The 56,881-nt window shown below is 51.1% G+C and carries 55 protein-coding genes; 29 read left to right on the top strand and 26 right to left on the bottom strand.

The window, feature by feature from the left end; translation table 11 throughout:
- Nucleotides 1-29 precede the first annotated feature (29 nt).
- The 5 genes from acnB (at nt 30) to AEST_RS11775 (ending at nt 6,920) form a co-directional block, all read left to right on the top strand.
- Nucleotides 30-2,627, top strand: a complete 2,598-nt coding sequence (gene acnB / locus AEST_RS11795) for a bifunctional aconitate hydratase 2/2-methylisocitrate dehydratase (protein WP_008609279.1) — start codon at nt 30-32, stop codon at nt 2,625-2,627.
- An 82-nt stretch (nt 2,628-2,709) separates the two neighbouring features.
- A complete protein-coding gene (locus AEST_RS11790; protein WP_008609278.1) occupies nt 2,710-3,099 on the top strand; it encodes a YacL family protein in 390 nt (129 codons plus the stop codon).
- Nucleotides 3,100-3,320: 221 nt separating this feature from the next.
- Nucleotides 3,321-3,659 carry a P-II family nitrogen regulator gene (glnK, locus tag AEST_RS11785; RefSeq protein ID WP_008609277.1) on the top strand — a complete coding sequence of 113 codons (339 nt, stop codon included), beginning with the start codon at nt 3,321-3,323 and terminating at the stop codon, nt 3,657-3,659.
- Between the two features lie 11 nt (nt 3,660-3,670).
- Nucleotides 3,671-4,939: an ammonium transporter gene (locus AEST_RS11780; protein WP_008609276.1), complete on the top strand. Its 1,269-nt coding sequence runs from the start codon at nt 3,671-3,673 to the stop codon at nt 4,937-4,939.
- Nucleotides 4,940-5,969: 1,030 nt separating this feature from the next.
- Nucleotides 5,970-6,920 (top strand): Dyp-type peroxidase, encoded by a 951-nt coding sequence (locus AEST_RS11775; RefSeq protein ID WP_008609272.1) that lies wholly within the window; start codon nt 5,970-5,972, stop codon nt 6,918-6,920.
- On the opposite strand, the gene argR is transcribed toward AEST_RS11775, so the two are convergent.
- On the bottom strand, nt 6,903-7,370 hold the full coding sequence (argR, locus tag AEST_RS11770; RefSeq protein ID WP_008951008.1) for a transcriptional regulator ArgR: 468 nt from the start codon (nt 7,368-7,370) through the stop codon (nt 6,903-6,905). The genes AEST_RS11775 and argR overlap by 18 nt on opposite strands.
- 215 nt (nt 7,371-7,585) lie before the next feature.
- On the opposite strand from argR, the gene mdh reads away from it, so the two are divergent.
- Nucleotides 7,586-8,524, top strand: coding sequence for a malate dehydrogenase (mdh, locus tag AEST_RS11765; protein WP_008609269.1), 939 nt, complete (start codon nt 7,586-7,588; stop codon nt 8,522-8,524).
- Nucleotides 8,525-8,631: 107 nt separating this feature from the next.
- On the opposite strand, the gene ispB is transcribed toward mdh, so the two are convergent.
- Nucleotides 8,632-9,603, bottom strand: a complete 972-nt coding sequence (gene ispB / locus AEST_RS11760; RefSeq protein ID WP_008609268.1) for an octaprenyl diphosphate synthase — start codon at nt 9,601-9,603, stop codon at nt 8,632-8,634.
- 215 nt (nt 9,604-9,818) lie between these two features.
- Here ispB and rplU point away from each other — a divergent pair, with 215 nt between their 5' ends.
- The 4 genes from rplU to folA all read left to right on the top strand — a co-directional run bounded on the left by rplU (nt 9,819) and on the right by folA (nt 12,182).
- The gene (gene rplU / locus AEST_RS11755) at nt 9,819-10,127 is read left to right on the top strand and encodes a 50S ribosomal protein L21 (RefSeq protein WP_008609267.1); all 309 of its coding nucleotides are present in this window, start codon (nt 9,819-9,821) and stop codon (nt 10,125-10,127) included.
- 15 nt (nt 10,128-10,142) lie between these two features.
- Nucleotides 10,143-10,400, top strand: coding sequence for a 50S ribosomal protein L27 (gene rpmA, locus AEST_RS11750; protein ID WP_008609266.1), 258 nt, complete (start codon nt 10,143-10,145; stop codon nt 10,398-10,400).
- Nucleotides 10,401-10,527: 127 nt separating this feature from the next.
- On the top strand, nt 10,528-11,685 hold the full coding sequence (gene cgtA / locus AEST_RS11745) for an Obg family GTPase CgtA (protein ID WP_008609265.1): 1,158 nt from the start codon (nt 10,528-10,530) through the stop codon (nt 11,683-11,685).
- An 8-nt stretch (nt 11,686-11,693) separates the two neighbouring features.
- The gene (folA, locus tag AEST_RS11740) at nt 11,694-12,182 is read left to right on the top strand and encodes a type 3 dihydrofolate reductase (protein WP_169313978.1); all 489 of its coding nucleotides are present in this window, start codon (nt 11,694-11,696) and stop codon (nt 12,180-12,182) included.
- A 115-nt stretch (nt 12,183-12,297) separates the two neighbouring features.
- On the opposite strand, the gene AEST_RS11735 is transcribed toward folA, so the two are convergent.
- The 7 genes from AEST_RS11735 to AEST_RS11705 all read right to left on the bottom strand — a co-directional run bounded on the left by AEST_RS11735 (nt 12,298) and on the right by AEST_RS11705 (nt 20,937).
- Nucleotides 12,298-14,307 carry a methyl-accepting chemotaxis protein gene (locus AEST_RS11735; RefSeq protein ID WP_008609263.1) on the bottom strand — a complete coding sequence of 670 codons (2,010 nt, stop codon included), beginning with the start codon at nt 14,305-14,307 and terminating at the stop codon, nt 12,298-12,300.
- 85 nt (nt 14,308-14,392) lie between these two features.
- Entirely contained in the window at nt 14,393-15,199 is an 807-nt protein-coding gene (locus AEST_RS11730) for a symmetrical bis(5'-nucleosyl)-tetraphosphatase (RefSeq protein ID WP_008609262.1), read from the bottom strand.
- Entirely contained in the window at nt 15,199-15,576 is a 378-nt protein-coding gene (gene apaG / locus AEST_RS11725) for a Co2+/Mg2+ efflux protein ApaG (protein WP_008609261.1), read from the bottom strand. Before apaG ends, AEST_RS11730 begins: the two co-directional genes overlap by 1 nt.
- Nucleotides 15,566-16,384, bottom strand: coding sequence for a 16S rRNA (adenine(1518)-N(6)/adenine(1519)-N(6))-dimethyltransferase RsmA (gene rsmA, locus AEST_RS11720; protein WP_008609259.1), 819 nt, complete (start codon nt 16,382-16,384; stop codon nt 15,566-15,568). Before rsmA ends, apaG begins: the two co-directional genes overlap by 11 nt.
- Nucleotides 16,377-17,375, bottom strand: a complete 999-nt coding sequence (pdxA, locus tag AEST_RS11715; RefSeq protein WP_202948019.1) for a 4-hydroxythreonine-4-phosphate dehydrogenase PdxA — start codon at nt 17,373-17,375, stop codon at nt 16,377-16,379. The genes rsmA and pdxA overlap by 8 nt, the downstream gene beginning before the upstream one ends.
- On the bottom strand, nt 17,372-18,661 hold the full coding sequence (surA, locus tag AEST_RS11710) for a peptidylprolyl isomerase SurA (protein WP_008609256.1): 1,290 nt from the start codon (nt 18,659-18,661) through the stop codon (nt 17,372-17,374). The genes pdxA and surA overlap by 4 nt, the downstream gene beginning before the upstream one ends.
- 11 nt (nt 18,662-18,672) lie before the next feature.
- Nucleotides 18,673-20,937, bottom strand: coding sequence for an LPS-assembly protein LptD (locus AEST_RS11705; protein ID WP_008609255.1), 2,265 nt, complete (start codon nt 20,935-20,937; stop codon nt 18,673-18,675).
- A 160-nt stretch (nt 20,938-21,097) separates the two neighbouring features.
- Between AEST_RS11705 and djlA the strand changes: the two genes are divergently transcribed.
- Nucleotides 21,098-21,880: a co-chaperone DjlA gene (gene djlA, locus AEST_RS11700; protein WP_039925488.1), complete on the top strand. Its 783-nt coding sequence runs from the start codon at nt 21,098-21,100 to the stop codon at nt 21,878-21,880.
- 5 nt (nt 21,881-21,885) lie between these two features.
- Here the strand turns inward: djlA and AEST_RS11695 are convergent, their stop codons facing one another.
- The 5 genes from AEST_RS11695 to rapA all read right to left on the bottom strand — a co-directional run bounded on the left by AEST_RS11695 (nt 21,886) and on the right by rapA (nt 28,012).
- The gene (locus AEST_RS11695) at nt 21,886-22,638 is read right to left on the bottom strand and encodes a DUF3530 family protein (protein ID WP_169313977.1); all 753 of its coding nucleotides are present in this window, start codon (nt 22,636-22,638) and stop codon (nt 21,886-21,888) included.
- Between the two features lie 105 nt (nt 22,639-22,743).
- Entirely contained in the window at nt 22,744-23,079 is a 336-nt protein-coding gene (locus AEST_RS11690) for a hypothetical protein (protein WP_008609252.1), read from the bottom strand.
- Between the two features lie 137 nt (nt 23,080-23,216).
- Entirely contained in the window at nt 23,217-24,296 is a 1,080-nt protein-coding gene (locus tag AEST_RS11685) for an OmpA family protein (RefSeq protein ID WP_008609251.1), read from the bottom strand.
- A 163-nt stretch (nt 24,297-24,459) separates the two neighbouring features.
- Nucleotides 24,460-25,107, bottom strand: coding sequence for an RluA family pseudouridine synthase (locus AEST_RS11680; RefSeq protein ID WP_008609250.1), 648 nt, complete (start codon nt 25,105-25,107; stop codon nt 24,460-24,462).
- A 1-nt stretch (nt 25,108) separates the two neighbouring features.
- Nucleotides 25,109-28,012 carry an RNA polymerase-associated protein RapA gene (rapA, locus tag AEST_RS11675; RefSeq protein WP_008609249.1) on the bottom strand — a complete coding sequence of 968 codons (2,904 nt, stop codon included), beginning with the start codon at nt 28,010-28,012 and terminating at the stop codon, nt 25,109-25,111.
- A 229-nt stretch (nt 28,013-28,241) separates the two neighbouring features.
- On the opposite strand from rapA, the gene AEST_RS11670 reads away from it, so the two are divergent.
- From AEST_RS11670 to AEST_RS11660, 3 genes are all read left to right on the top strand, one after another.
- Entirely contained in the window at nt 28,242-29,633 is a 1,392-nt protein-coding gene (locus tag AEST_RS11670) for a PhoH family protein (RefSeq protein ID WP_008609248.1), read from the top strand.
- 90 nt (nt 29,634-29,723) lie between these two features.
- Nucleotides 29,724-30,752, top strand: a complete 1,029-nt coding sequence (locus AEST_RS11665; RefSeq protein WP_156803894.1) for a hypothetical protein — start codon at nt 29,724-29,726, stop codon at nt 30,750-30,752.
- Between the two features lie 32 nt (nt 30,753-30,784).
- Complete coding sequence (locus AEST_RS11660) at nt 30,785-31,615, top strand: RluA family pseudouridine synthase (protein WP_008609246.1); 831 nt, start codon at nt 30,785-30,787, stop codon at nt 31,613-31,615.
- Here AEST_RS11660 and AEST_RS11655 read toward each other — a convergent pair.
- Nucleotides 31,606-33,642 carry a tetratricopeptide repeat protein gene (locus AEST_RS11655; RefSeq protein ID WP_008609245.1) on the bottom strand — a complete coding sequence of 679 codons (2,037 nt, stop codon included), beginning with the start codon at nt 33,640-33,642 and terminating at the stop codon, nt 31,606-31,608. The genes AEST_RS11660 and AEST_RS11655 overlap by 10 nt on opposite strands.
- Nucleotides 33,643-33,781: 139 nt before the next feature.
- On the bottom strand, nt 33,782-34,717 hold the full coding sequence (locus tag AEST_RS11650; protein ID WP_008609244.1) for a D-2-hydroxyacid dehydrogenase: 936 nt from the start codon (nt 34,715-34,717) through the stop codon (nt 33,782-33,784).
- A gap of 476 nt (nt 34,718-35,193) precedes the next feature.
- On the opposite strand from AEST_RS11650, the gene AEST_RS11645 reads away from it, so the two are divergent.
- From AEST_RS11645 to AEST_RS11635, 3 genes are all read left to right on the top strand, one after another.
- On the top strand, nt 35,194-36,126 hold the full coding sequence (locus tag AEST_RS11645; protein WP_008609243.1) for an ABC transporter ATP-binding protein: 933 nt from the start codon (nt 35,194-35,196) through the stop codon (nt 36,124-36,126).
- Nucleotides 36,123-37,304 (top strand): ABC transporter permease, encoded by a 1,182-nt coding sequence (locus tag AEST_RS11640; RefSeq protein ID WP_008609242.1) that lies wholly within the window; start codon nt 36,123-36,125, stop codon nt 37,302-37,304. The genes AEST_RS11645 and AEST_RS11640 overlap by 4 nt, the downstream gene beginning before the upstream one ends.
- 88 nt (nt 37,305-37,392) lie before the next feature.
- Complete coding sequence (locus AEST_RS11635) at nt 37,393-37,734, top strand: hypothetical protein (protein ID WP_008609241.1); 342 nt, start codon at nt 37,393-37,395, stop codon at nt 37,732-37,734.
- Here the strand turns inward: AEST_RS11635 and AEST_RS11630 are convergent.
- Nucleotides 37,731-38,207, bottom strand: coding sequence for a tellurite resistance TerB family protein (locus AEST_RS11630; RefSeq protein WP_008609240.1), 477 nt, complete (start codon nt 38,205-38,207; stop codon nt 37,731-37,733). The two genes, AEST_RS11635 and AEST_RS11630, sit on opposite strands and share 4 nt — an antisense overlap.
- 105 nt (nt 38,208-38,312) lie before the next feature.
- Between AEST_RS11630 and AEST_RS11625 the strand changes: the two genes are divergently transcribed.
- Nucleotides 38,313-39,134 (top strand): M90 family metallopeptidase, encoded by an 822-nt coding sequence (locus AEST_RS11625; protein ID WP_008609239.1) that lies wholly within the window; start codon nt 38,313-38,315, stop codon nt 39,132-39,134.
- A gap of 80 nt (nt 39,135-39,214) precedes the next feature.
- Here AEST_RS11625 and AEST_RS11620 read toward each other — a convergent pair whose 3' ends face one another.
- Complete coding sequence (locus AEST_RS11620; RefSeq protein ID WP_008609237.1) at nt 39,215-39,397, bottom strand: hypothetical protein; 183 nt, start codon at nt 39,395-39,397, stop codon at nt 39,215-39,217.
- 135 nt (nt 39,398-39,532) lie between these two features.
- Here AEST_RS11620 and AEST_RS11615 point away from each other — a divergent pair, with 135 nt between their 5' ends.
- Together AEST_RS11615 and AEST_RS11610 are read left to right on the top strand one after the other, a co-directional pair.
- Complete coding sequence (locus AEST_RS11615; RefSeq protein WP_008609236.1) at nt 39,533-40,504, top strand: calcium/sodium antiporter; 972 nt, start codon at nt 39,533-39,535, stop codon at nt 40,502-40,504.
- A gap of 4 nt (nt 40,505-40,508) precedes the next feature.
- Entirely contained in the window at nt 40,509-42,758 is a 2,250-nt protein-coding gene (locus AEST_RS11610; protein ID WP_008609235.1) for an exonuclease domain-containing protein, read from the top strand.
- An 11-nt stretch (nt 42,759-42,769) separates the two neighbouring features.
- Here AEST_RS11610 and hepT read toward each other — a convergent pair whose 3' ends face one another.
- Together hepT and mntA are read right to left on the bottom strand one after the other, a co-directional pair.
- Nucleotides 42,770-43,216 carry a type VII toxin-antitoxin system HepT family RNase toxin gene (gene hepT / locus AEST_RS11605; RefSeq protein ID WP_008609234.1) on the bottom strand — a complete coding sequence of 149 codons (447 nt, stop codon included), beginning with the start codon at nt 43,214-43,216 and terminating at the stop codon, nt 42,770-42,772.
- On the bottom strand, nt 43,203-43,601 hold the full coding sequence (mntA, locus tag AEST_RS11600) for a type VII toxin-antitoxin system MntA family adenylyltransferase antitoxin (protein WP_008609233.1): 399 nt from the start codon (nt 43,599-43,601) through the stop codon (nt 43,203-43,205). The genes hepT and mntA overlap by 14 nt, the downstream gene beginning before the upstream one ends.
- 251 nt (nt 43,602-43,852) lie before the next feature.
- On the opposite strand from mntA, the gene AEST_RS11595 reads away from it, so the two are divergent.
- From AEST_RS11595 to AEST_RS11585, 3 genes are all read left to right on the top strand, one after another.
- Nucleotides 43,853-44,815, top strand: coding sequence for a YihY/virulence factor BrkB family protein (locus tag AEST_RS11595; protein ID WP_008609232.1), 963 nt, complete (start codon nt 43,853-43,855; stop codon nt 44,813-44,815).
- A gap of 290 nt (nt 44,816-45,105) precedes the next feature.
- Nucleotides 45,106-45,804 (top strand): monofunctional biosynthetic peptidoglycan transglycosylase, encoded by a 699-nt coding sequence (gene mtgA / locus AEST_RS11590; RefSeq protein ID WP_008609230.1) that lies wholly within the window; start codon nt 45,106-45,108, stop codon nt 45,802-45,804.
- Between the two features lie 107 nt (nt 45,805-45,911).
- Nucleotides 45,912-46,742, top strand: a complete 831-nt coding sequence (locus AEST_RS11585; protein WP_008609229.1) for a DNA ligase — start codon at nt 45,912-45,914, stop codon at nt 46,740-46,742.
- Nucleotides 46,743-46,810: 68 nt separating this feature from the next.
- Here AEST_RS11585 and AEST_RS11580 read toward each other — a convergent pair whose 3' ends face one another.
- The 4 genes from AEST_RS11580 to AEST_RS11565 all read right to left on the bottom strand — a co-directional run bounded on the left by AEST_RS11580 (nt 46,811) and on the right by AEST_RS11565 (nt 48,890).
- The gene (locus AEST_RS11580) at nt 46,811-47,728 is read right to left on the bottom strand and encodes a DMT family transporter (protein WP_008609228.1); all 918 of its coding nucleotides are present in this window, start codon (nt 47,726-47,728) and stop codon (nt 46,811-46,813) included.
- Nucleotides 47,729-47,857: 129 nt separating this feature from the next.
- Nucleotides 47,858-48,304 carry an SRPBCC family protein gene (locus AEST_RS11575; RefSeq protein WP_008609226.1) on the bottom strand — a complete coding sequence of 149 codons (447 nt, stop codon included), beginning with the start codon at nt 48,302-48,304 and terminating at the stop codon, nt 47,858-47,860.
- Entirely contained in the window at nt 48,304-48,612 is a 309-nt protein-coding gene (locus AEST_RS11570; protein ID WP_008609224.1) for a HigA family addiction module antitoxin, read from the bottom strand. Before AEST_RS11570 ends, AEST_RS11575 begins: the two co-directional genes overlap by 1 nt.
- The gene (locus tag AEST_RS11565) at nt 48,612-48,890 is read right to left on the bottom strand and encodes a type II toxin-antitoxin system RelE/ParE family toxin (RefSeq protein WP_008609223.1); all 279 of its coding nucleotides are present in this window, start codon (nt 48,888-48,890) and stop codon (nt 48,612-48,614) included. The genes AEST_RS11570 and AEST_RS11565 overlap by 1 nt, the downstream gene beginning before the upstream one ends.
- A gap of 205 nt (nt 48,891-49,095) precedes the next feature.
- Here AEST_RS11565 and AEST_RS11560 point away from each other — a divergent pair, with 205 nt between their 5' ends.
- Complete coding sequence (locus AEST_RS11560) at nt 49,096-49,515, top strand: acyl-CoA thioesterase (protein ID WP_008609222.1); 420 nt, start codon at nt 49,096-49,098, stop codon at nt 49,513-49,515.
- A gap of 39 nt (nt 49,516-49,554) precedes the next feature.
- Here the strand turns inward: AEST_RS11560 and AEST_RS11555 are convergent, their stop codons facing one another.
- A complete protein-coding gene (locus AEST_RS11555) occupies nt 49,555-50,160 on the bottom strand; it encodes a DUF502 domain-containing protein (protein WP_008609221.1) in 606 nt (201 codons plus the stop codon).
- Between the two features lie 227 nt (nt 50,161-50,387).
- Here AEST_RS11555 and AEST_RS11550 point away from each other — a divergent pair, with 227 nt between their 5' ends.
- Nucleotides 50,388-51,011, top strand: a complete 624-nt coding sequence (locus AEST_RS11550) for a LysE family translocator (protein ID WP_008609220.1) — start codon at nt 50,388-50,390, stop codon at nt 51,009-51,011.
- Between the two features lie 152 nt (nt 51,012-51,163).
- Nucleotides 51,164-52,624 carry an aminoacyl-histidine dipeptidase gene (locus AEST_RS11545; RefSeq protein ID WP_008609219.1) on the top strand — a complete coding sequence of 487 codons (1,461 nt, stop codon included), beginning with the start codon at nt 51,164-51,166 and terminating at the stop codon, nt 52,622-52,624.
- A gap of 175 nt (nt 52,625-52,799) precedes the next feature.
- On the opposite strand, the gene AEST_RS11540 is transcribed toward AEST_RS11545, so the two are convergent.
- A complete protein-coding gene (locus AEST_RS11540; protein ID WP_008609218.1) occupies nt 52,800-53,195 on the bottom strand; it encodes a lipocalin family protein in 396 nt (131 codons plus the stop codon).
- A 149-nt stretch (nt 53,196-53,344) separates the two neighbouring features.
- On the opposite strand from AEST_RS11540, the gene AEST_RS11535 reads away from it, so the two are divergent.
- From AEST_RS11535 to AEST_RS11525, 3 genes are all read left to right on the top strand, one after another.
- Nucleotides 53,345-53,593: a TIGR03643 family protein gene (locus AEST_RS11535; protein WP_008609217.1), complete on the top strand. Its 249-nt coding sequence runs from the start codon at nt 53,345-53,347 to the stop codon at nt 53,591-53,593.
- 80 nt (nt 53,594-53,673) lie between these two features.
- Nucleotides 53,674-55,131, top strand: a complete 1,458-nt coding sequence (locus AEST_RS11530; RefSeq protein WP_008609216.1) for an NAD-dependent succinate-semialdehyde dehydrogenase — start codon at nt 53,674-53,676, stop codon at nt 55,129-55,131.
- 94 nt (nt 55,132-55,225) lie between these two features.
- Complete coding sequence (locus tag AEST_RS11525; RefSeq protein WP_008609213.1) at nt 55,226-56,725, top strand: sensor domain-containing diguanylate cyclase; 1,500 nt, start codon at nt 55,226-55,228, stop codon at nt 56,723-56,725.
- Nucleotides 56,726-56,881 lie beyond the last annotated feature (156 nt).

The raw sequence follows: 56,881 nt of genomic DNA, 5'->3' as shown, positions 1-56,881 counted from the left end.
CTGCAAGCAACGACCAAGAGGACATAACTGTGTTACAAGAATATCGTGAACACGTGGCGGAACGCGCCGCCCAGGGTATCCCAGCTAAGCCCTTAAATGCTGAGCAAGTTGCTGCCTTAGTTGAATTATTAAAGAACCCGCCAAAAGGCGAGGAAGAGGTTATTTTAGATCTGCTGGTCAACCGGGTTCCGCCTGGCGTTGATGAGGCCGCTTATGTTAAAGCCGGTTTCCTGGCGGCGGTCGCCAAAGGCGAAGCGAAGAGCCCGTTAATCAGTGCCGAGCGTGCCGTTGAGCTGTTGGGTACTATGATGGGTGGTTACAATATTGAGCCACTAATCAGCCTGCTGGATGATGCCAAGCTGGCGCCAGTTGCCGCCAAGGCGCTGTCACACACCTTACTGATTTTCGATGCTTTCCATGACGTCACCGAGAAAGCGGATGCCGGTAATCAGTATGCCAAACAAGTACTGCAAAGCTGGGCTGACGCCGAATGGTTTGAAGCCAAGCCAGAACTGGCGAAGAAAATTACCGTTACCGTGTTTAAAGTAGCCGGTGAAACCAACACCGACGATTTATCACCTGCACCGGATGCCTGGTCACGCCCGGACATCCCACTGCATGCGTTAGCCATGTTGAAAAACAGCCGCGAAGGTATCGAACCGGATCAGCCTGGTACTGTTGGTCCGATCAAGCAGCTGGAACAGTTGAAACAAAAAGGTTTCCCACTGGCTTATGTCGGTGACGTAGTGGGTACCGGTTCATCACGTAAATCAGCCACTAACTCAGTGCTGTGGTTTATGGGTGACGATATTCCATACGTACCGAACAAGCGCGGTGGCGGCTTTGTATTAGGCGGTAAGATTGCGCCGATTTTCTTCAATACCATGGAAGACTCAGGTGCACTGCCAATTGAGGTTGATGTCAGCAAGCTCGAGATGGGCGATGTGATCGACATTCTGCCATATGAAGGCAAAATCGTGCGCCATGGTAGCGGCGAAGTGCTGGCTGAATTCAGCCTGGCAACTGACGTGTTAATTGATGAAGTGCGTGCCGGTGGCCGTATTCCACTGATTATCGGCCGTGGTTTAACTGACCGTGCCCGTGAGTTCTTAGGTTTAGCTGCCTCTGACAAATTCCGTCGCCCACAAGCCAAAGCCGACACTGGCAAAGGCTTTACGCTGGCGCAGAAAATGGTAGGTAAGGCGTGTGGTGTGAAAGGCGTGCGTCCGGGCACTTACTGTGAGCCGAAGATGACCACAGTGGGTTCACAAGACACCACTGGCCCTATGACCCGTGACGAGTTAAAAGACTTAGCCTGTTTAGGTTTCTCTGCCGATCTGACGATGCAGTCGTTCTGTCACACAGCCGCTTATCCGAAGCCGGTTGACGTGGATACGCATCATACTCTGCCAGACTTTATTATGAACCGTGGCGGTGTTTCACTGCGTCCGGGCGATGGTATTATCCACAGCTGGTTAAACCGTATGTTGCTGCCAGATACTGTGGGTACCGGTGGTGACTCACATACCCGTTTCCCGATTGGTATTTCGTTCCCGGCAGGTTCAGGTTTAGTGGCGTTCGCTGCGGCTACCGGTGTAATGCCACTGGATATGCCAGAGTCGGTACTGGTGCGCTTTAAAGGCGAAATGCAGCCTGGTATTACGCTGCGCGACTTAGTGCACGCCATTCCTTATGTTGCCATTCAGAAAGGTTTACTGACTGTTGATAAGAAAGGTAAGAAGAACATCTTCTCTGGCCGCATTCTGGAAATCGAAGGTTTACCGAATCTGACCGTAGAGCAGGCGTTTGAATTATCTGATGCGTCTGCTGAGCGTTCAGCAGCCGGTTGTACCATCAAGCTGTCAAAAGAGTCGATTGCCGAATATCTGGAATCGAATATCGTGATGCTGAAGTGGATGATCGCTGAAGGTTACGGTGATGTGCGCACTATCGAGCGCCGGATCAATGCGATGCAGGCCTGGCTGAAAGATCCACAGCTGATGGAAGCCGATGCTGATGCTGAATACACTGAAGTGATCGAAATCGATCTTGCTGAGATTAAAGAGCCAGTGCTGTGTGCACCAAACGATCCGGATGATGCCCGTTTACTGTCTGAAGTTGCCGGCGACAAGATTGATGAAGTCTTTATCGGTTCTTGTATGACTAACATTGGTCACTTCCGTGCTGCCGGTAAGTTACTGGATAAGTTCAAAGGCCAGTTACCAACCCGGTTATGGATCGCGCCACCGACTAAGATGGACCAGGCCCAGCTGACCGAAGAAGGTTACTACGGTATTTATGGCAAAGTGGGTGCCCGCACCGAGATGCCAGGCTGTTCACTCTGTATGGGTAACCAGGCACGCGTAGCTGAGAAGTCAACGGTGGTGTCTACTTCTACCCGTAACTTCCCGAACCGTTTAGGTCAGGGTGCTAACGTGTATCTGGCGTCAGCTGAACTGGCTGCGGTATCTTCAATTATCGGAAGATTACCGACAGTGGCAGAATATATGGAATATGCGAAACAGATCGATGCTACGGCAGCCGATACCTATCGCTACCTGAACTTCCATAAGATGCCGCAGTACACCAAAAAAGCGGATAATGTAATTATCCAGCAAGCGGTGTAAGCACTTAGTAACGACTAACAACGCCTGCCTTGTGCAGGCGTTGTTATTTCTGCAGCCGCAATAAAGCAAACAGTTGGCAAAGATGGAATACGACTTTATCTATGATCGCGACAGCCGGCGCTACCGGCTTAAACTCGCCACTGAACAAGCGGCGCTGCAGCAATTTCTGCTGGATGAGTTTGCCCACCGCGCCAGTGCTTACCAGCCGCTGCTAAACCAGCTACAGGCACTCAAGCCCTACCAGGACTGGCAGTATCAGGGGCGAGAATTTAGCTTACTGGTACAGCAGCAGGAAGTGCGGGTTTGCCATAATAGTCTGTTGGCGACGGAGAGCGGTGAGTTGGCCGTACAATTACTACCGGAGGAGCTGGACGACGATTTACAGCTGGATGAAAGCGGGCTTGTAAGCGAATGCGGGCTGGCAGACTTGTTACTGTTGCTACAAGCCTGGCAGGAGTTTCTGCCGGCATAACCTGCTACATAACGTCATGCCGATACGATGCTTTTCAGATCGCTGATACGGGTACTGGCTTGCACTCTGGCAGGGAAAAACGCACTAAACTGGTGCGTTTTTTTTCGCCAACTGTAAGCCATAAAGCTTAAGTGTATGTTTTATATCAAATAAAAATCTTGGCACAAGGTTTTCTTATCTTTTTAAGCGAACAGCATAATTAGTCGATAAGGAAAACCATCATGAAGCTTGTATGTGCCATCATCAAGCCGTTCAAACTGGATGATGTCCGGGAAGCGATTGCGGACATTGGGGTAGAAGGTTTAACGGTTACCGAAGTAAAGGGTTTTGGCCGCCAGAAAGGCCACACCGAGCTCTATCGCGGAGCCGAGTATCAGGTTGATTTCCTGCCGAAAGTAAAACTGGAAATTGCTACCCAGGACGATCAGGTAGAACGCTTACTGGAAGCGATCCAGAAAGCGGCTTATACCGGGCGGATTGGCGATGGCAAGATCTTTGTCTATGACCTGGAGCAGGCGGTGCGGATCCGTACCGGCGAAACTGACGCAGAAGCGATTTAAGGAGCCTTGCCATGCAAGAACAAATTTATCATTTACAGTTTGCAATGGACACCTTCTACTTCCTGATCTGTGGGGTGCTGGTGATGTGGATGGCGGCGGGCTTTTCGATGCTGGAAGCCGGTCTGGTGCGGGCCAAGAACACTACCGAAATTCTGACTAAGAATGTCGCGCTCTATTCGATTGCCTGCATCATGTATTTAGTCTGCGGCTACTACTTTATGTACGATGGCGGCATTTTCCTGCAAGGTATCGCTGAAATTGATGTTGATGCCACTTTAGCCTCCTTTGCGGAGCAAGATGATTTTACCGGTGACGCTGTCTATTCCGGTGCTTCTGACTTCTTCTTTCAGGTGGTCTTTGTCGCGACAGCAATGTCGATTGTCTCTGGTGCTGTAGCGGAGCGGATGAAATTATGGGCCTTTTTAGCCTTTGCCGTGGTCATGACCGGCTTTATCTACCCGATGCAAGGCAGCTGGACCTGGGGCGGTAAAGAAGTATTTGGCTTATATAACTTAGGCGATCTGGGTTTCTCTGACTTTGCCGGCTCAGGCATAGTGCATATGGCGGGTGCTGCAGCTGCATTGGCCGGGGTATTACTGTTAGGCGCCCGTAAAGGCAAATACGGTAAAGACGGTAAAGTCAATGCGATCCCAGGTGCCAATATGCCGCTGGCAGCTTTAGGTACTTTGATCCTGTGGATGGGTTGGTTTGGCTTTAACGGCGGCTCGGTATTAAAACTGGGCGATATTGCCAATGCGCACAGTGTTGCGGTGGTGTTTTTGAATACCAACGCCGCCGCTGCCTCAGGCGTGGTTGCCGCCCTGATTACCTCGGTGATCCTGTTCCGCAAAGCCGACCTGACCATGGCGCTAAACGGCGCCCTGGCGGGATTGGTGGCGATTACTGCTGAACCTTCGACGCCGACACCATTACAAGCCGCGATCTTCGGTGCGATAGCCGGTGTATTAGTGGTCGCTTCAATTTTGGCTTTGGATAAAAGCAAAATCGATGATCCGGTTGGTGCGATTTCGGTGCACGGTGTGGTTGGCTTCTATGGCTTATTGTTAGTCCCTATTACTAATGCCGATAGCAGCTTTAGCGGCCAGCTTATTGGTGCTCTGACCATCTTCGGTTGGGTATTTGCCACCAGTTTATTAGTATGGTTCGTACTGAAATTAGTGATCGGTATCCGGGTCAGCGAAGAAGCCGAATACGAGGGTGTCGACAGCTCAGAGTGTGGTATCGAAGCCTATCCTGAATTTGTCGCCTCGGTAAAGTAAGCAGCCCGCAGCGTGCAGGTGGCACGTTGCGGGAGCCTGTGGGCGAAACCCTGTTAGCACCGCTAACCGGCAATCCCCACTAAACCTGAACCACCTAAACACGTCTATCCTTGTCCTTTGTCTGAATTTGACGCCCCGTGGTGAAAGCCGCGGGGTTTTTTTATCTGTCAGCGGAACTGTTGCGCCAGGCACGGGTGTGCAAAGGCAAGCGAAAATAAGGCGGCCAGAAAGGTAGCTGGTATTAGCTGAAAAAAATATTAGCGTGTATTTGGGGTAAAAAAGCTGGGGCGAAAAAAGTGAGGTCGTATAAAGGAAGCTGGCCGCAAACTGCGCGGCCACTGATTCCTGATGCATCCATTGCAACCTCGATCCCTGAGGCAAATCCTGTTCGTCCTGATGGCATCCCGCCTGAGCATCCTGCAACTGACATCCGGTCAGTATCCTGAGTTCCGGTAGTGGGCACTCCGGTGCCCGCTAGTGCATCCTGCCGTCATCAACGATGACTTATCCTATGATGGTAACGGCTATCCTTACTACCATCTGCCTGGCCGCAGCCTGCGACCCGGGAACAATATTGCCATCCAAGGCTGTCCATCAAAGCTCTTTCATCCTGCCGAGCCTTCTTCATCCTGAAGGTGTCCTGTTTCTTCCTTGTGCATCCTGCCTGTTCAGTGCATCCGGCACCTGCTGCGCATTAAAGCGCTCGACTCCTGTCGGGCATCCTGCCAGCTAACTTCCTGTCAGCTATCATTCCGTCGATGTGAGTATTATGCACCTTTGCCGCAGCTTTTGGGGGCATGTAAGACAATTCGTACCTTAGTCATAAAGTTGTAAGATAGTGGTTAATTTGAATAAGTTATTTAAATACAGATGTTTATTGTATTTTGTTCCTAAGGTGGTGGCTAAAAATAGCGTTTTGGCTGCGTCTTTTGTGAGATATATCTCACAAACTTTCGGGGGATTAAGCTTAGACTGATTTAGGGTATACTAGGGGCAAGGATATTAAACAGACCGGAACTCTTACACTGGCATGGCGCGGGAACAATTAGGCATTTGTGCCGAAGCAAATTTACATGCGAGCTATTTGCTGTGTAACGTCCTGGACGGGCAGGAAGCCATTTTGCGGCAAAAGCTGCTGCGCATTCCACAAATGTTGCAACGCTTGGCCGAACATTTTTCGGAGTCGATGCTAACCGGTCTGGTGGCTATCAGTAGTCATTATTGGGATAGCCTTTATCCCTGGCAACGCCCGTCAGGCTTGCAGGCCTTTCCGGTACTACCTTCAGAGCATCTGGCAGTGAGCTGCAGTATGGCTGATTTACTGATCCAGGTCAGATCGGATCGCTTGGATGTAAACTATATTGCGCTACAACAGATCCAGCAGCTGTTGCTGGCGAATATTGAAGTGTCTGAGCAACTCTCCGGCTTCCGTTATTTGGATGGCAGGCAACTTACCGGTTTTCCGGATGCGCCGCAGAATCCCCGCGGTATAAAACGGCGTCAGGCTGCTTTGGTGCCGGCTGTCGATTCCCCCATGTTCGCTGGCGGTAGTTATTTGCATTTTTATCGTGCCAACCTGGACCTGAAACACTGGCAGCAACTGACCGTAGCGCAACAGGAAGAGATTCTGGGGTTTGCGAAAACCGATGGCAAGCCGCTACCGGCTGAGCGACTGTTGCCTAACAGCCATCTGCAGTGCAGTCTGGCTGGCGGGTTAGCACCGCTCCCTCTGCTGCAACAAAATATGCCTTTTGCGCAGGGCAATAGTCAGGGCCTGTTGGTGCTGAACTTTAGTCATCAGGCCGAGCGCTTTGCACAGCAATGGCATTACCGCTTAGGCTTAAATGAAGGGCGATATTACGACAGCCTGCTGGATTTCTACCGCATCGATTTAGCCGCGGCCTTTTTTGTTCCTGCTCTGGGCTTTCTGGAGGCTGCCGCTAATGGCAGCCTTGGTACATCCTCAGACCTTTTCGAATAACTCCGTCACTTTTTGCAAAGTAAAGTCGATATTTTTCACGCTAATCGGCGCAATAAAAATCGTATCGTCACCCGCGATGGTCCCCAATACGCCTTCCGCTTTACCAACTGAATCCAGCAAGCGGGCAATCAGTTGCGCCGCACCCGGGCTGGTACGGATAATAATCATCACATCGTTGTGCTCGATATCCAGCACCAACTGCCGTAGCGGGCTTTTGGTGGTAGGTACCCCCAGCTCCGGTGGCAGGGTGTAGACCATTTCCTGTCTGGCATTACGGGTGCGTACCGCACCGTATTTGCTCAGCATACGGGAGACTTTGGACTGGCTAACGTTATCAAACCCTTCTTTTTTCAGCGCATCGACAATTTCGCCCTGAGAACCAAAACTTTCCGTTTTCAATAAGGCTTTAAATGCATGGATCAGCGCTTCCTGGCGGTTTTGTTTTGTCATAGTTTGAGTTTCCGCATTATTCTTTTCCCGGATACTAACAAAAATCGCGCAACAATGCAGTTGGTACAGTAAAATAGCCTTTACGCTATTTAGATGCTTTGGCATCGGCTGAACTGCCGAAATTGTTTAGACTTTAGGCGTAAGATATTTGTATTTTCGCCGCCATTTCAGTATTGTTGGCGCGGTTATTCTGAACTGTAAAATTGGAGAGAATCATGAAAGTTGCCGTATTAGGTGCAGCCGGTGGTATCGGTCAGGCACTGTCTTTATTACTGAAATTAGATTTACCTGCCGGCACAGACTTAGCCTTATATGATCTGGCTCCAGTAACACCGGGCGTGGCAGTTGATTTAAGCCATATCCCAACCGCAGTAAAAGTAACGGGTTTTGGTAAAGAAGACCTGAGCAAGGCGCTCCTTGGTGCTGATATCGTGATGATCCCTGCTGGTATGCCGCGCAAGCCAGGTATGGACCGCTCTGATTTATTCAATATCAACGCCGGTGTGGTAAAAACTCTGGCCGAAGCCATTGTTGAAAATTGCCCGAAAGCGCTGGTGGGTATTATCACTAACCCGGTCAATACCACTGTTGCTATCGCTGCTGACGTGTTCAAAAAAGCCGGTACTTACGATCCGCGTCGCCTGTTCGGTGTGACGACGCTGGATGTGATCCGTGCTGAAACCTTCGTTGCTGAATTAAAAGGCAAAAGCCCTGTTGATGTGGCAGTGCCTGTTATCGGTGGTCACAGTGGCACCACTATTCTGCCATTATTATCACAAGTGGCTGATGTTAGTTTCTCGGATGAGGAAGTAAAATCTCTAACTCACAGAATTCAGAACGCCGGTACTGAAGTTGTTGAAGCTAAGGCGGGTGGCGGATCGGCTACCCTGTCTATGGGTCAGGCTGCTGCCCGTTTCTGTTTGTCACTGGTTAAAGGTTTACAAGGTAAAACGGTTACTGAATACGCTTATGTAGAAGGTAACGGTGAATATGCCCGTTTCTTCGCTCAGCCAATCGTACTGGGCAAAAACGGTGTCGAACACCTGCTGCCAATCGGTGAGCTGAGTGCTTTTGAACACAAAGCCATGACCGATATGTTAGGCACCCTGAAAGCCGACATTACGCTGGGTGAAGAGTTCGTTAAGAACAACTAAGCTAAGCGGTAATCGACAATAAAGGCGCCGTTGGCGCCTTTATGTTTTTGCGGATTCGGTTTGTGCTATCACCTGTAAGTGAAAGCACCCTTAAGTGACAGCACCCTTTAGTGACTGCGTGATACAGCGATATCGGCCAATGCTAACAGCGCCTGCTTATAGGGGCTATCCGGCAGTGGTTGCAACGCTAATTGCGCGGCTTTCGCTTCTTGTACTGCTTTGTCACGGGTGTAGTCAAAGGCGCCGGTTTGCTCTAAGGCTGCCATAATTTCGCTAAAGTGCTGCATACCGTTACCCTCGGTAATGGCCTCGCGAATTAAGTGTTGCTGCCGGGCGTTGCCTTGTTTTAACGCATAGAGCAGCGGCAGGGTGGGCTTGCCTTCGGCCAGATCATCCCCGATATTCTTACCCAGTTCGGCAGCATCGGCCTGGTAGTCCAGCACATCATCAATTAGCTGAAAGGCGGTACCCAAATGCATGCCATAGGCCTGCATCGCTTGCTCGATGGCAGCGGGCTGATTTGAAATGACGGCGGCTAACTGGGTTGCCGCTTCAAATAATTTGGCCGTTTTGCAGTAAATGACCTGCATATAGCTTTGCTCGGTAGTATCAGGATCATTCACATTCATCAGCTGCAGCACTTCGCCTTCAGCGATAATGTTAGTGGCATCGGCCAGTACCTGCATTACGCGCATGCTGTTTAATGACACCATCATCTGAAACGAGCGGCTATACAGGAAATCACCAACTAATACACTGGCCTGATTGCCGAACAGCGCGTTAGCGGTTTCTTTACCGCGGCGCATAGTTGACTCATCCACCACGTCATCGTGTAGCAGGGTCGAGGTATGAATAAACTCGACAATAGCCGCAACACTAATATGTTGCTGCCCCTGATACCCCAGTGCCCGGGCAGCTAATACCGCCAGTAAAGGGCGTAACCTTTTACCGCCGCTATTGACGATGTAGATACCAAGTTGGTTAATCAGCGCCACGTCGGAGCTGAGCTGAGAGAATATCTGCTGGTTTACTGCCGTCATATCGGCTGCCGCGAGGCGTTGTATTTCGTCGAGCGTCATCTGCCAACAACTGCGTTAAGTCTCTGAATAAGGTCAATTCTACACTATTAGCCGCCCTGGCTAAAATGAAATCTGGATCCTTTTCTGCGACAGCAGATCTTTTTCATAATTGTGCTTGCGGCTGTGGGGGAAATTGCGTACAATTCGCGCCCTGTGAATTGAATTAACACGCCCCTTTATTTACAAGCGATGGCGTGCTTTGTACGGAGTTAACTATGTACGCGGTTTTCCAAAGTGGTGGCAAACAGCACCGTGTGACGGAAGGTCAGACTCTTCGTCTGGAGAAGTTAGACCTGGAAACAGGCGCAACAATCGAATTTACCCCGCTGATGATCGCTAACGGCGAAGCCATCAGCATCGGTGCCCCTTTAGTTGAAGGTGGTAAAGTAGTAGCGGAAGTGGTCAGTCATGGCCGTGGCGATAAGATCAAGATCGTCAAGTTCCGTCGTCGTAAGCATTCACGTAAGCAGATGGGCCACCGTCAGTGGTTCACTGAAGTGAAAATCACCAGCATCAGCGCGTAACAGGAGTATCGACACATGGCAAGTAAGAAAGGTGTAGGTAGCACTCGTAACGGTCGCGATTCAGAAGCTAAACGCTTAGGTGTTAAGCGTTTCGGTGGTGAGTCTGTATTAGCAGGTAACATCATTGTGCGTCAGCGTGGTACTAAGTTCCATGCCGGCAGCAACGTTGGTATCGGTAAAGACCACACTTTATTCGCCTTAACCGACGGTAAAGTGAAATTCGAAGTGAAAGGCGAACACAACCGTAAGTTCGTTAGCATCGTCAGCGAATAAGCTGCAGATCTTCGAAAGAACCCCGCCTGGTGCGGGGTTTTTTTATAAATTTTCCGCACCCCCCGACATAGGTTATACTTGGCTGCATAAGTCAGGTTCCTAAGCACAGTTAAGCAGGACAGCACCGATGAAGTTTGTAGATGAAGCGATAATTCGCGTCGAGGCCGGCGACGGCGGCAACGGCATTATCAGTTTTTTACGGGAAAAGTTTATCTCCAAAGGCGGGCCGAACGGCGGTGACGGCGGGGATGGCGGCGACGTCTATCTGCAAGCGGATGAGAACCTGAACACACTGGTCGATTATCAGTTTGAGAAATATCACAGTGCTGAACGCGGTGAGAACGGTGGCAGCGTAAACTGTACCGGTAAGCGCGGTGCCGATCTGGTATTAAAAGTGCCGGTGGGTACCCGGGCGGTGGATGTTGATACCGATGAAGTGATTGGCGATCTGACTACCAATGGCCAGAAGTTAATGGTCGCCAAAGGCGGCTGGCATGGTTTAGGTAATGCCCGTTTTGCCAGCAGCACCAACCGTACACCACGCAAGAAAACCAATGGTACGCCGGGTGAGATCCGTAATTTACGTCTTGAGCTGTTACTGCTGGCCGATGTCGGTCTGTTAGGTCTGCCCAATGCCGGTAAATCAACGCTGATCCGTGCAGTATCTGCCGCCAAGCCGAAAGTGGCCGATTATCCTTTTACTACCCTGGTACCGAATTTGGGTGTGGTCCGTGTTGAGTCGCACCGCTCCTTTGTGATTGCCGATATCCCGGGTCTGATTGAAGGCGCCGCTGAAGGTGCTGGTCTGGGTATTCAGTTCCTGAAACACCTGGAGCGCTGCCGTCTATTATTGCATGTGATTGATGTACTGCCTGCTGACGGTTCCGATCCGGCAGAAAATGCGCAAACCATCATTCAGGAGCTGCACAAGTACAGTGCCAAGCTTGCTGCCAAGCCACGCTGGCTGGTATTTAACAAGCTGGATCTGGTACTTGAAGACGAACTGGAAGAGATTGTGCAGCAGGTGACGACAGCACTGGACTGGCAGGGACCGGTATTTAAGATATCTGCTGCCTCGCGCGAAAATACCCAGCAGCTATCACGCGAGATCCTGAACTATATCGAGCAGCTACCGGAAGAAAAAGCCAGCGAGCAAGCGGCTGATCCGGTAACCTTTAAGTGGGATGACTACCATGAGGAAGTCAACTCGCTGGAAGATGATCTGGATGACGATGATGATTTCGACGACGACGATTACGACGTTGAAGTGATTTACCAGCGCTAGGTCAGACGATGCGGATTTCGATGATCGCCGCGATGGCGCAGCAGCGGGTGATTGGTTTAAATAACCAAATGCCCTGGCATTTACCCGCTGATTTACAACACTTTAAAAAAGTCACGCTCGGTAAGCCGGTGGTAATGGGGCGTAAGACCTTTGAGTCGATTGGCCGGCCCTTACCAGGACGGCGTAATATCGTTATCAGCCGGCAAACGCCACCTGCCGATAGCCCGGTCGAGTGGGTCAGTAGCATCGAGCAGGCGTTAGCCTTATTGGCGGAACAGCCGGAAGTGATGATTATTGGCGGTGCCGAGATTTACCGGCAGTGTCTGCCGCTGGCCCAGCGCTTATACCTGACTGAAATCGCGCTTGAAACCGCCGGAGACGCCTTTTTCCCAGATTACCGTGCTGCGGGCAACTGGCAGGAGATCGCGCGCGAGGAACATCCACAGAGCGCAGAGAATCCGCTGGGTTATCGTTTTATTACCCTGGAACGGCAGTAGGCATTACAGCGTAGTGACTGAGCTACGTTTAAGGCAACAAGCAAGCCGTCAAATAGCAAAACAGCAAATTAAAAAAGGCCAGCATCACGCTGGCCTTTTTGGCGTCTGAGTCAGGTTACACTTTAAACTGATCGACTGAACGGCGTAGCTCTTCCGCCAGCTTCGCCACTTCATGGCTGGAGGCTGAGGTTTGTTCGGCACCTGAAGCAGTTTGTTCGGCAATGGCCACAATAGACTCCAGCAAACCGCTGATCTCAGCTGATACCTGATGCTGCTCTTTGGCGGCACTGGAAATCTGTTCGCTCATGTCGTGAGCCAGATGTACAGCATGGGTAATCGAATCCAGTGCTGAGGTGGCGACTTCCGTCTTGGCAACACAATCCTCGGCTTGTTTCTTACCTTTGTTCATCGCTTCTACCGCAGCATGAGCACCGCTTTGCAGCGCCTGGATCATCGCCTGAATTTCCTGGGTCGAAGCCTGTGTCTTGCTGGCCAGTGAGCGTACTTCATCGGCCACAACGGCAAAGCCGCGGCCTTGTTCACCGGCCCGGGCGGCCTCAATGGCGGCGTTTAATGCCAGCAGGTTGGTTTGCTCAGCAATGCCGCGGATCACATCGAGGATGCTACCAATAGAGGCGCTGTCTTTATGCAGCTTGTTGATCACCTGCGATGCTTGCTCTACTTCGCGTGACAGCTGGATAATGATGGCTTTGTTTTCCAGTGAAATGCCTTTAACCCGTTCGGCTTCTTTATCGGCATTTTTGATCTCGTTAAGCGCATCATTCGAGCTTTGCAGTACACCTTGTGAGGTACTGCTCATCTCGGTGGTGGCGGTTGCTGCCTGGGTAACCTGAGATTTCTGCTCGCGGATAGCCTGGGTGGTTTGTAGCGTGATAGCTGAGGTTTGCTCTGAGGCCGCAGCCAGCTGGGTTGAACGTGAGATAATACCCTGGATCAGTTGCTGCAGGCTCTGGTTAACCTTATTGATATTGCGTGCCAGATCACCAAATTCATCCTGGCTGCGGTCATCCAGCTTCTGTGTCAGGTCACCAGAGGCAACGACACTTAGCATGGCGTTGACTTTTTCCAGCGGCTTAACAATCGCAAACACGGTACGGTAGGCAATAAAGACCGCGATCAGCACAGAAAACAGCATGACGATAAAGATCGCGGTGACGGCATTGCTAACACTGCTACGGCTTTGCTCCTGAATTTCTGCCGCTACCCGGGTGCTTTGGTTCAATAAAGCATTCAGACGGGTGATCGCCATGCTGGTTTGTTCGTCCGCTTGTTGCAGCAGCTGTGACGCTCGGGTTTTGCCCTGCAAAAACTGCATTTTCAGGGCGGGTATGCCTTGGCTGGCATCTAATAACTGGGCTACGTCTTGTAGTTTATCGGCCAGCTCTTGTGGCATGGCAACCTGTGACGCCTCGCTCAGCATAACTTGCAGCTGGGTTTCTAAGTCCTGTAACCGGAATGCAATATCATTATTGATAGTACTGGCGGTATTGTCATTGCTGGTGCGGTTCAAATCCACTACCACGCTGATCAGACTATTAATCCCGGTCTCCATTTGTGTCGCAGCCTGATAAGCACGTGGAAAGCGGTTGCGCACATTGCTTAAGTCAGTAAAATCGAGCAGTAAGGACGCCATATCATCAGCATGCCCTTCCAGCTCGGCCATTTTGCTGTCGATGCTGCTTTGTAACTGAAGGTTTTGTGCCAGTTGATCAAATAACTGATTCGAAAGTGGGATAAAGGCGTCAAAGGCTGCCGCAACAGGTTGTGTCGCTTCCCGCAGGCGTTGTTGTTGCTGTACTGCTTTGTTAAGCTCTGCGGCAGCGGTCGAATAAGCGCGTTGTTCAGCAGCAAATTGCTCGCGCAGGCTGCTAATCTGTTCGTTGGTCGGTGCATTAAAGGCTTGCAGACTGATTTTACTCATCAGCACAAACTCGCTCTTCATTAACGCACTGTTTTCTAAAGCCGGGATTGAAACATTGTTTACTTCGGCGGTAGAGGAACTAATGCTGCTCAGTTGCGAGTAGGCGGTAAAGCCAATAATCAGCAACAGCAAGGTTATCACACTGAAACCGCCAACTACCCTTAGTTTTACGGTCAACTTCATAACAACTCCAGTTTGATCGAATTATGTGGTCGGACTGTACTGTCTTATGCAGCAAAGACGGGGCCGAGTGGCCAAGCCTAACCTATTATTGTTGTTCTGCTCTGACACTATAACGTTGTCTGCTTTCAACGCAATAGGCGGTCAGTAGATTTCCCCATACACAACCTGTGTCCAGCGCCTGAATATCGGCTATCGGACTTTGACCGTTGAGCGCGGCCCAGTGGCCGAATAATAACTCAGGATGAGGTTTATTGCGCCAGAATTCGTACCAGGGTACCAAATCCGGTTGATTTTCTGGCGCAGCCTTGCTGGATAGCTCTAGTGCGCCGTCGGGATGGCAAAAGCGCATCCGGGTGCAGGCGTTAATGGTATAGCGCCAGCGTTGCTCTTCAGTTTGGGCATCTGCCCAGCGTGCCGGTAAGTTACCGTACATGGCGGCGAGAAGTGGCACGGGATCTTGCTGTAACTGCCGGGAAACGTCGGCGCAGGCGCTAATTGCCGTCGGTAGGTCCCAGTCCGGGGCCAGGCCGGCATGTAACATCCAATAGGTATCCTCTGGCCCGCGTTGTAATAAGGGTTGTTGACATAGCCAACGCACCAGTTCTGCTAAGTCCGGCGCTGCCAGCAGCGCCTCCAGCTTATCGGCGGCTTTAATTTTGCCATAGCCATAATAGTGGGCAATAAAGTTCAGGTCATGGTTACCCAGTACGACCCGGGCGCCACTGCCCAGTTGCTTAACAAAGCGCAGGCAGGCTAAGGAATCAGGACCGCGGGCGATCAGGTCACCACAGAACCATAAGCTGTCCTGCGCCGGTTGATAATTCAGCGCTGCCAGCAGGCGCTGCAGCGGTTCAAAGCAACCTTGTAAATCGCCGATAACGTAGGTAGCCATCAGTTCAGCGCGTGCGGCATGGCCAGTCGGAACAGCGGGATAGGGGTTTGAAAGGGGTGTTTGGCAGCATCAATCATTTCGTAGTAACCCTGCATAGTGCCGACAGGGGTTTCTAATACTGCACCACTGGTATAGCTGTAGGTTTCACCCGGTTGCAGCTCCGGCTGTACCCCGATCACCCCGTCACCGGCGACCTCAGTTTGTTTACCGTTGCCATCGGTGATCAGCCAGTAGCGTCGCAGCAGCTGCACTGGCAGGCTGCTGTGATTGGTAATATTGACACAGTAAGCAAACACATAACGTTGTTCGGCGGGATCAGACTGAGCGCCAAGATAAAAACTGTCTACCGAAACCTTGACCTGATGTTCAGCTTGCATCCGTCTTTTCCTGTGTCGCCAGCCACTGCGCAACGCGGATAAAGTCAGTAACTGGAAGTTGCTCGGGTCTTAACCCCGGGTTGATGCCCAGGGCTTCAATTTGTTCAGCAGTGGCGAAATTACTGAAGCCATTGCGCAGTGTTTTACGGCGCTGATTAAAGGCTTCCAGACAAACCCGGTTTAGGATGGCCGGGTCAACGGCGGCCCGCTCAGCTTTGGGGAAAGGGATCAGGCGTACCACTGCAGAATCGACTTTCGGCGCCGGCTTAAAGGCGCCTGGCCCCACCTGCACGACCGGCAGTGCCTTGCAATAGTACTGTGTCATCACACTGAGGCGACCATAGTCCTTACCCCCATGGCTGGCCGTCATCCGATCTACCACTTCCTTTTGTAGCATAAAATGCATGTTTTCAATTTCATCCGCGAATTCAAACAGATGAAACAGTAAAGGCGTAGAAATATTGTATGGCAGGTTACCAAAGACTTTGAGCTTTTGCCCGGGCTGGATTAACTGGCGAAAATCAAACTTCATGGCATCAGCCTGAAAGATTTGCAGTTTGTCAGCAAGGGTAGGGTGTTGGCGCAGACGCTCAGCCAGATCGCGGTCCAGCTCTACGACTGTGAGTTTTCCTGCCGCCTCAGCAACCGGTTCAGTCAGCGCACCCAGTCCAGGGCCAATTTCGACCAGCAGATCTGTACTTTTCGGTGCTATCGCTTTGACGATTCTGCCAATGACCTGAGGATCATGTAAAAAGTTTTGGCCAAAGCGTTTGCGGGCGCGGTGGCCCTGATGAACATTGTCAGTCATGATTATCCAGGGTGCGTTGTGCCAGTTGAATGGCTTCTCTGACAGCATGAAATAGGCTGCCCGGATCGGCTTTGCCGCTGCCAGCCAGATCAAGTGCGGTACCATGATCGACAGAGGTCCGGATCAGGGGTAAGCCCAGGCTGATATTTACTGAGCGGCCAAAGCCTTTGTATTTCAGAACCGGTAACCCCTGATCGTGATACATGGCCAACACGGCATCGGCATCGTTCAGATATTTGGGTTGAAACAGGGTATCGGCAGGTAGCGGGCCGAACAGTTGCATCCCGGTCGAGCGCAGCTCATTTAATGCCGGGATAATCACATCAATTTCTTCGCGGCCCAGATGACCTCCTTCACCGGCATGCGGGTTTAAGCCGCACACATAAATTTTCGGTTCAGGGATGCCAAATTTCTGCTGCAGATCCTGATGCAAGATGGTCAGCACTTTTAATAAACGTTCACGGGTAATGGCTTTGGCAACATAGGCCAGCGGAATATGGGTGGTAGCCAGTGCCACTCTTAAACCTTCAGTGGCCAGCATCATCACCACATAAGGGGTGTTGGATTGCTGGGCAAAGAACTCGGTATGGCCGCTAAAAGCAATACCTGCTTGATTGATAATACCCTTGTGCACTGGTCCGGTGACGATGGCAGCGACCTCTCCCGCAATCACCATTGCGCCGGCTGCCGTTAAGGTCTCGACGACATAGTTACCGTTGGCAGCATTGAGCTCGCCAGCAACGACGGCAGCGGCCAGCGGAAAGTCCCGAACTGTCAGCGTACCTGCTGCCTGAGGTTTCGCAGGTACTGCTGCATCAAAGGGTAAAAACTGTACTTGCAAACCCAGTTGCTGTGCGCGGTCGCGCAGCAACTGCAGGTTAGCGCAAACAACCAACTCAACCGGCCAGGCCTGTTGTGCCAACGCCAGTACCAGATCAGGACCTATACCGGCAGGTTCACCGGGGGTTATTGCCAGGCGCAAGGTCATCAGTTATCGGCCAGAACTTCAATATAGGCTTCATCACGCAGTTCGCGCAGGAAGCTGGTGGATTCCTCGTTGAAACGACGGTTGAAGATCATCCGGTATACCTGCTCTCTCTTACGATCGGCAGTGGCATCCACAGTACGACGATCCAACAGTTGCGCAATATGCCAACCGTGTTCGGTACGGAAGGGTTCGCTGATTTCATTTAATTGCAGACGGTTCAGGGTATCGCGGAACGCCGGTACGTAAACATCAGGCTCACTCCAGCCGAGTTCGCCACCGTTTAGTTTCGAGCCCGGATCTTCAGAATGTTGTTTCGCCATCTCGGCAAAGTCGGCTTCACCAGCCTGAACCTTTTGCAGGATGTCGTTTAGCAAGCCGCGAGCACGTTCTTCACTGACGATAATCGAAGGTTTCACCAAAATATGCCGGGCTTTAACTTCCTGTAATTCGGTCACGTTTTCGCCACGAATATCGAAAATAGTCAGAATGTGAAAGCCGGCGCCTGAGCGTAAAGGCCCTGCTAAATCGCCTCTTTTGCGACCACGAATGGCTTCCGAGAACAGGGTTGGCATTTCGTTAATACCCATCCAGTCCAGTTCACCACCTTCCAAAGCATTGGCCGCACTGGAGGAGGCAATGGCAATCCGGCGGAAATCGCTGCCTTCGCGCAGTAACTTAATGACCTGCTCGGCACGCTCGCGTGCGTCATTGATTTGCTCAGTCGTTGCCTGGCTCGGAATGGCAATCAGAATATGGCCCAGTTTGTACTGTTCATTAATGGCGCCTTGTTCTTCCATCAGTTTCAGCAGGTTATCGACTTCTTGCGGGCTGATATAAATCCGGCGTTGTACGTTAGCGCGCAGCACCTCGTTGGTAATAATTTCTTCGCGAACCTTTTCCCGGAAGCGCTCATAATTACCCTCTTCTGAGGTGACGCGCTGACGGAACTGCTCCAGGGTCATATTTTCACCCTGAGCGATATTACGAATCGTATCGTCGAGCTGGGCATCGGAAATTTGCAAACCCATACGCTGTGCCATTTGTAGCTGCAAACTGGTCATAATCAAGCGTTCTGTTGCCTGAGTACGCAGTGCCTGGTCAGATGGCAAGGTTTGACCTTGCGCTTGCGCATTGCGTTTAACCCGTTCAACAATCTCATCAATATCGGTTTTTAAAATCACGCCATTATCGACAATAGCTGCCACCCGATCGACTTCACGTTCAGCGGCGCAGAGTGCCAGGCTGGCGGCGCCAAGCAAGAATGCACAGATAAGTTGTTGTAACTTCATAATTTCCTACATTAATTTGTTAGTAAATACGGGCGCCGGTAGCTAAAAATGCCATTCGACAACATATCGGCAACGCCAAAACCTGCTTTATCGCCAAAGCCTTTAAACACAAACTGCAGGCTAAAGCCGCTGTCCAGACGGGCAAATTGGTTCAGATCGGTGATACCACTTTCCAGATCGGCTCTTACCTGCCTTCTGGCGACAAAACGTACTGCCCAGCAGCAGGATTCATATTGCAGTCCGAGATTGGCATCTATCATACGATGATTTGTCACATCCCGATAGTAACTGGCGATCAGTTGCCAGTTTTGTTGCAGAGGGATAGCACCAAATAAGCCCAGTTGCTGGATTTCCACACCTGAGACAGCCCGACTGTAACGATGGTTCAATTGCAACAAGGTATTCTCGCTACCACGGTAGTCTAAACTGGCATTACTTTTTATCAGCTTTTTGCTATCGATATCATATTGTAATGCACTGCTAACGTACCAACGGCGGTACCAATGCCAAATCATTTCCGACGCGAGCATCGATTCGGTTGAAACCAGATCCTGGGTCAGCACATCGTTGGTCACTTCCGGTTCTTTCAGAAAGAAGATCTGACCAAGGCTAAAACGGAACAACTCATTATCAGTATTATCGTAAAAGCGGGTGGTCCAACCCACAGTCAGTTGATTGGCCTCGTTTATCCGGTCCAAACCGGAAAAGCGATTCTGCCGGAACAGACCATAGTAGTCGTCCTGCAAGCGGGTCGTATCATAAAGACCGATCTGACTCTGATCGCGGTAAGGAATATACAGATATTGCAGTTGTGGCTCAAAGGTTTGCAATGCTTGTTCACCGAACCAGTCATATTCGCGCTCAAAGTTTACCCGGGCATGCAAACGAACCTTGGGCAGTGTCCGGCTAATTTTTTCCTGCTCAGCGTCGAGTTGTTGCTCACTTTGCTGTTGATAATAGGTGTACAGCAGACTGCTTTCGGCGGTTAATTCAAAAGCCGGGGTGATAAAAGGTAATCTGATTGTCGGTTCCAGGTGGATCCGATCGGCAGCGGTGTAGAACGCATCGGCGTTGCGAAAATGCGCATACTGAGCCTGCCATAATCCTTGCAGATTATCAGTCAGCTGCAGCGGGTTAGCCGATGCCAGACTGAGTTGTGGCATGGCCTGATAGGCCCTGTTGTAGTTTCCCAGGATTTCAAAACCCTGTAACTTCAACTGAGAATGAACTCTATCCCCAAAATAGCTAAGGTTAGCTTCACGATATAACTGGGTATCGCTCTGGCTATTGAAATCGGAGCCCAGTTCCGTCAGATAGGCATCATCACTGACATCGGTAAAATCCACGTAGCCACGCCAACGCTCGCTAAAGTCTGAGCGATGGCTGATATGGCCCAGATAACGTTGTCCAAAACCGGTTGGCTTATCATTGTCGTTATGCAAATACTCCAGCTGCAGCTGCCCTTGGTGTGCTGCAGTCAGATAGCGAAATTCTGATTTTAACTGAGTCCCTCTCTTGCTCATATAGCGGGGGGTCAGTGTCAAATCATAGTTGGGTGCCAGATTAAAATAATAGGGGAGTTCTAAATCTAACCCGACCCGCTGTGAGCTGCCGACTTTGGGAATTAACAAGCCGGTTTTGCGCTGATCATCAACCGGAAAGGTCAGATAGGGAATATAAAATACCGGCACATCCTTGATGCGGAAGACCGCATGATGCGCTTCGCCCCAGCCTGAGTCTGCCGCAATGGTAATTTCCTCGGCATATAGCCCCCAGCTATTATCCTGTTGAGGACAGGTAGTAAATAAGGCCTGATTCAGCTGTAACTGTTCGGTAGAGGCGACCAGGGCTTTGGCCTCGCCCCGGCCGGCTTGACTGATAAACTGATAGCGGGCGTCCGATAATTGCGCCCTATTGTTTGCCAGATCCGCAGCAAAGCGACTGCCACTGACATAAAGGTCACTGTTGTAATATTCAATACCACCATCGGCAATCAACTGTTGATTGCTGGCGCTATAGCGGGCTCTTGGTGCCTGCAAAAGCGTATCGCGCTGCATAATCTGTACCTGGCCGGAAAAATCAGCCTGCTGATTATCCTGTAAGCTTACGGTGTCAGAAAATATGCGGATACTGTTATCGGAGGGGGTAGCCGATTGCAGCGCTTCGGGGATACTTAACGGTTGGTAACAGAGTGCAGGAGCAGGTTGTTGGGCTTGTGCCTGTGTGGCGTGCAAAGCCGCCCAGATGAGTCCTGCTAAACTTAAACCCTGTTTCATGCCTTCTTCTCGTTAATGCGCTACCCGTGCCGCGTTGCGCGGGTTTGCTATGATAAATCAATTTTAGAAATCCTGCTAATCCGATATAGTGCGGCTGAGTGAAGGTCAGGATTACCCGGCAGGACAGCTGCTTAGGTTAAGTGAAGACGGAGAAGTTCAGGTGTGGGGTAAAGTATTAGGAGCCTTATTCGGCCTGGCATTACTAAAATTGCCGGGGCTGGTACTGGGTGTATTGCTTGGACATCTTGCTGACCAATGGTTTTTGAAACGTTGGGCGCAATTACGTCACCGGCTGCAACCTGAAGACGAGCAAATTCTGTTTATGTACAGCAGTTTTGCGGTGATGGGGCACCTGGCGAAAGCGCGTGGCGTGGTAACGCAAGCGCATATTGCACAGGCCAATCGTTTTATGCAACAGCTGGGATTAACCACCAGCCAGCAACGCGAGGCGCAGGCAGCGTTCCGTGATGGTAAAGCAGTAAACTTCCCGTTTCGGGAGCAGTTACAAGCGTTTTATCAGTGCTATCGCTCGCGGTCAGAAGTGCTGCAATTATTTTTAGAAGTGCAATTGGGTACGGTTTGGGCCGAAGGCAAGATTGTGCCTGAGCAACGGCGTCTGCTAACCGTTATTGCACAGGAGCTTAAGATCGCGCAGCCGGTGCTGGAGCAATTATTACGTTCCTACCAGTCACGGCAGGAGCAAACTACCGGCAATGTTCAGGGGCTTACGTTAGCGGGAGCCTATCAACTATTGGATTGCAGTCCCGAATGCAGCGAGTTGGAGTTGAAGCGAGCGTACCGTAAGCTGATGGCTCAGCATCACCCGGATAAACTGGTATCGCAGGGGGTGCCAGCGGCGATGCTGGAGGTTGCCAAGCAAAGGTCGCAGGAAATACAGGCCGCGTATGAATTTATCAAGCAGCAACGGGCGAAAGCGGGTTAGGAGCGTTAGAATCCTAAACTACTGAGCCAGCCAAAGATTTCTTTGAACAGCCACTCCTGCTGGCTGGCATGATAATGCATATCGGGTAAATAACGTTGCCGGTACAGAGGGTTAGACTGTGCTCGTGCCAACAGTTGCCGCTGTTGACTATCCGTTGCTGACCACGGATGGTCGGCGCCGGTAAGCAGGTCCAGGACTGGGACCTTTAGATTAGTCATCTGTTGTTGTAGCTGTAGCTGTAGCGTCGGATCTTTCAGATAGGCCCCGATACTGACTACGGCGGCAATATTAAGTTCGTCCTGCTCCATCAGCAATGCATGCCAGGCACCAGCAACCTCACCCTGGACCAGGATGATTAGCGGGCCTGTGGGTGCCGGCTGCAACTGCTGTAATGCTTGCCAGCGGGCAGCCAACTGGGCTTTGTTTGCTGCCAACGCAGTGCTGGCGTCCTGCGCCTGATGTGCTTCAAGTTCAGGCAGGGCCAGAATGCTCCAGCCAAAAGCCGGCAAATGCTGAAACAGAAACCCCCAAAGCTGCGGACTTAGCAGGTGACGCTGCTGTGCTGGCATAAAGATGACAGTACCTTTGCTCTGACGGGTAACGGCAGGCACCCTGGCCAGCTGAATTGAGGTTTCTGCAGTCGTTAATGTTGTAAGCTCAAGGCTGGGGTGCTGGCGCACAATATCCTGCCAGTTTGCCAGGGCAGGGCAGGTAACCAATAACAGAGCTACTAATGGCAGTGCGCGAAATGTTGGCATAGTGACACCCGATGAGCCAGATAATACCGTATCGGTCATGGCGGCTAAAACTTAAGCCGCTGACAGTATTATAGCTTGCAGCTGGACCACATTTTTAGCTAAGGGTTAGTTTGCGCTTTGCAGGTGCTCACTGAAGGTATACAGGACTTTGTTATCGTGACTGAACTTAACATAGCTACCGTGGTGTTCCAACAATCTGACCAGTACCGACGGTTGTAAAATAAAACAATACTTAGTGGCTTTAAATTCAACCAGTGCTTTGGCCATTTCTCTTAAGTGGTCATTGGCGGCCAGTCGTTTTGCTTCATGTTCATCATTACAAACATGCGAAGCTTGTTCCAATTGAACTAAAGACTCAGAGTTGGCTGTTTCAGCTAGCAGTGTGGTGCTACCAAGCAGCAAGGTGGCAGCTAAACAGAATTTGACAAAACAAGACATCATTACTCGTTCCCGGAGCTTAGTATAGCGAGCTAAAAATTAGCAGCCTTCGCCCGGCGCGGCAACTGAAATTTTATCTAATACCCCGGAAAATAAAAAAGCCGCTGTTGTCAGCGGCTTTTTTGAGCATTAAGTGGCGATTAACGCATCACTGGCTCTTTGATTTTGGCAGTTACTTTAGCTTCGATGCGCTGGTTAGCAGCATGAGCTTCACGGCTGTTACCAGGTACGCGAGGCTGAGTTACACCAAAGCCTTTTGAGGTAATGCGTGAGCTTTCGATGCCCTGAGCAACTAACAGGTCAGCGATGGCTTTAGCACGACGTTCAGATAAGCGCATGTTGTATTCTGGTTTACCGATGTTAGAGGCGTGACCTTCGATGAAAACCACTGACTCTGGGAAACGCTTCATGAACGCTGCCAGTTTGTTAACTTCAGTGCGGCCTTCTGGCGACACAGTGGCAGAGTCGAAAGCGAAGCGAACTTCGATATCTACGTCACCAACACGGTCCATTTTCTCGGTGTAGATAGTACAGCCCTGGGCATCCACTTTGTGTGCCGCTGGCGTGTTAGGGCAGCGATCCTGGCTGTCAGGTACGCCGTCACCGTCTGAATCTACAACAACAGGAGCAGGTGCTGGTGCCGGCTCTGGCTGTGGTGCCGGAGTTGGGGCTGCAGCAGGTGTTGCACCAAAAATCCAGCTGGCGCCGAACTTAATTGAGGCATCATTCCAGTTACCTTTATTGATACCACGGAAACGGTTACCTTCAGCAAACAGGGCTAAGCTTTCGTTAACAAAGTAACGGTAACCCACACCGATATTTAAAGCGTCAGAGTAGGCTTCATTCTCAAAATGTTTCCAACCACCGACCAGATAAAGGTTGGAGTTATTTAAGTGGTACATAGCGTCAAAACCAAAACGGTCGCCAGTTACCCGTGAACTCTGTGTCAGTGAATCCAGGCTTTGACGTGCATATTCAGCACGAACTGCCCAGTTTTGGTTAACCCGGTAACCAATTTCCAGACCTGCGCCCCAGCCATTGTCAACATTGCCCCATGCGGCAGATTCGCCTTTACGGGTGTCAGTGAAATATGCTTCGCCGAATAAAGAGCCGAAAACTTTCTTCTCCAGATCCTGTGCAGAAGGTGCATTAGCAAAGGCTTGTGCGCTTAATAAAGGTAATGCAGCCAGAACGGCAATAGCGGTTGCTTTAAGTTTCATCCGTTTCTCCTTAGATTCATCTAACTTAGCAAACTTGTAATAGTTTACCATATTGTTTTGACAGTATTATTAGTTTTGAACAAATTTAAGCGTTTAATTTTACGACAGTGGCATCTTAACCAGTAAAACTGAATGTTAGGTTAATAAAGTTCTAAATTTTAGCTTAAAACGGACATTTTGCAAAAAAAGTCAGTTTTTCTGCAGTTTCCGGGTGTACTAAACAGAGCTCGGTAGCATGTAGCTGCAGCCGCCCGATTTGTTGAAAATCCGGATTATAAAATTTATCGCCCAGGATCGGATGGCCAAGGAATTGTAGGTGTACTCTGAGCTGGTGTGAGCGTCCGGTTACCGGCTCCAGTTCAACCAGGCTGCTGTCTGCAGTGCGCTGTAATACCCGGAAATGAGTCAGTGAGGCTTTCCCATATTGGTAGCAAACCTTTTGCTTGGGCCTGTTGGGCCAGTCGCAGATCAATGGTAACTCAATACTCCCCCGATCTGCCGTAATACAACCGCTTACCCTCGCCAGATAGCGTTTTTTGATCGTCCGTTCCGAGAATTGCCGGTTGAGTTCACGCTGCGCTTCCTTGGTCAGTGCCATTACCATCAGACCTGAGGTTGCCATATCCAGCCGGTGCACCACACTTGCCTGTGGCCAGACCCGCTGTACTCGGTATTGCAAGCTGTCAAAATGCTCGGCAGCTTTGCCTGGCACAGAGAGCAGGCCACTGGGTTTATTCAACACCACTAACTGGTCATCCTGATACAAAATGTCCAGATAGGGTGACAGAGGTGGGCGATAATCCAATAGCATACTAGTCGTGGCTCACTACGATAACCCGGATCGCATCTAGTTTTAGACGAGCCTTCGCAAGGTATTCCTCGCCTTGCTGCCGCAGTGCTTGCAGGTGATGAATTTCTTCCGGCCGAACCAGTGGATTAACGCTTTGCAGCGCCAGCAGACGTTGGATTGCGGCAGTCAATTGCTGTTGTAACTGGCTAACAGCCTCAGCTTTGAGTGCCGCCAGTTGACTGTTTGCCTGTTGCTCCGCCGCAGCCAGTAAAGGATGGATCAGATTCTGTAACGCATTAACCAATTTGGCTCCGGTTTGCCGACCTACGGGTTTTAGCTGACGGTTAAAGTTATCAAAGGGCACTTTTGCCGCCAGATCTTTACCGCTTTTGTCCAGCAGCAAGCGAATGGGCGTTGGCGGCAGATAACGGTTAAGCTGCAAAATAGCCGGTGCGCTGGCTTCAGCGATAAAAATCAGTTCGACAAAGAAGCTGCCGACCGGTAACGCCTTGTTCGGTAGCAGGGCGACAGAGCTATTGCCAAAGTGCTCGTTGCTTAGCAGATCCAAAGTGCCGGTGACCATCGGGTGATCCCAGCTTAGAAACTGGATATCTTCCTCTGCCAGCGCCGTTAAGCGGTCAAAGGTGACGGTAGTGCCTTCATCGTCCAGCCCGGGGTAGTTCAGCTGCAATTGTTCCGACGGGCGCAAGATAATGCTGGTGTCTGAGCGATCTTCCTGAGCGACGCCCAGCAGGTCCCAGGCTTTAAACATCAGCATCGGTAACCGCACATCCTGATCCAACTGACTGATTGCTGTCGCTAACTCGATTGCTTTGCTACCGCCAGCGGAGTTAAGTTCAAGTAGCTGATCACGTCCTTGCTCCAGTTGCTGTCGTAACCGGGCTGCCAGGCTTGCGGTGTCGCTGATAAAAGCCAGAACCGATTCAGACTGACAGGCCGCCGAGGCAAGCAGTTGCAACAGCTGTTGCTGTTGTTGTTCAAAAATAATTCGTCCGCTCTGGCAGGTTTGGGCGAAGGCATCCAAGCCTTGCTGATACCAGTCAAATAGCAATTGCTGCGCGGTGCCGGCAAAATAGGGTAAGTGGATCTGGATATCCTGTTGCTGCCCGATCCGGTCCAGGCGACCGATACGCTGTTCCAGCAGATCCGGATTCAGTGGTAAATCGAACAGCACCAGATGATGCGCAAACTGGAAATTCCTGCCCTCACTACCGATCTCTGAGCATAGCAGTACCTGGGCGCTGTATTCTTCCTGCGCAAAGTAGGCCGCGGCTTTATCACGCTCCAGAATGCTCATGCCTTCGTGAAACACAGCGGCTCTTACTCCGGCCAGGGTGCGTAACGCCTCCTCTAGCGCTATGGCGGTGGCTGCTTTGCTACAAATCACCAGAAACTTCGCCGGCCGATGTTGTTTTAACAGATCCAGCAAGTAGCTGACTCTGGGATCGAATTGCCACCACTGGCTGCTCGAACCCTCAAAATCCTGAAATACCTGTTCGGGAAAGAGTTGTGCCTGCACCCGGTGTAGCAGTGGTGCGTCCTGCTGCAAATTCTGAAACACCTTTAATGCATTTTCATACTGGGCAGGCAAGCTGAGCGGCGCCGGAACCGCATGGCGTTTTGGAAAGCCTTTAATACCGGCACGGCTGTTACGGAACAGGATGCGGCCTGTGCCGTGACGGTCCAGTAATTGTTTCAGCAATGCCTCTTTGATCGCAGGCATCGTCTCAGGCTGCTGGCTTAACTGTTCAACTAGCTTGCGACTTTCATTGTCAGCTAACAGTTGTCTCAGCTCTGTCACTAATTCGGCATCAGGGTCCGTTGTTTGCATCAAGCGGCGCGCCAGGGCGGCAATATGTTGATACGTCTGCTCTTGCTCTAAAAACACCTGATAATCATAAAAACGGTCAGGATCAAGCAGGCGCAAACGGGCGAAGTGGCTCTGATGACCAAGCTGATCAGGTGTCGCAGTAAGCAGAATCAGGCCGACCGTATCCTGCGCCAGTGCCTCAATGCGCTGATATTCCGTGCTTGCCGCCTCAGGTTGCCACTGCAGATGATGTGCCTCATCGACCACCAGAATATCCCAGTGACTACCTACTGCCTGTTCATGCCAACTTTTCTTTTTTGTTAGAAACTCCAGGCTACATAACACCAGTTGCTCAGTATCAAAGGGATTGTCAGCATCTAATTGTGCTTGCTGGCAACGTTCTTCATCAAAGATCGAAAAGCGCAGATTAAAACGGCGCCACATTTCAACCAGCCACTGATGTTGTAGCGATTCCGGTACCACGATCAGTACCCGGCTGGCTAGCCCGGTCAGTAATTGTTGATGCAGGATCAGGCCCGCTTCGATAGTTTTACCCAGGCCGACCTCGTCAGCCAATAACACCCGTGGTGCGTGACGCTGGGAAACTTCGCTGGCGATATACAGTTGGTGCGGGATCAAACTCACCCGGCCACCGGCCAGGCCACGCAGTGGGCTTTGCTGCAGTTGTTGCTGCATCTGCCAGCTTTGGAAACGTAGTGGAAAGTACTCGAAGCGGTCGATCTGACCCGCGAACAGGCGGTCCTGCGGCTTATTAAAACTGAGAAAGTGATCGAGAAAAGTTTCGCGCAACACCACCGGCTCACCGTTATCGGTGCGCACGCCATGATAGCTGAGCAGCTGTTGTTGCTCGCTTAACTCCTGCACCAGAATACTGAAGCCTTCTGCACTTTTAATCTGGTCGCCAACATTAAAGGTAACGCGGGTTAGCGGAGCTTCTTGCTGGGCATAGAGCCGTGTTTCGCCACTGGCCGGAAACAATAACGTTAGCATCCGTCCTTCAATTGCGATAACGGTTCCTAACCCTAAATCTGATTCCGCGTCGCTAATCCAACGCTGGCCCAGTGCAAATCTCATACGTAATCCTGGCAGTCTAAAAATGGGGCGCCATGGTACAGCGAAAAACGCTCTGATGCATCTGCAAAACAAGCGGCTGCGGTCATTTTTCTGTCATCTGAATGTCGCAAGGTAGTCACAGGGTAGTTTAAAAAAACTGTCACTCAGTATAGCAGTCTGAGATGGATGCACTATGCTGAACTAATAGGATGCAAAAATCTGTGGGTGAAAACAAAAAGGAGCAGTGCCTATGGCGCGGAAAAAATCGAAAGAGAAGAAGATCTACGTCCTTGATACCAATATTCTGCTGCACGAACCTTTCGCTTTTCTGAACTTCGAAGAACATGATGTTGTAATCCCGATGACCGTACTGGAGGAGCTGGATCATATTAAAGATCGGCATAAGGACGTTAGCCGTGATGCCAGGGTGGCGATCCGGGCGCTGGAGGATGTGCTGAAAGATGCATCACCCGAACAGATGTTGCACGGCGTGGCCTTACCGGCCCGCAGTGATGAAAGACCCAGCGGACATATCTTTATTATTAACGACCACCATTTGAAAGATGAAATTCCGGGCTTACCCGGTGGTGAAAACGATCACCTGATTATTAATACTGCCCTTTATTTACAGCGCGAAAAGAGTCCGGTCAAAGTCATATTAGTGACAAAAGACATCAATATGCGGCTAAAGGCCAAGGGCGCCGGGTTGAAGCTGGTCGAAGATTACCGCACTGACCAGTTAATTGACGATGTCAGATTTCTGTATAAAGGCTATTACAAGTTTAGCGGCGAGTTCTGGTCACAGGTTGGCGAATGCCGTACCGTCAATGAGGGGCGCGAGGTCGTGCACTATATCAGCCGCAAGGTACTACCGAATGCTTATGTAAATGAATATCTGATTGATGAAGCAGAAACCTTTGCCGGCAAGGTGCTGGCGATCACTGAGACAGAGCTGAAGATTGCGGATTATGGTGTGGAACGTATGATGCACCGCCATGCCTGGGGTATTCATCCGAAAAATATCTATCAGGCAATGGCGTTACAGGCGCTGTTGGATCCACAGATGGATCTGGTGATCCTGACTGGCCCCGCCGGTTGCGGTAAAACCCTGATAGCCCTTGCCGCTGCGTTAGAGCTGGTGATTGAGAAAGGCATGTACGATAAGGTCATCGTCACCCGTAATACTCCGGAAATTGCTGAGTCGATTGGGTTTTTACCCGGCTCAGAAGAGGAAAAAATGGCGCCTTGGCTGGCGGCCATCACCGATTCGCTGGAAGTGCTGCACAAAACCGATGAGCATCCGCACGCCAGCGTGAATTACATTATGGAGAAAGCCAATATCCAGTTTAAGTCGGTTAACTTTATGCGCGGCCGCAGCATTCAAAATGCGATAGTGATCCTCGACGAATGCCAGAATCTCAGTGCTGCGCAGTTAAAAACTATTATTACCCGTTGCGGCGAGGGCACCAAGTTAATCTGCTCCGGTAACCTGTCGCAAATTGACAGCAACTATCTGACCGCGGTGACCTCAGGGCTAACCTATATTGTCGAACGTTTTAAGAACTTTGAGGGCAGTACTACCATTAATCTGAACGGGGTGGTTCGTAGCCGGCTGGCGTCCTTTGCCGAGGCTAATCTGTAGGCAGAATCGGGCCAGATGGCCCGTGGTATTTAACTCTGCGCCAAAACGTAGTATGTTCAGCTGAGTTAAATGCTGCTGCAAGGACAGCCGATGCAGAACCCGATCCTTTCTGAATATCAACGCACCCGGCGTCTGGGTGCGTTTTTTGTGTTGCTATTAAGTTTTGCTGCGGCAACAGTGCATTTCTTGCTGACACTGGAGCAGCGAATGGAGTTGCAGAGTCAGCGCCTGGCCATTAAGGCGCTGCATTTGGATGCGCAGTTATTACCTTTACAAAAGTTTGCTGACAGCATGCAGCAACAGGCGTTGTTGGAACAAGCGGACTTGCTATCCGTATTTAATTCCCCCCTTTATACCCTTGACGGCCAAACACCTGATATAGCAAGTTTGCGCTCGGCACAGCGCTTATCCAATAACGAACTGCATTTTTTAAGCCGTTCTGAAGCAGCGCTGAATACCGCCAGAACCCTGTACCCATGGTTGGATCGCGTGCTGTATTGGTCGGATCAGGATTTAGTGTATTTAACGCCGCAACAGCTCTCGCTACTGCAAATCCAGACTTTACAGCCCTGGCTTGAGCAGCAGCGTAAGGTACCGGTTGCCGAGCAAGCCGGTTTGAGCCACCTGGAAACGAACAAAATTTTGCTAAGCCGCCGTTTAAGCTTTGCCGATGGGCATGGCGGTTGGTTGATCTTTGTCATTGACTCAGCCGTTTTGCTTGAGCCTTTTCAGAAGCTGTTGCCTGGAACCGATTTTTTCCTGTTGGACGAGCATGGCAAATTATTAGGTAATAGCCAGACGCCATTGCGCGACCTGGAGCAACGTGTATTGCAGTTGCAGCGGATCGGAAAGCAACCTCTGTCCCTGGTTATGCTGGAGCAGCGGCAAAGTTTGTTCGGTGCCGGACTGCTAGCATTACTGACCTTCTGGTTGGGTTATTTGCTGGTGCTGTCGCTGGCGTTGTGGGCCTTTTTGTATCGCTACCGCCAGAAAACCTTGCAACCAGTAAAGCGGCTGACGATTCATATCGAGCGTTTATTACGCGATCAGGGTGGGGTGCGGCATATTCCTCGCGGCTGGGAAGAGCTTTTTGATAAGATCAATCGTCTGAAACCATAAGGGAACACCGCCGTTGCGGTGACAAAGAACCGATGAAATTAAGCCGAGAGATCACCGCTACAGCCCCCGTCACCGCCATAGAGCTACTCAGTACGGCAGTGCCGGAGTTGCCGAAAGGTCGATTAAAAGATGCAATGAACAAGGGCGCCGTGCAGTTAATTGCCAAGCCGGTAAAACGACTAAGACGCGCCCAGTTTATGCTGAAAGCCGGTGATCGGCTGGCGCTGCACTATGACAGTGAAATTTTAAGCCGGGATTGTGCTGCGGCGCAGCTGCTGGCTGATGAAAAGGCCTATACTGTCTGGTTTAAGCCTGCCGGTATGTTGTCGCAAGGTAATGAATGGGGCGATCATCTCAGCTTATTGCGCTTTGCCGAGCAACACTTTACACCCGCCCGCCCCGTGTTCCTGCTGCACCGTCTTGATCGTGAAGCCAGTGGTTTAGTCTTGCTGGCACATAATAAACAGGCCGCAGCGGCCCTGAGCAAACTCATCGCTGAGCGGGCTATTATCAAAAAGTACCGGGTACGGGTAAAGGGCGCTTTGCCTGCTGACGTGCTGAGTCAGGGTAGGATTGCACTGCCGCTGGATGGCAAGGCATCAGAAAGTCGTTTTAGTTTGCTGGAGTATTGCAGTTTAACCGATACCAGTTTGCTAGAGGTAATACTGATAAGTGGTCGCAAGCATCAGATCCGTCGACACTTCGCTGCTATAAACTGCCCGGTGATGGGCGATCCGCAATACGGCCGGCAAAACAAAAGCACCACAGGCCTGGCGCTGCAGGCGGTAGAGTTGGCGTTTTTCTGCCCCCTTAAACGACGCCAACAGCAATTCCTGCTGCCAGCGTCATTAGTTCAGAGTTGAAACGACAGCTGATTGCCGTTTAACTGCAGTGTTAATTCACCCAGTTTCAGCGCATTTAATATATCGGCACGCAAATTGTCTGCCTGCCATTCACAGGGCCGGGGATGGCTGCTGTAGACAACCAGTTGCCACAAGGAACCAGAGTTTAACTGTTGCCCGGCCAGATACCAGCAGAGCCAGACCAGCTCTGCCAGACCATTCAGATCCTCTTTTTGCCAGTGCTCGCCAAGCAGGTCCTGCAGTGGCAAGTTCAGGGTCAGTAATTCAGGATTGGCGCCAAGCTCAGTCAGCTTTTGTTCCAACAGCGCAATCGCCTGTTGTTGTAGTTGCGGCAATTTCTGCTCATCGTCGCAACATAGCCACAGCATTTCACTGCCACTAAAACTGGCGGTAACTTCCGGCAGGTTAAGTTGCTGACGTACTTGTTCCAGCAACTCGCTGACGCAACGTCTGCCATATTTTTGTTGCAGCAGGGTGCGATTACGCGGCAGTAATACTATTAAGTGTGGTGCAGTACGTTGATTGGTCTGTTTTACTTTTTCACGGAACTGGCTCCACTGTTTTGGTGCCAATTCCGGCGCAGGCGTTGTCGTGGCTACCGGTAATTGCCGACGGTATAATTGCCAGATCACGAAAGCAGTAAAAATCAGTCCGACTAACAATAACTGCAGTAGAACCTGTCTGGATTCGGCGGCGGCGAGTTGTAGTTGCAGTTGCTTCAGCTCAGCTGACTGCTGGCTCACCTGGTTGTTATCGGTTAAGCCCCCTTTCAGCTGGGCCATACTGCTTCTTAATTGTTCGCTTTGCTCTTGCTGTGCTAACTGCATCGCCGGCCGCTGCGCCAGATAAGCTGTCTGCCACCGCTGGCGCGCAGCAGCCAGGTCGGATTTATTGTTGTAGAAGCGTAGCTTAAGGTAAGTTGCCGCGGCATTAATATCTGGCGCGATGTCGGCCAGCAATTGCTCTGCTTCCGGATAACGCTGCTGCTGGATATAGAGCCGCGCTAATGCCAGCGTAATTTCCTGGAGATAGGTCGCAGAGTTTATTTGGCGGAATTGCTGCAACGCCAGTTGATATAATTGTTCGGCGGGTGCCAATTGTTGCTGTACCAAGGCGGTGCGGGCCAGGCTGTAGTTGACCATCGCAATGCGCAGTAAGTTTTGCTGCTGCTCGGCGATGTGTCGTGCTTCTTCCAACAACAGTTGCGCTTGCTCCGCCTGTACTGGCTCTTCCAGATAGGTTTCAGCCAGATAAATCAACGCATGGGTATAATTAGATTGCAGATCCAAAGCGCGGTAGCGCTCTGCTGCCTGCTGAAAATGTTCCAGCGCATCCTGGTGCAAATCCAACTTACGAAACGCCATTCCCAGCCTGAAGTGGATTGAAGCCAGACTTTCAAAATCCTGTAGCTGATTGGCCAGCGTCAAACCTTGCTGTAAGTAGTAAAAGGCGCGCTGATATTGATTATCCTGCAATGCCAGCCGGCCACTGATAATCAGTGAGGTTAGCTCCCGCGACGGCTCACCCAGTTGTCGTGCCAGTGCCAGACTACGCTCCGCATACTCCAAACCCGTAGCTAACTGTCCAAGCAGATTATAGGCAGAAGCGAAACTGCGTAGTACATCATTAAGCAGGCGCAGGCTGGGTTGCTCGTCGCTGTTAAGCAGCAGTTGTTCGGCAGCCAGTAGCTGCTGAAGAGCCATCTCAGCATTCTGAAAATAAATGCCGTGAATTTGTGCTTTATGAAACAGGCTTAACGCCTGTAAATAAGGGGTAGTAGCCAGTTGCTCCGCCTTACTGGCCGCATCCAGGGCAGCATCCCTGTTATTGACTGTCTGATAACTGACTGACAACACCAGATAGTCTTCGGCAGTTAAGGTCGTTAGTGCCTGGTTTTGCAGACTGGAAATAAATTGTTCGGCAGCAGCTTTACTTTTGTCTACTTCACTCAGCCGCTCTGTCAGGTTAGCAGCCTGCACTGGCAGACTTATTCCAACCGCCAACAAAAAAACATAAAGAAAACGCATAGAAAGCTCTTATTTTTATCGCCCCGGCGCATCCAATGCAAGTGGCACTCTTTGCTGATGTTGGGCAGAGCATCCGTTCTGCCGGGTAGTATCTTATTACTAAAACAGCTAATTATTATAACAGTTTTTAGCGGCTGACTCAGCGTTCGAGAAAACCTTGAATATTGTCGGCAATCTTTAACACCATTCTGGTTCGCGCCTCACGACTGGCCCAGCCAATATGGGGCGTGATTAACAAATTGGGTAGCTTGCAATTTAGCAGCGGATCCGAGGCCGGGGGCGGTTCAGTGCTAAGAACGTCAAGTGCAGCCGCGCCGACCTGCCCGGTTTTTAAGGCCTCAAGCAGCGCATTAGGCTCAATCAGCGCACCGCGCGCCGTATTGATCAGCACAGCGCCGGTTTTTAACCCTGCCAGACTGTTCTTATTAATCATATGCCGGGTATCAGCGGTCAAAGGGCAGTGCAGGGAGACAATATCTGCCTCTGCCAGTGCCGCGCCAAATGCCAGGCGGCCGGGGCGGATCTCTGTGGCAGAGGGCCGCTCGGCGATCAATACCTTCATACCAAAGGCCCTGGCTAAGGCAGCCGTTGCCTGACCCAAGACACCATAGCCGACAATCACCATAGTTTTGCCGGCCAGTTCAAAGATGGGGTAATCCAGCAAACAGAAACTCTGGCTACGACTCCAGTCGCCACGTTGTACCGCTGTGCTGTAACTGAAAAGCTGATTACTCAGTGCTAGCAGCAAGGCGAAGACATGCTGTGGCACAGCCGTGCCGGCATAATCGGTAACATTAAACACCTGAATTCCTGCCGTCCTGGCCGCCTGTAGATCAATATTATCCATACCGGTTGCCGCCACCATAATAGCTTTCAGGCGTGGCAGTTTGGCAATCAGCGCCGCGTCTAGGCGGCATTTATTGACGATAGCGATGTCGGCATCTTGCAGCCGTGCCGGCAGCTCGTCGGCGCTGCTGTGGGCATAGACCTGAAGCTGACAGTTAGCAAGGTGCAAAGCCGATAAATCGGCATCGCCCAGAGTAGCGGCATCGGCAAATACGATTTGGTAACGCATAGGCTTTAGAGTTCCTGGCGCCGTTTCAGAAAAAGCTGTTTTAGCATAGCTAAGGGGCTAATGCAGCTGATATTACTAAGACTATCGTCGAACAGCCGGCTGAGAGCTCCATGTAGTTTAAAAAGTGCGCACCAGAATGCCTGAAAAAACCTCAATCAAGGCGTGATTGCGAAGGAATAGTGGCGCTCTTTCGAGCAATCAGAACGCAGAGTGAGGTTTTTTCAGGCCTTCCCGAAGGGCGAGGCCATAAAGCGCGCATGCTGCGTTAAGTTTTCTCGATTTAGACCCACTAAACCTTTAAAAACTTGCCTTGCCTGCGCACTTTTTGGCGCTCGCTGGTGTCGACTTTTTAAACTACATGGTGCTCTAGCTGCTGCACAAACATACTTTTTGTTACATTTATGCTAAGAAAAGCGGTTAAGTTCAACAGGCCATAATGGTAAAGTGGGGCGAGTGCAGCAAAGGATTAAGTAACAATGCAAATTACAGTCACACAGATTGAAAAACACTATGCCACAGTACAGGCAGTGCGCGGTGTTAGTTTCCAGATCCAGCCAGGCGAGATTTTTGCGCTGCTCGGACCCAATGGCGCCGGTAAGTCATCGATTATCCGGATGCTGGTCGGTATGACCCGTCCCGATGCCGGCCATATTCTGGTACAGCATGATGGGGGCGAATTTGACCATGTGCCCCGCCGTTATCTCGGCTACTTGCCGGAAGACCGTGGACTTTATGCTGACAAGAGTGTCGAAAAAAATCTGCGCTTTCTGGCGCAGTTGCATGGTTTATCTGCCGCAGAAACCGAGCAGCAACTGACACATTGGCTCAATGTTTTTGAATTAACGGATCGGCGGAAAGAGGATTTAAAGCAGTTGTCCAAGGGCAATCAGCAAAAAGTTCAGCTGATTGCTGCGGTGATCCACCGTCCGGCACTGGTGATTCTGGATGAGCCTTTTTCTGGTCTGGATCCGCTGAATCAGGAAAAAGTGGTGCAGTTTTTACAACAACTGCGTGCCGATGGCATGACAGTGATTTTAAGCGCCCATCAGATGGCGATGGTGGAAAAACTGGCAGATCATATGCTGTTGATGGCGAAAGGGCAGGCAGTACTGGCCGGTACTCTGGCGCAGATCCGCAGCCAGGCTCAGCCACAACCGGAAGTCGTGATTGAAACCGAGCAGCCGATTAGCAGTGAGCAGCTCGACCGCTGGCTAGCCGGATACAGCTGGCTGCTACAGACACCGCAGCGGCTGTTGGTGCGACTTAATGAAACCCAACAGCTGTCGGCCTGTTTACAGCAGCTGCTGCCTTACTGTGCGTTGAAAAATATCTCAATGCAAAATCCGGACTTGCATCAGTTATATCTGAATGCGATGACCCAACATCAGCAACAGGAGCAAGCAGTATGATTTCGCGGCAAAGTCTGGTCGTCGCCAAATGGGAATTTTTACGGTTTTTTAAATGGAAGCAACAGCTGATCTCGTATTTGCTGATGTTGGGGGTAATGGGAGCGATTTTTGCCTGGAGTTACTTTGTGGATGAAGGCCGCCAGCAATATCGGATCGCAGTACCGGCCGGCTTTAGTCTGGAAAGTAGCGCCCAGTTTCAGTTTCAGCAGCCGACGGTCAGCCTGGAAGAGCAGTTGCGACAGCTGCAGCAGGACGAAACCTGGCATGCGGTGCTGGAGCCAGGCGATGAGCAGGTGCTGATCCATACCAAGGCCGGTAAAAAGTGGCAACAGCAGTTACAAAGCGTGCTGCTGGAGCACTACCGGCAGCAGTATGCCGCCGCGCAGGGTTGGTCGGCAGAGCAGTTGGCGGCATTACAGCAGCCTGTCAGCCTTGAAATGCGTTACCTCGATGACAACTATAAGGGAAAAGATCGGCCGGAAAAACTGATCGCCCTGGCGGTGCTGTTTATGCTGTTGATGGGGCTTACCACTGCCTTTGGTCAACTGTTAATGAGCATTACCGGCGAAAAGCAGCATCGGGTAACAGAGCAGTTATTTGCCATAGTAACACCGCAGCAATGGATCGATGGCAAGGTACTGGGTCATAGCCTGAGTGCGTTAAAAGCCATGTTTACCACCACGCTGATGATGTTACTGGGTTTTCTGGTGGCGGTACTGGTGTTTGCCAATAAACCGCTGCAGCTGGACTGGCTGAATCTTGGGGTCTTAGCCTGGTTACTGCCCTTTGCCCTGCTTGGCGTAGTGTTGTGTGCGACCTTTATGGCCGCTATTGCTGCCTCGATTGACGATCCCAATACCAGTGGTAAGGGCGCGGTGATGATGATCACCTGGCTACCGCTGTTATTTACTTATTTGGTGATCGATAGCCCCACCGGCTGGGCCATGACGTTATTAAGTTGGCTGCCGCTCACCTCCTTTGCGGCGATGCCGGTCAGGATGGCGCTGGTTGAATTGCCCTGGTGGCAGCCGTTGCTGTCGTTAATGCTGTTGCTTGCCACCCTGTACTGGCTGCGCCGGGTAGCAGGCCGGATATTTTTACGTGGCATGCAGATGTATGGCAAGGAGCCAAGCTGGGGAGATATTATGCGCTGGGCGCTCAGTAACAAGGCTGATTGATGAACTATTCAGCCTAAACTCAGCCAAAATGGCTATAATGCCTGCCGGTAGCTGAGGTTGCTACCGGCGGCAACTTTAAAGGAAACCTATGATCGATCCTTCTTTTCGCCAACAAGCTTCGGCGTGGCAACGGCAGTTTCAGCTACGTAGCCAGGGCAGTTTTTTGCAGCGCCTACTGGCATGGCTGGTATTGGGCGTGATGTTGCTGGTGGGTGCGGTCTTTCTGCTGTTTGCATTGCTGCTCAGTTGGATCCTGATCCCGATTTTGCTATTCCGGCACCGGCAACGGATGCGGCAATTCCGTGAGCAGGCGGCTCGTTATCAGCAAGCCCAGCAAGATGGCGCCAATCCTTACGCCGGGCAGCGGCAGCAACAAGGCACAGTGATCGAAGGTGAGGTGCTGCGTAAAGACGAATCTGAGCCGCGTTAGCCTTCAGCTGGTTGGTTGGCCAGTTTGGCTTTGATAAAGTCGCTGTGTCGGATAAAGAGTAAATCCGCTACCTTGCGCAGCATCATTTCTTCATTCGGGTCGACACTGCCATCGGCCCAGGCCAGTTGCCATAGCTGGTTCAATAACGCCAGCCGCTCTGGCTCTGTTAATACTTTCAACTTCGACGTATAGGCATGCAAACAGGTGGCATCAGCGGCCAGCTGATTGGCCTGCGCCAATACCTGCTGTGCTTGTGGCCTGGCCAGCGCATATTCCCGTTCAATATAATGCAGGACCAGTTGTTGTTCCTGCTCGGTACTGTCGAAATCGGCATGGCTTAGCTGCAGCAACAGCACCACTGCCATAAATTGTGGCTCACTGAGGCCGGCTGCCTGCCAGGGTTGATGGCTGGCGGCTGCACCGGGTAAGCCTTCAGCGGCTTTTTCCAGCAGGTTTTTCAGAAAATTAAACAAGGCGAAACTCCTCTGCATAGGGCGTGCACACAACCTGACACAGCTTGAATTTTATCAGACTTTACCCCACTGAAAGAGTTCGACTGATCGTGCCGGAGCACCCTTTTGCCGCTACTTATTTTAGCTGTACTGACGCTGTTGATTATTGGTTTAGTGCTGGGGCAACCTTATTACCGGCGTTGGCAGCGCCAGCGCATTGCTGCCAGGCCCTTTCCTGAAGCCTGGCGTAAAATTCTGAAACAGCGGATGCCTTATTTCCGCGCCTTACCAGCCGATCTGCAATTGCAGTTAAAAAAGCATATGCAGATTTTTATCGCCGAAAAAGCCTTTATTGGTTGCGATGGCCTGACGGTAACCGATGAAATGCGGGTGACCATCGCCGCTCAGGCCTGCCTGCTATTACTTAACCGCCCAAATCACTATTACCCGGCATTACGCAGTATTCTGATCTACCCCTCTGCTTTTATTGTTGACACAGCACAAACCGATGCTGCGGGCTTGGTGCGGCAGGAACAACGGGTGCTCAGCGGTGAGTCCTGGGGCCAGGGCAAGGTCATTCTAAGTTGGCAGGACACGCTCTCGGGTGCTGCCGATCCGCACGATGGCCATAATGTGGTGATCCATGAGTTTGCCCATCAACTGGATCAGGAGCAGGGGCCGACCCAGGGCGCGCCGGTGCTAAGTCGTAGTAGTGATTATCAGCAGTGGTCAAGCGTAATGCAGCAAGCGTATGACGACTTGCAGCAGCGGCTGGCGCTGGGGTTACCTGTATTGCTTGATCCCTATGGTGCCACCAACCCGGCGGAGTTTTTTGCGGTCTTGACTGAAGTATTCTTTGAAAAGCCGGCTGAGCTTAATACCGAACATCCGGCTTTATATCAGTTACTTAGCCGATTTTATCGCTTAAATCCACTGAGCTGGCAATAATTAGCACTACAGCATCAAATAGTCTAAAAGTATGCTGGTGTTGAATTTTTAAACTATTATTTTTTAAATTATTTAGTGCCCTAACCAAGCAGCATCTTAATTAATTGCGCCAGTAACAAAATAGCGACCAGTGGCAAGATCCAGCGGCCATATTTACGATAGTCCTGTTCGGCTTGCTCACCCTTGCTACCATATTTTTCCAGTAAGGGCAGTAGTAAAAACAGCACCAAAAATAACACTGCTAAGATACCAATTAACGCCATCAACCTCTCCTTCGGGCTTTTTAAGCAGCTTAGCAGCTCGCGGTTAGGGCTGCAAAAAAAGCTGTGCTGGCCAGCTATTAGCCATTTTGGCGCCATGCTACACTAAACGCAGTTCACCTTCAGGAGAAGTAAGCTATGTTGTGGGCCGTGTTAGCTCTGATTTCGGGTTTGGCGCTGTTAGTCTGGAGCGCAGATAAATTTGTCGATGGTGCTGCGGCGACAGCAAAGTATGCCGGTATGCCGCCGCTGTTAATCGGTATGTTGATTGTCGGTTTTGGTACCTCAGCACCGGAAATGGTGGTCTCTGCCATGGCTGCGGCTGATGGTAATCCGGCACTGGCACTGGGTAATGCCTACGGCTCCAATATTACCAATATTGCGCTGATCCTCGGTTTGGTAGCGCTGTTAAGTCCTATCGCTGTGCATTCTCAGGTGCTGCGTAAAGAACTGCCCATTTTAATGTTAATTACCCTGTTCGCCGGTTGGCAGTTGTTCGATCATCAACTTAGCAGCTTTGATGCCTGGTGCTTGCTGGCGGTATTTTTTGTGTTAATGGGCTGGTCGGTATGGCAGGGCATGCGTAATCCCCAGGATGCGATGGCAGTGGAAATGGGCGACGAGCTGGCCAGTGCCGAGCAAATGACGCTAAAGCAGGCCATTATCTGGCTGCTGGTTGGCCTGACGTTACTGATCCTGGCCTCGCGGTTACTGGTGTACGGCGCGGTGTTTATCGCACAAAGCCTGGGCGTCAGTGATCTGATAATCGGCTTAACAGTGGTCGCAGTTGGTACGTCTTTACCAGAACTGGCCTCGTCGCTGATTGCGATTAAAAAGGGCGAGCATGATATTGCGCTGGGTAACGTAATTGGCTCCAACCTGTTTAATACGCTGGCCGTGGTCGGTATCGCGGCGGCGATTGAGCCTATGGCGGTGGAAGCGGTAGTCCTGACCCGTGATTGGACGCTAATGGCCGTGCTAACCGCAGCGCTGTTTGTGATGGGCTATGGCTATAAAAAGCAAGGGCGGATCAACCGGCTGGAAGGCGCGCTGTTGCTGCTGGTCTTTATCGGTTATACCGGTTATCTGATTAGTACGGTGATTAGCTAAGCCTATGACGGTTAGACCAGAGCTAGATGCCCGTTACTATCTGCAGCACTTTCAGGAGTTGCTGCAGTTTGTAAAAACGCATTATGGCCCTTGTCTAACCCCCTCTGCCAGCACCTGGCTTGCCGATTTCGAACAACTCAGCATGCCAGCGCAACAGCTGCTGGTGCGGATGCTTAACCGCAAAGGCCGGGTGTTTGCCGACAGTGAGCTGTACTATGCCGAAATTGGCCCGGTAGCGCCGCTATTAGCAGAGCTACAACAGGCTGGTTTTATCGCAATGCTTAGTGCAGCCGAACTCCCTGATTTTTGGCTGCGGCTCACTAAAGCGACGCTGTGGCAGTTGTTACAACTGGCCGCGCCGCAGTTGACATCCCCCTTAAATGCAAAAAAAAGCCACAGCAAGCCCGAGCTGCTGCGCGCGGCCTTGACGTTGCCGGTCGATTGGCTGGGTTTGATCGCACAGTTGCCGCAACAGTATGTGGCATTGCAACGGTTGGATGCGCTTAATTATCTGTATTTTCTTTATTTTGGACGGGTCGAGCCTAACCTTTCACTGTTTACCCTGCGCGATCTCGGGATCCGGCAAACCGGTCAGTTTAAGCAGCAATTTAGCCCGCGCTTTACCGAGCTGGCGACCGCTGAGCTGGCCTTTCAATTAGCGCAAGCCAAACGGGCACTGGCCGATTTAAGTAAACAGCTAAAACAACAGCCGGCTGATGCCGAATCGCTGTTAAGTCCATGGCTGGAGCAAGTACAGCAGTGGCCGTCTGGCACTACTCCGGAGCTCGTGACCAAACGCAGCGAACGCTGCTATCAGCTTGGCAAATTGGCTGAGCAGCAGAAACTGCTACCATTGGCGCAGGCCTTTTACCATCAAAGCAATGGCTTTCCGGCCAGCGAGCGTCTGGTGCGGCTGTACTGGCAGCAAGGTGATACTATTCAGTGCCAACAGCACCTGCAACAACTGTTAGAAGATCCCAGCTGTGATGAAGAATGGCTATTTGCTGAAGATTTTTATCAGCGTAAGTTTACTGCCGGTAGCCAGAGTCAGCGCCGCTCGCAGCTGACGCAGCTGCTGCACGCCGCCCCGCAAATTGGCGTAGACGAGCTCTATCTGGGGAAAGCAGAAGCCGGGCTGATTGCGCATTATCAGGCGCTCGGTTATCGGGCGTTTCATAGTGAAAATAACCTGTGGCTGGCGTTGTTTGGCCTCTGGTTCTGGCATGAGTTATTCGAACATCAGGACAGTGCGCTGCATAACCCGTTCGAGCGGCGGCCACGTAATTTAAGTGCGGGTGGCTTTTATGAGCAATTTCAAACAACCATCGAGCATAAATTAACACTGCTAGCCGCGCCTAATGCCGCAACCATCCTGCTAAGCGCGTTAACCGCGCATTATGGCAAAGCCAATAGCCTTTTTTACTGGCATAGCGATCTCGCTGAACAGCTATTACCTTTGCTGCAATACGCGCCGCGCAGCCATCAGAAAAATGGTGAAAATGACAAAAGCGGCGAACCGGCTGAGAGTGCTCTTGCGCCAATACTCCGTGCCATGGCGCAGGACTTTAACCGCCATAGCAGTGGCTACCCGGATTTATTGCTGATTAAAGATCAGCAGCTGCAGTTTATCGAAGTTAAAGCGCCCGGCGATAAAATTCAGCGCCATCAGCTCGCCCGGCTGCTAGCCCTGAATAACGCCGGTTTTAACGCCCGGATTGAAAAACTGCAGTGGATAGTCGACCCCAATCGGCTCTATGTGGTGCTGGATGTCGAAACTACCGGCGGCAAAGCTGGCACCGACAGGGTGATTGAAATTGGCGCGGTAAAAGTCCAGGCTGGCGAGGTGTTAGACACCTTTAGCACCCTGCTTAATCCTGGCCGCACTATCCCGTCTTTTATCAGCCGTTTAACCGGTATCAGCAACGCCATGGTGGCCGATGCGCCCATCTTTGCTGATATTGCCGACAAGCTTGCCGAGTTTTTACGAGGCGCAGTCTTTGTTGCCCATAACGCTAAGTTCGATTACGGCTTTATCCGTAGCGAGTTTGCCCGCTGTGATATCACATTCGATATGCCGCAGCTCTGCACGGTAGTGAATATGCGCCGCTATTACCCGGGACTGCAATCCTATAGCCTGGGTAAGTTATGCGAGGAGTTTGAGATTAAACTTAATAACCACCACCGCGCCCTGGCAGATGCCACGGCCACGTCGGAGCTGCTAAAGCTGATTAATGCCCGTCGCCAGTTGGTTTAGGTCAACAGGTCTTATTGTGGGGATGTAAAAGCCTCATCTTTGCTGAGCAGCAGTTGGCTGAACTCGCTAAAATCATCTAATCGCTGAGTAATCACATACTCGGTTATTGCCAGTTGCAGACGTTGATATTCATGCACAGCAATATTTCTAAAGCCGACCATCTTTTTCATCTTTTCGGCTAATTCCGCTGGTAAGAAGTTTGCTGTGGCAAGCAGGGTAAATACATCACGCGAACTTTGCGGTATACCTAGTTTGTATTTGCGGATCAGATGTTGGCCCATATCCAGTGCCGCTTCACAAGCGCGCTGGATATTTAAAATCGCGGCATCCTGACGGGTAAAGTTGCTGGCGAAACTGAGCGGATCTTGCTGATATTCATCCCGTGCTCGCTTAACACAGCGCTCGATAGTCGCAGCTTTATTCAGTAATACATCATCCGGTAGCTTAGTTACGGCCATACACTGCTCCCTGTTCTCTAATATCCTGCACTAAACCAGCGCGGGCCTCGTTTAGTGCCGTCATTTGTGATAACACCATGGCTTCGTATATACCGACGCTGCTGTCGATAGCGTACAGGCATTTACCGGTGGTGAGGATTTGATACTGCATAACGGTAGTGGCGGCGCGAAAGTCGAGTAGATCGACTTCGCAGTTCGCCAGCTCAGCAAGGTCACTGCTAATATCCCAAAGTTCAATCACATCGGCATAGCCTGCGACCAGCACAGCTAAATCTAAGTCACTGTTTTTATCGGCGGTGCCTGTTACCTGGCTGCCAAAGGCGTAAACTGCCATTAAATTTGGCAACCGTTGTTGTAATAACTGCAGTATTGGTAAGAAATTCAAACCGGGCCCCGCGTTGCAGATGGTTAGCTGATAAACGCAGTGTAACCCTTGCTCTAGAGTAGGGCAAATGGTCAGCTCTGGGGCACTAGGCTTGACGTAAGTGATTGTGATTTAGTGTCTTAACAGGCAAGCTTAGCGATAACCTCCATGGTAATGGCTAAACTGACTTTTGTGCTGACACTTTCTTGCTATCATAGACCACTGATACAAACAGAAATAAAGCGCGCGTCGCGGCAAAGGTAATATCGGGCATGCTGAGTAATATCTTCAATAAACTTCCCAACACAGTGCGGCACTGGCTGAGTATTCTGGCGGCAGCCTTTCGGCATTGGCTTGATAGCCAGGCCTTTATTTATGCTGCCGCGCTGGCATTTTTTACGGTGTTTTCGATTGCGCCTATTTTAGTGGTCGTGGTGGCACTGGTCGGGCTGGTTATTGGTGAGCGGGCGGTGCAAGGGGAGTTATTTACCCAGCTCGAAGAAACTTTAGGGTCAGAAGCGGCTGGAGTGATACAGACTGCCGTGGTTAATTCGCAAATTGATCAAAGCGGCTTTATCCCGGCGTTAGTCGGTATTGTTGCCACCATTATTGGTGCTACCACAGTGTTTGCACAGATGCAGCAATCTCTGAATCAGATCTGGGGTGTAGCACCGCGGCCAAAGCGTAACAACCTTTGGGCGCTGCTGAAAAGCCGCTTGTTATCGTTAACCATTATTCTGGCGATTGGTTTTATTATGATGGTGTCATTACTGCTGTCGGTGGCACTGCGTAGTGTAATGGCGTTTGCGGAGGAATGGTTGCCCGTGCCCGCTTGGGCGATGGTGGGTATGGAATGGGGCCTATCCTTACTGGTGATCACCTTGCTATTTGGCGCCATGTTTAAAATTTTGCCCGACGTACTGCTGGCCTGGCGTGACGTACTATTAGGGGCCTTTATTACCGCCTTGTTATTTACTATCGGTCGTTCTTTTATCTCTGTTTATCTGGCCTATACCGCGACAGCCTCGGCTTACGGCGCTGCCGGTTCTTTGGCATTATTACTGCTATGGGTGAATTATTCTTCGATGATTTTGTTGTTTGGCGCGGCCTTTACCCGTGCCCATCTGGAAGGGCGAGGTAAGCCTATCCGGCCGAAAAATGTTGCGGTATGTGTGCATCGGGAGCTTATCATCGACTCGCCGCCGAATGAGCAAACGGGTACTAGGGCGTGTTGACGTTTGCTGCTTAGATTTTGTTCGCACTGGCGGCGCTTTGATCGCGAAACGAGGAGCGCGGTTTAGTTATTCTAAATAAGTGACGAGTGACAAAGAGCAAAGTGCCGCCAGCGCGAACCCTTCGGGCAGCGTTTGGCTGGCGTTTCTACTGCGTTATCGCTTGTTCATGTAGAATAACTACACATCACAAGCTCTGCCTTGTATAAACACCAGCCAAACGGCTGCAAAAACAAGCAGCAAACGTCAACACGCCCTAATAATTGACGGTTGCAAGTGACTAAAGAGGCAAGATGACAGAGCAGAAGCGCGGTGTATTCGGTTGGCTTAGGTTGCTATGTTGGCGTGCCTTGCAGCTGGCACTGCTATTGTTAGCGTTGGTCTTAATTTTACTTCTGATCTTACGTTTTGTGCCGCCGCCTACCACCGCCTTTATGCTGCAAAGCCCGTATCCGGTGCAGCAGCAGTGGATCAACATAGCACAATTGCCGCCACATGTACCGCTGGCGCTGGTGGCGTCAGAAGATCAGCGCTTCCCGCAGCACTTTGGTGTCGATATCAATGAAATCCGTAATGCGTTGGAGCGCTTTGACGATGGCGGCGGTTTGCGTGGCGCCAGTACCATCACCCAGCAAACGGCAAAAAACCTGTTGTTATGGCCTGGCCGCAGTTTGCTGCGAAAAGGGTTGGAGGCAGCTTTAGCGCTAAGTCTGGAAGGGCTTTGGGGCAAAAAGCGTATTCTGGAGGTATATCTGAATATCGCCGAATTCGGACCCGGTATTTATGGTGTGGAAGCGGCCAGTCAGTATTACTTTGGTAAATCAGCCAGCCAGTTAAGCCGCAATCAGGCTGCCAGATTAGCAGTGCTGTTGCCAAGCCCGCGCCGGCGCGATCCGAATCAGTTAACACCCTACCTACAGCAACGCGTCAGTTGGGTTGAACAACAGATGCGGCAACTGGGCGCAGGCTATCTAAAACCGGTACTGGATTAACCCGCGTTAGCCTTTTGTCACCGTTTTCAGTCTTGCCAGTATCCAGCTAAGTTGCGCTCAGGCGCTCAGCGGCTACACTCATTATTTTGCATAAAGGAAGCAAAATAATGTTTAAAATGTTAATTTTTTTGCTGGTGCTCGGTAGTTTTCCACTATTGGCTGTGACAAAGCCTGATCTGCTGTTGGCACAGGATTATCAGAATAATATTGATGTTAGTCAGTATTGGGTAAGTGAAAAGCTGGATGGTGTGCGGGCTTACTGGGATGGCAAACAGCTGATTTCCCGTGGTGGCAATATTATTCAGGCGCCAGCCTGGTTTACGGCTGACTTTCCACCACGGCCGCTCGATGGTGAGCTGTGGCTTGCCAGGCAGCAGTTTGCACAAATCTTAAGTACGGTGAGCAAGCAGCAGCCAGTGAGCAGTGAGTGGCAGCAGTTAGCCTATTATATTTTTGAACTGCCGCAGGCAGAGGGGACTTTTACTGAACGGATCAGGATGATGCAACTGCTGGTACAGCAGCAAAATAGCCCTTATCTGCAGGTAGTACCGCAGTTTCGCGTTGCGGACAGAGCAACCTTACTGGCAACGTTGGCACAGCTGGAGCAGGCTGGCGCTGAGGGCTTAATGCTGCATCATCAGGATGCGCACTATAAAACCGGCCGCAGCGCAGATTTGCTTAAACTTAAAACCTATCAGGATGCCGAAGCGACAGTGATTGGCTATCGGCCTGGTAGGGGGAAATATCAGGGCATGGTAGGGGCGCTTATTGTCAGAACACCTGAAGGGCTGGAGTTTGCTATTGGCAGCGGCTTAACCGATGCCTTGCGGCAAACACCGCCGGCCATCGGTAGCGAAATTACTTATCGTTATAATGGTTACACCAGCAAGGGTATACCGCGCTTTGCCCGATTTTTACGGGAGCGACAGGCGTTCTAGCCACGCTGCTATCGTTTTTAAGCTGGTACTTCGATAGGTTTCAAAGCGACTTAACTCTGCTACGCACCTCAGTTGGCTAGCTTTGGCTGCTCACGGTTAAGCAGGGCCCGAATGCGATCAAAAGGCGTTAGTACTATGGCATTCCCCAGCAGCACCAGCGCAAAGCCGCTAAAGGTGTAACTGGTCCAGTGAAAATCTTCAAACAGGGTACTTAGCACCACTGCCACTAACGGGAACAGTACTATGGTGTAGCTGGCTTTTTCCGGACCAATTTGTTTTAGCAGCGCAAAGTAACTGGCAAAAGCAATCACCGAACCAAATACCGCGAGGTAGACCAGCGACAGCAGATAGGCCGGCTCAGTACTAAAAGTAAAGCTGTGGCCCTTGATCAGTGCGGCGGCCAGCAGTACCAGGCTGCCATACAGCATACCCCAGGCATTGACCTGCATAATCGGCATTTGCTCCCGCGAATTGCGCACACTGACCATATTGCCAAAGGACGCTGACAGAGCGCCGGATAAGATCAGGATTAAGCCAAGTAAACTGGTGTTGGTGAAATCGATACCGTCCAAATCCGGCCAGAACAATACGACAATACCGGCGATACCGAGCAAGGCGCCAAAATAGATACGTTTAGCAACCGGTTTGCCGAAAAACAGCCGGGTGTTAATAATGTTCATCAGCAACATGGTTGTAAAGGCAATCGCCGTCATGGCTGAAGTCAGATATTGCTGCGCCTGATAGATAAACAGGAAATTCAGCGCAAAATTCAGGCTGGCCAGCAGCAGAATAAAGCCATGCTGGCGCAGCGAAAAACGCATATCCAGCTTGCGATACCAGCAGTACAGCCACATCAGTGCCGCAGCCAGCGCAAAGCGATACAACAACGAGACTTCAATGGCCACTTCGCCCAGCTGAAACTCAATGGCAAACCAGGTCGAACCCCAAATCAGGACGGTAATCAGATACAGCAGGATATTTTGCATTGAAGGTAATCGCGCAGGGCAATAACAGGGCTGCGATCATAAAGCCTTGTGCGCACTGAAAACAGTAGCCGGTAAAGAAAAATTATTTGCGTGCTCAAACAATGGTGTATAGCGGGGCTTTCGTCTCAGTTAATCGCTGACCTCCTGCTCCGTCAGCAGCGCCAGTAGCTGCAAGGATTCCTGCCAGCCGGCATAACAGAATTCAGCCGGGATGGCTTCCGGTACACCGCTTTGCTCGATCGTCAGTTCGGTGCCTATTAATACCGGCTTTAAGCGGATCGTTACCTGCATCAGGCCGGGCAAATTAGGGTCGTCAAACTGGTCATTCAGGCGGATCAGGCTATTGGGCACTAACTCGAGGAAAGTGCCGGCAAAGCTATGGCTTTTGCCGCTGCTAAAGTTAGTGAAAGCCATTTTATAACCACCGCCAACCCGGGCGTCCATACGCAGTACCCGGCAGGTAAAACCGTACGGTGGGTACCATTTTACTAACGCCTCCGGCTCTATAAAGGCGCGATAAACCCGCTCTGGCGGGGCCTTTATTACCCGATGTAGGGTAATGGTATTGCCTGACATTATGCATCTCCTGCAATAAGGGAGGGACGGCGTAACCGCTGTAGTCTGGAGACATCAATTTTCTGCTTAGCATGCCATAGATCGTAGGCATCCTGCATACCCATCCAAACATGCTCTGAGCTACCAATCACGGCAGAGAGGCGAATAGCCATCTCAGGTGACATGTCGGACTTACCACTAATCAGCCTTTGTACTGTAGAGGGGGCAACATCCAGCGCTAAAGCCAGCTTACGGGCGCTAATATCCAATGCTTCGATGGCCTCTTTGATCAGCTCCCCCGGGTGAGGTGGGTTATACATATTAGCCATTAGTGATAATCCTCATAGTTAACGATATAAACATCACCGTTACTCAGCTCAAAAGTAATACGCCAGTTACCGGTAACGGTAATCGACCATTGACCTTTGCGCTCTCCGGTCAACGGATGCAGGAAAAAGCCGGGCAGATCGATATCTTTAATCTCTTTGGCTAGATTTAGTACGCTAAGTCGGACACTAATTTTCTTAGCCTGTTTAGGATCAATACCCGCGGTTGACCCTGTTTCAAAGAATTTTTTCAATCCTTTGTGCTTAAAGCTTTTAATCATAGTCATTGACGCAGAGTTGGGTGTTGCGCTATACGCAGCATAGCAGGGTGGTGCGTATAGCGCAACGTTGTGGTTAAATATTGGTCATCGTTTAGATGCTTGAATTCTGTGCATCTGTAGCCATCATTAAACCTATTGCGAGATTGGTGCAAAACGCCAACAGGGATATACTTAACGTTCAAACAATGATGTTACAGGTGAGAAGATGCGTTTTTTAAGCCGTCGGTTGGTGATGCAAGGTGATTTAAATTATGCCAATGCCCTCTTTGGTGGCAGGGCATTAGAATGGATAGACGAGGAAGCGGCGATTTACGCCATTTGTCAGTTAGAAACCAATAGCCTGGTGACCAAGCATATGGGCGCCATCAGTTTTGAAAGCCCGGCTAAGCTGGGTGATGTAGTCGAGTTTGGTTTGGCCACCAAAGCGGTGGGCCGAACCTCTATTACTGTAAGCTGTCTGGTGCGTAACAAGGCCACCAAAAAAACCATCTGCTTTGCCGATGATATCGTTTTTGTGCGGGTAGATGCGCAAACGCAACGGCCAGAGCCGCACCATAAAACCTTAGAGATGTTGCAGTCCCAGACGTTAAAAGAGCTGCGCACTTTAAATCTGGATCTCGAATAACAGCAAGCAACGCCGGGGGGCTGTCTTCGATAGCGGCGCTTATGATTTTCCCGGCGCTTTGCTGCTACCCAAACCACCGCTAAGCACCAGTTGCAGGGCTTCGGCGGGCTTCATATCAAGGCTGCGGGTGCAACTGCGTGGCACTATAATGGTGTAGCCGCCGACGTTGTAGGCCATCGGGATAAACACCGCCAGTTGTTCTTCCTGCATCAGTGACGACATCCGGTCTTCTGCCTGGCCGCCTTGTTTGGTAACAATGCCAATCAGTTCAATCTCAGATGATGGCAGTTTCACCATCACCACCGAACCATCACTAAAGTTCTTGCCGGCCATCACATCAATTAAATCTTGCAACATGCCGTAAATTTGCTTGCTGCCCGGCAGTTTCATTAATACCTTGCCCGGTAACTGCCAGAGCCAGTTCACACCAGCCCAGCGCGAGCTAAAACCAATTACTGCACAGGCGATCACAAAACACAGTATTGCCGTGCCAGGCAGATACCAGCTGGCCGGGATCAGCAATTGCACCACAGGGGCGAGTACGCTTTCGATCGTGGTCAGCAGCCAGCGTAGCAGCTCGATAGTAATAATTAACGGCAGTACAATCGCCAGGCCTTTTAATAAACTTCTTACCACTATTTTCATCAGGGATTTCAATCTGCAACAGTCAAAGTAGCGCTAGCATAACAGTGATCAGGAAGCGGGCGCCAGTCTGGGGCTGGTTGACCTTTGCAGATTATAATTTGTATATCTGGCAGTGTTTTAACGGTGCAACGACGTGCGGGGTTAAACAGATTGATCAAAAATTAGTTTAGCTATTGCTGCAATAGGCGGAAATCGCCAGAATAAGCGGCGAGTCTACCGGGGTACTTATGGTTAATCTGACATTATTGGGCGCTTTTATTCCCACCTTCTTATTTGTTTCTGTGACGCCCGGCATGTGTATGACGCTGGCCATGACCTTGGGGATGAGTCAGGGCGTGCGTCGTACCTTCTGGATGATGTGGGGCGAGATGCTGGGCGTGGGTTTAGTTGCCATGGCGGCGGTATTAGGCGTAGCCGCTCTGATGCTGAAGTTTCCGGACCTGTTTCAGTGGTTTAAACTGCTTGGTGCCGCCTATCTAACTTATATTGGCATCCAAATGTGGCGTGCCAAAGGCAAACTGGCGGTGCCGCGGTTGGGCACAGCGTCGGTGTTACTACCGCGGCGAACCTTGTTTAGTCAGGGCTTTATTACCGCCGTGTCTAACCCCAAAGGCTGGGCCTTTCATATGGCGTTATTACCGCCCTTTATCGATAGTAAGCTGGCGTTTTGGCCGCAATTACTGGTGTTGGTGGCCATTATTTTGCTGCTGGAGTTTGGCTCCATGCTGCTATATGCCAGTGGCGGCAAGGCGCTGGCGCTGTTTTTGACGAAAACCAACCGGCTACAGTATTTAAACCGCATTGGCGCCAGCCTGATGTTTGGCGTCGCTGTCTGGATGTTAGTGGGTTAAAGCCGTCAGTTGTAAGAAATAGCTGACGACTGTCTATCCGGCTTTACGTTATTAATCGCAGCCCGCCGGCGATTAGCCGGTGGCTTATGCGCCTGCGATACAGGTTGTGATAAAATCACGACAATTTCTCTGCCCCTTGATCAGGAGTTGTTGTGACCGCTATTTCCAGTTTATACCCGCAGCCGCTATGGCAATGGTTCGCTCAAATCTGTGCTATCCCACATCCGTCCAAACATGAGCAGGCGCTTAGCCGGCATATTCAGGCCTGGGCCCGCGATAAAGGTTTAACCGTCGTGGAAGACAAGGTAGGCAACCTGATCATTAAAAAGCCGGCGACAGCGGGGATGGAAAACCGCAAAACCGTAGTGATCCAGGCGCATCTGGATATGGTGCCACAAAAAAATGCCGATAAGGTGCACGACTTTACTAAAGATCCTATTGATGCCTATGTCGATGGCGAATGGGTCACGGCCCGGGGCACCACGCTGGGTGCAGATAACGGTATTGGTATGGCGTCGGCGCTGGCTATTTTAGGTAGTGACGACATTAAACATGGTCCGTTAGAGGTACTGTTAACGATCGACGAAGAAGCCGGTATGACCGGTGCCTTTGGTCTGGAAGCTGGCCTGCTCGACGCCGAGATCCTGATTAATACCGACTCGGAGCAGGAAGGCGAAATCTATATGGGCTGCGCCGGTGGTGTCGATGCCGAGTTTAGTATCCCCATGCAATGGCAACCGGTACCAGCTGGTCATCAGGCGTACCGTTTAAACCTAAGTGGCTTAAAAGGTGGCCACTCTGGAGTGAATATTCATCTTGGCCGCGGCAATGCCAACAAACTACTGGCGCGTTTTCTGGTTGAGCAGGCGGCAGCACTGGATCTGAAAGTCAGTGAAATCAGCGGTGGCTCGCTGCGCAATGCGATTCCGCGTGAAGCGGGCGTTACCGTAACGCTGGCCGCAGATAACCGCGCCCGCTTAGAGCAGGCAGTAGCCGCCTTTGAAACCCTGATCCGGCAAGAACTGTCAGCCGTGGAGCCGGCGATTAAATTCGCCGTAGCCGAGACCATTTTACCGGCCCAGGTGATGAATAATGACAGCCAGCATAAGGTACTACACCTGCTTAATGCCTGCCCGAACGGTGTCGTGCGGATGAGCGACGATATTGCCGGTGTGGTAGAAACGTCATTAAACCTGGGTGTCGTTACCACCACCGGCGATACCGTTCAGGTGGTCTGTTTAATCCGTTCGCTGATCGACTCCGGCCGCGAGCAGGTTGAGAGCACCCTGGCATCATTAGCGGCCCTGACTGGTGTTGCGGTGAAGTTCAGTGGTGCTTATCCGGGTTGGAAGCCCGATCCAGCTTCGCCGGTGATGGCGATTGTTAAAGATACTTATCAGGCAATCTATAACAAAGAGCCGGTGATTATGGTGATCCATGCCGGTTTGGAATGCGGTTTGTTTAAAAAGCCGTACCCAGAGATGGATATGGTGTCGATTGGCCCAACTATCCGCTACCCACATGGTCCGGATGAGATGGTTAATATCGAAACTGTCGGTCAGTACTGGCAGTTGCTGCTGGCGGTTTTAGAGCGGATCCCCGCGAAAGCTTAATTTCATTTTTAGAGTAACAATACGCCGGCCTGTGCAAAGCGCAGTGCCGGCGTTTTTTTGCGCTAGCGACAAGGCGCCAGCCAGATCAGCTGATCCAGAGCAATGCCAAGTCGCTCGGCTTCAGCCAGATAGGGCGCACATTCTGCAGCGGATAACTGCGGCTTGCGGGCCAGAGTCAGGCGTAATCCAGATTAGGCCCGACCACCAGGGCTATCTGGTAATCCGGATCCAGCTTGGCAATATTATAGCCGCCGTAAAAAGGCCCAAAGAATGATACTTTTAAGCGACCAGTATTGCTGTCATCAACAAAGTAGGCTTTGCCGGTTGCACTTTTCCAACGTTGATTAGCGATATCAAAGCCACGGTTTAGCACTGTCACACCGCCATCCTGGCGCAGGCTATATTCGGCCGTTACCTGAGTTAGGCCGCGTTCAAAGCGGTGATCGAGGCGGGCGATTTCATGCCAGGTACCCAGATAGCGCTCCAGCTCAAAAGGGCTGACCGGCGTCACCTTTTCCGGCACACTGGTACAGCCTGCGAGTAATAACAATAACAGCCAATAAAAACGCATAAAAATTTTCTTGCCAGGCAATCGGTTAGCTCAGTTTATACGTTTAATCACCATTATGGTTTTTTGATAAGTCGTTATGGTTCTCAATATTTTTTCGGAGTTTGCACCGCTGGAGCTATATCAGCGTTATGCGGTAATGGAGGATGCCAATGACCTTTAATGATGAGCAGCGCTCGCGCATTATCGAAATGGCGTGGGAAGATCGTACCCCCTTCGAGGCTATTGAAAACCTATATGGCTTGAATGAAAACGCGCTAATTCGCTTTATGCGGGCTGAATTAAAAGCTAGTTGTTTTCGGCTATGGCGGGCCAGAGTCAGTGGCCGTAAAACCAAACATCTGAAATTGCGAAACCCTGAGATTAGCCGCGCTTACTGTCCTACCCAATATAAACGCTAAGTGCGAACAATCGGCGGGTTTATTCCCTCAGCAGGGCATGTTTTAATAGCGGTTATTCCTTTATAAGCAGGGGGCCGCTAATGCTAGCCTTAACTGAGCAGGCGTTACTTAAAACCACATCTTATATCAACGGCCAATGGCTGGCGTCAAAAGCAGGCGTTTTTCAAGTCGTTAATCCGGCGAGTGGTGAAGTGTTAGCAACGGTTAGCGAAGCGGGCGAAACTGAGGCCGTTTTTGCCGTTGAAGCTGCAGCAGCGGCGCAGCCTGCCTGGGCGGCACTGCCCGCTGCGGAACGCGCGGCCATATTATTACGTTGGCAACAGCTACTGCAGCAACATGAAGCGGATCTGGCGTTATTACTGACACTGGAGCAAGGCAAGCCGTTGGTGGAGGCTCGGGCCGAAATTCGTTATGGCGCTGCTTACCTAAGCTGGTTTGCTGAAGAAGCAAAACGTCTCTATGGCGATATTATTCCGCCGGCCGCGCCCGATAAACAGATCCTGGTATTGCGTCAGCCATTAGGTGTCGTGACGGCGATCACCCCATGGAATTTCCCCAATGCGATGTTAATGCGCAAAGCTGCCGCCGCCCTTGCTGCGGGCTGTAGTTTTGTGGTGAAGCCGGCAGCACAAACGCCGTTGTCGGCGCTGGCCTGTGCCGAATTGGCGCAGCGTGCCGGCGTACCGGCCGGCATCTTTAATGTGCTGGTCGGTACTGCGGCCCAACAACTTGGCGAAGTGTTAACCCGGCATCCGCTGGTAAACAAATTTAGTTTTACCGGCTCCACTGCGGTGGGAAAGCAACTGCTAAAACAGTGCGCTGATGGCGTGAAACGCGTTAGTATGGAGTTGGGTGGCAACGCACCCTTTATCGTGTTTGCCAGTGCCGATCTGGACGCTGCTGCCGAGGGGTTAATCGCAGCCAAGTTTCGTAATGCCGGCCAAACCTGTGTTTGTGCCAACCGGGTATTGGTTGACGAGTGTATTCTCGAACAGTTCCTGCAAATCTTATTGCCTAAAGTGCGGGCACTTCAAGTCGGTGCCGGCACTGACCCAAACGTAACTATTGGGCCTTTAATAGAGGCTAAAGCTGTGGCTAAGGTGCAGCAGTTACTGGACGATGCACTGCAGCATGGCGCGCAGTTGCGGCTAGGCGGCAACCCACATCCGGCCGGAGCCTTGTTTTTTGAACCGACGGTGTTGACCGGCGTTACGCCGCAGATGCAGCTATTCCAACAAGAGATTTTCGGGCCGCTGTTGGCGATAACCAGCTTTAGTACTGAACAGCAAGCGATTGCGCTGGCCAATGCCACCGATTATGGCCTGGCCGGCTATTTTTATAGTCAGCTGCTGGGGCAGGTATTTCGGGTGGCACAAGCATTAGAGTTTGGGATGTTGGGGATTAATGACGGGATTATTTCTAATGCTGCTGCGCCTTTTGGTGGGGTAAAACAGTCCGGCTATGGCCGGGAAGGCTCAAAATATGGGCTTGATGATTATACTTACCTGAAATATTTAGCCTTAGGCGGGCTTAGGTAAGTCACTACTTCCGCTTAGTTTTCTACTACACTTATGCTAAACGAACAACTGCAACCGTAGTTAAATAGCCATGACAGACAGGAACAGGAGCGGGATGGACTCACAACTTAGTTTGCTGGCTGGCTATGTCGCCGGCGCCAATTCAATAGAAGATCTGACCCGCCCGATGCTGCGCTTAATTCAGCAACTTACCGGGCTGGAGTCGACCTACCTGACCAGTATCAATTTTCCGGCCGGTGTGCAACGTATTGAGTATGTGTTAAATGCTGGCAAGCTCCAACTACCGGAAGGGTTGGAAGTCCCCTGGCATGACACCCTATGCAAAAGAGCACTGGAAAGTGGCCGTTTTATAACCAGCGATGTAGCTGCAACCTGGCCGGACTCGGCAGCGGCGAAAGCGTTGGGGTTGCAAACCTATATGAGTGTGCCGGTCGTGGACGCAGTGGGGGAGGTTTGCGGCACACTTTGTGGTGCTAGTTCCCAGCAATTACAGCTGCAGGATCGGCCGGAATTGCTGCAAATTTTACAACTGTGTGCCGAGTTAATCAGTGTGCAGTGGGCACGCGACAGGCAGCAACAAAGCACCCTGCTGCGCGCCAGCCGCGCCGAGCGGGAGCTAAGTACCGTCAAGTTGCTGGCTGCGGTAAGTGATTTTGCCGTTGCTGCTCAGTCGTTGCCTTTGGCGGTAGAGCAGGTCGCGGATTTAATGCGGCAAAGCGGTCAATGGCAGCATATTTTTACTTTTAGCACCGGCGCCGATCAGCAAAGGCTGTGGCAGGAGACGGCACCTGCGGCTGAACTGGAGAGTTGGCTTAGCCAGGCCGATCTTTCCGTGACAGGCTCGAATATACAGGTTCTCCCTGGTGCGACCTGCCCACCGCAGTTCAGTGGTAGCCACAGCTCGTTACTCAATATTTATGATGCGCAGGGTGTGGTTGCAGGGTTGCTGGTGATCAGCGCTAACGATCACCTGACTGGCGAACAGCAGCTGATGTTAAGCGGGATCGGCAATACCTTGTCATTGCTGGCAACGCGCTTACAGGAGCATCAGCAACTTTCTGATTTAAATGAACAGTTAACGTATCACGCCAGGCATGATGCTTTGACCGGGCTGCCAAACCGCCGCTATTTGCTGGAAGAGCTGGAACGTTTAATTGCCCGTGGTAACCGTCAGCAACTCGGGTTTTATTTAATTTTTGTCGATTTAGATAAGTTTAAACAAATTAATGACCAGTTCGGGCATGAAACCGGTGATGAATTTTTACGCCAGGTGGGGCAGCGGCTGAGTGAGTGTTTACGTAAAGGTGACTTTGTAGCCCGCCAGGGTGGCGATGAGTTCGTGATGTTATGTCAGGCGCAGGAAATCTCGAAAGAGCAGGCGCAATTATTGGTGAACCGGATCCGGCAAACCTGCAGTGGTGTTTACTCGTTAGGCACACATAAGGTGTTGTATCACGGGCCCAGTATCGGCACCGTCAGCTGGCATAGTGGTGATAGCCGGGAGCTGGATTTGCTGCTTAGTCTGGCCGATGTGGCGATGTATCAGGATAAGCAGCGGCGCCGGGCTATGCCGGCACCGCAGTTGTTGAACTAGGGCGTGTTGACGTTTGCTGCTTGTTTTTGCAGCCGTTTGGCTGGTGTTTATACAAGGCAGAGCTTGTGATGTGTAGTTATTCTACATGAACAAGCGATAACGCAGTAGAAACGCCAGCCAAACGCTGCCCGAAGGGTTCGCGCTGGCGGCGCTTTG

The organism is Alishewanella aestuarii B11 (assembly GCF_000280055.1).
In the GTDB taxonomy this organism is placed as follows: domain Bacteria; phylum Pseudomonadota; class Gammaproteobacteria; order Enterobacterales; family Alteromonadaceae; genus Alishewanella; species Alishewanella aestuarii.
Note: the sequence above shows the minus strand (reverse complement) of the source record. Positions and strands in the feature narration are given on the sequence as shown.

Excerpts from the sequence above, each read along its gene's own strand:
- AEST_RS11555 (WP_008609221.1), bottom strand. The coding sequence starts at position 50,160 with ATGAAAATAGTGGTAAGAAGTTTATTAAAAGGCCTGGCGATTGTACTG.
- surA (WP_008609256.1), bottom strand. The coding sequence starts at position 18,661 with ATGAAGTTACAACAACTTATCTGTGCATTCTTGCTTGGCGCCGCCAGC.
- folA (WP_169313978.1), top strand. The coding sequence starts at position 11,694 with ATGCGGATTTCGATGATCGCCGCGATGGCGCAGCAGCGGGTGATTGGT.
- AEST_RS11685 (WP_008609251.1), bottom strand. The coding sequence starts at position 24,296 with ATGAAACTTAAAGCAACCGCTATTGCCGTTCTGGCTGCATTACCTTTA.
- glnK (WP_008609277.1), top strand. The coding sequence starts at position 3,321 with ATGAAGCTTGTATGTGCCATCATCAAGCCGTTCAAACTGGATGATGTC.
- AEST_RS11655 (WP_008609245.1), bottom strand. The coding sequence starts at position 33,642 with ATGCGTTTTCTTTATGTTTTTTTGTTGGCGGTTGGAATAAGTCTGCCA.
- AEST_RS11645 (WP_008609243.1), top strand. The coding sequence starts at position 35,194 with ATGCAAATTACAGTCACACAGATTGAAAAACACTATGCCACAGTACAG.
- rpmA (WP_008609266.1), top strand. The coding sequence starts at position 10,143 with ATGGCAAGTAAGAAAGGTGTAGGTAGCACTCGTAACGGTCGCGATTCA.
- AEST_RS11705 (WP_008609255.1), bottom strand. The coding sequence starts at position 20,937 with ATGAAACAGGGTTTAAGTTTAGCAGGACTCATCTGGGCGGCTTTGCAC.
- argR (WP_008951008.1), bottom strand. The coding sequence starts at position 7,370 with ATGACAAAACAAAACCGCCAGGAAGCGCTGATCCATGCATTTAAAGCC.
- AEST_RS11570 (WP_008609224.1), bottom strand. The coding sequence starts at position 48,612 with ATGGCTAATATGTATAACCCACCTCACCCGGGGGAGCTGATCAAAGAG.
- AEST_RS11525 (WP_008609213.1), top strand. The coding sequence starts at position 55,226 with ATGGACTCACAACTTAGTTTGCTGGCTGGCTATGTCGCCGGCGCCAAT.
- AEST_RS11585 (WP_008609229.1), top strand. The coding sequence starts at position 45,912 with ATGTTTAAAATGTTAATTTTTTTGCTGGTGCTCGGTAGTTTTCCACTA.
- AEST_RS11650 (WP_008609244.1), bottom strand. The coding sequence starts at position 34,717 with ATGCGTTACCAAATCGTATTTGCCGATGCCGCTACTCTGGGCGATGCC.
- AEST_RS11575 (WP_008609226.1), bottom strand. The coding sequence starts at position 48,304 with ATGTCAGGCAATACCATTACCCTACATCGGGTAATAAAGGCCCCGCCA.
- apaG (WP_008609261.1), bottom strand. The coding sequence starts at position 15,576 with ATGCAAGCTGAACATCAGGTCAAGGTTTCGGTAGACAGTTTTTATCTT.
- mtgA (WP_008609230.1), top strand. The coding sequence starts at position 45,106 with ATGACAGAGCAGAAGCGCGGTGTATTCGGTTGGCTTAGGTTGCTATGT.
- AEST_RS11615 (WP_008609236.1), top strand. The coding sequence starts at position 39,533 with ATGTTGTGGGCCGTGTTAGCTCTGATTTCGGGTTTGGCGCTGTTAGTC.
- AEST_RS11560 (WP_008609222.1), top strand. The coding sequence starts at position 49,096 with ATGCGTTTTTTAAGCCGTCGGTTGGTGATGCAAGGTGATTTAAATTAT.
- AEST_RS11595 (WP_008609232.1), top strand. The coding sequence starts at position 43,853 with ATGCTGAGTAATATCTTCAATAAACTTCCCAACACAGTGCGGCACTGG.
- AEST_RS11565 (WP_008609223.1), bottom strand. The coding sequence starts at position 48,890 with ATGATTAAAAGCTTTAAGCACAAAGGATTGAAAAAATTCTTTGAAACA.
- AEST_RS11640 (WP_008609242.1), top strand. The coding sequence starts at position 36,123 with ATGATTTCGCGGCAAAGTCTGGTCGTCGCCAAATGGGAATTTTTACGG.
- AEST_RS11680 (WP_008609250.1), bottom strand. The coding sequence starts at position 25,107 with ATGCTATTGGATTATCGCCCACCTCTGTCACCCTATCTGGACATTTTG.
- AEST_RS11580 (WP_008609228.1), bottom strand. The coding sequence starts at position 47,728 with ATGCAAAATATCCTGCTGTATCTGATTACCGTCCTGATTTGGGGTTCG.
- mdh (WP_008609269.1), top strand. The coding sequence starts at position 7,586 with ATGAAAGTTGCCGTATTAGGTGCAGCCGGTGGTATCGGTCAGGCACTG.
- AEST_RS11530 (WP_008609216.1), top strand. The coding sequence starts at position 53,674 with ATGCTAGCCTTAACTGAGCAGGCGTTACTTAAAACCACATCTTATATC.
- AEST_RS11665 (WP_156803894.1), top strand. The coding sequence starts at position 29,724 with ATGCAGAACCCGATCCTTTCTGAATATCAACGCACCCGGCGTCTGGGT.
- rapA (WP_008609249.1), bottom strand. The coding sequence starts at position 28,012 with ATGAGATTTGCACTGGGCCAGCGTTGGATTAGCGACGCGGAATCAGAT.
- AEST_RS11735 (WP_008609263.1), bottom strand. The coding sequence starts at position 14,307 with ATGAAGTTGACCGTAAAACTAAGGGTAGTTGGCGGTTTCAGTGTGATA.
- AEST_RS11790 (WP_008609278.1), top strand. The coding sequence starts at position 2,710 with ATGGAATACGACTTTATCTATGATCGCGACAGCCGGCGCTACCGGCTT.
- AEST_RS11620 (WP_008609237.1), bottom strand. The coding sequence starts at position 39,397 with ATGGCGTTAATTGGTATCTTAGCAGTGTTATTTTTGGTGCTGTTTTTA.
- AEST_RS11730 (WP_008609262.1), bottom strand. The coding sequence starts at position 15,199 with ATGGCTACCTACGTTATCGGCGATTTACAAGGTTGCTTTGAACCGCTG.
- rplU (WP_008609267.1), top strand. The coding sequence starts at position 9,819 with ATGTACGCGGTTTTCCAAAGTGGTGGCAAACAGCACCGTGTGACGGAA.
- cgtA (WP_008609265.1), top strand. The coding sequence starts at position 10,528 with ATGAAGTTTGTAGATGAAGCGATAATTCGCGTCGAGGCCGGCGACGGC.
- AEST_RS11610 (WP_008609235.1), top strand. The coding sequence starts at position 40,509 with ATGACGGTTAGACCAGAGCTAGATGCCCGTTACTATCTGCAGCACTTT.
- AEST_RS11670 (WP_008609248.1), top strand. The coding sequence starts at position 28,242 with ATGGCGCGGAAAAAATCGAAAGAGAAGAAGATCTACGTCCTTGATACC.
- AEST_RS11660 (WP_008609246.1), top strand. The coding sequence starts at position 30,785 with ATGAAATTAAGCCGAGAGATCACCGCTACAGCCCCCGTCACCGCCATA.
- AEST_RS11780 (WP_008609276.1), top strand. The coding sequence starts at position 3,671 with ATGCAAGAACAAATTTATCATTTACAGTTTGCAATGGACACCTTCTAC.
- AEST_RS11690 (WP_008609252.1), bottom strand. The coding sequence starts at position 23,079 with ATGATGTCTTGTTTTGTCAAATTCTGTTTAGCTGCCACCTTGCTGCTT.
- AEST_RS11550 (WP_008609220.1), top strand. The coding sequence starts at position 50,388 with ATGGTTAATCTGACATTATTGGGCGCTTTTATTCCCACCTTCTTATTT.
- ispB (WP_008609268.1), bottom strand. The coding sequence starts at position 9,603 with ATGACGCTCGACGAAATACAACGCCTCGCGGCAGCCGATATGACGGCA.
- AEST_RS11775 (WP_008609272.1), top strand. The coding sequence starts at position 5,970 with ATGGCGCGGGAACAATTAGGCATTTGTGCCGAAGCAAATTTACATGCG.
- hepT (WP_008609234.1), bottom strand. The coding sequence starts at position 43,216 with ATGGCCGTAACTAAGCTACCGGATGATGTATTACTGAATAAAGCTGCG.
- AEST_RS11535 (WP_008609217.1), top strand. The coding sequence starts at position 53,345 with ATGACCTTTAATGATGAGCAGCGCTCGCGCATTATCGAAATGGCGTGG.
- AEST_RS11540 (WP_008609218.1), bottom strand. The coding sequence starts at position 53,195 with ATGCGTTTTTATTGGCTGTTATTGTTATTACTCGCAGGCTGTACCAGT.
- AEST_RS11695 (WP_169313977.1), bottom strand. The coding sequence starts at position 22,638 with ATGCCAACATTTCGCGCACTGCCATTAGTAGCTCTGTTATTGGTTACC.
- AEST_RS11635 (WP_008609241.1), top strand. The coding sequence starts at position 37,393 with ATGATCGATCCTTCTTTTCGCCAACAAGCTTCGGCGTGGCAACGGCAG.
- rsmA (WP_008609259.1), bottom strand. The coding sequence starts at position 16,384 with ATGACTGACAATGTTCATCAGGGCCACCGCGCCCGCAAACGCTTTGGC.